At 70.8% G+C, this 55,327-nt stretch carries 58 protein-coding genes and 2 pseudogenes (1 of these 60 cut by a window edge); 26 read left to right on the top strand and 34 right to left on the bottom strand.

Features of this window, described 5'->3' with window-relative positions; all coding sequences use genetic code 11:
* On the bottom strand, positions 1-27 hold the 5' portion of the coding sequence (locus ABZX61_RS39350) for a hypothetical protein (protein ID WP_350724585.1). The gene continues 261 nt to the left of window position 1, outside the view; 27 of the gene's 288 nt are visible here — the first part of the coding sequence; the start codon lies at positions 25-27; its stop codon lies beyond the left edge, outside the window.
* A 199-nt stretch (positions 28-226) separates the two neighbouring features.
* On the opposite strand from ABZX61_RS39350, the gene ABZX61_RS39345 reads away from it, so the two are divergent.
* Positions 227-880, top strand: a complete 654-nt coding sequence (locus tag ABZX61_RS39345) for an NIPSNAP family protein (protein ID WP_350724583.1) — start codon at positions 227-229, stop codon at positions 878-880.
* A gap of 10 nt (positions 881-890) precedes the next feature.
* On the opposite strand, the gene ABZX61_RS39340 is transcribed toward ABZX61_RS39345, so the two are convergent.
* Positions 891-1,793 (bottom strand): SDR family oxidoreductase, encoded by a 903-nt coding sequence (locus tag ABZX61_RS39340; RefSeq protein ID WP_355201540.1) that lies wholly within the window; start codon positions 1,791-1,793, stop codon positions 891-893.
* A gap of 31 nt (positions 1,794-1,824) precedes the next feature.
* Positions 1,825-2,586 (bottom strand): SDR family oxidoreductase, encoded by a 762-nt coding sequence (locus ABZX61_RS39335; RefSeq protein WP_355201538.1) that lies wholly within the window; start codon positions 2,584-2,586, stop codon positions 1,825-1,827.
* 46 nt (positions 2,587-2,632) lie between these two features.
* On the opposite strand from ABZX61_RS39335, the gene ABZX61_RS39330 reads away from it, so the two are divergent.
* Genes ABZX61_RS39330 through ABZX61_RS39315 form a run of 4 tightly spaced genes read left to right on the top strand, consistent with a single transcriptional unit; the run spans position 2,633 to position 5,880 of the window.
* Positions 2,633-3,361 carry an enoyl-CoA hydratase family protein gene (locus ABZX61_RS39330; RefSeq protein WP_355201536.1) on the top strand — a complete coding sequence of 243 codons (729 nt, stop codon included), beginning with the start codon at positions 2,633-2,635 and terminating at the stop codon, positions 3,359-3,361.
* Between the two features lie 8 nt (positions 3,362-3,369).
* A complete protein-coding gene (locus tag ABZX61_RS39325) occupies positions 3,370-4,140 on the top strand; it encodes a CoA-transferase (protein ID WP_355201990.1) in 771 nt (256 codons plus the stop codon).
* Positions 4,124-4,843, top strand: coding sequence for a CoA-transferase (locus ABZX61_RS39320; protein WP_355201534.1), 720 nt, complete (start codon positions 4,124-4,126; stop codon positions 4,841-4,843). Before ABZX61_RS39325 ends, ABZX61_RS39320 begins: the two co-directional genes overlap by 17 nt.
* Positions 4,840-5,880 (top strand): nitronate monooxygenase, encoded by a 1,041-nt coding sequence (locus tag ABZX61_RS39315; protein ID WP_355201532.1) that lies wholly within the window; start codon positions 4,840-4,842, stop codon positions 5,878-5,880. The genes ABZX61_RS39320 and ABZX61_RS39315 overlap by 4 nt, the downstream gene beginning before the upstream one ends.
* A 47-nt stretch (positions 5,881-5,927) precedes the next feature.
* Here the strand turns inward: ABZX61_RS39315 and ABZX61_RS39310 are convergent, their stop codons facing one another.
* The 5 genes from ABZX61_RS39310 to ABZX61_RS39290 form a co-directional block, all read right to left on the bottom strand.
* Positions 5,928-6,944 carry a hypothetical protein gene (locus ABZX61_RS39310; RefSeq protein WP_355201530.1) on the bottom strand — a complete coding sequence of 339 codons (1,017 nt, stop codon included), beginning with the start codon at positions 6,942-6,944 and terminating at the stop codon, positions 5,928-5,930.
* The gene (locus ABZX61_RS39305; protein ID WP_355201528.1) at positions 6,941-7,273 is read right to left on the bottom strand and encodes a helix-turn-helix transcriptional regulator; all 333 of its coding nucleotides are present in this window, start codon (positions 7,271-7,273) and stop codon (positions 6,941-6,943) included. Before ABZX61_RS39305 ends, ABZX61_RS39310 begins: the two co-directional genes overlap by 4 nt.
* A gap of 66 nt (positions 7,274-7,339) precedes the next feature.
* Entirely contained in the window at positions 7,340-8,011 is a 672-nt protein-coding gene (locus ABZX61_RS39300; RefSeq protein ID WP_350724569.1) for a pentapeptide repeat-containing protein, read from the bottom strand.
* Positions 8,012-8,015: 4 nt separating this feature from the next.
* A complete protein-coding gene (locus ABZX61_RS39295) occupies positions 8,016-9,491 on the bottom strand; it encodes a glycoside hydrolase family 3 N-terminal domain-containing protein (RefSeq protein ID WP_355201526.1) in 1,476 nt (491 codons plus the stop codon).
* A 65-nt stretch (positions 9,492-9,556) separates the two neighbouring features.
* Positions 9,557-10,714, bottom strand: a complete 1,158-nt coding sequence (locus ABZX61_RS39290) for an acetyl-CoA C-acetyltransferase (RefSeq protein ID WP_355201988.1) — start codon at positions 10,712-10,714, stop codon at positions 9,557-9,559.
* Positions 10,715-10,814: 100 nt separating this feature from the next.
* Here ABZX61_RS39290 and ABZX61_RS39285 point away from each other — a divergent pair, with 100 nt between their 5' ends.
* Together ABZX61_RS39285 and ABZX61_RS39280 are read left to right on the top strand one after the other, a co-directional pair.
* Complete coding sequence (locus ABZX61_RS39285; protein WP_350724565.1) at positions 10,815-11,480, top strand: TetR/AcrR family transcriptional regulator; 666 nt, start codon at positions 10,815-10,817, stop codon at positions 11,478-11,480.
* On the top strand, positions 11,477-12,157 hold the full coding sequence (locus ABZX61_RS39280) for a DNA alkylation repair protein (RefSeq protein ID WP_350724563.1): 681 nt from the start codon (positions 11,477-11,479) through the stop codon (positions 12,155-12,157). Before ABZX61_RS39285 ends, ABZX61_RS39280 begins: the two co-directional genes overlap by 4 nt.
* Here ABZX61_RS39280 and ABZX61_RS39275 read toward each other — a convergent pair.
* Positions 12,150-12,989 (bottom strand): LysR family transcriptional regulator, encoded by an 840-nt coding sequence (locus ABZX61_RS39275; RefSeq protein ID WP_355201985.1) that lies wholly within the window; start codon positions 12,987-12,989, stop codon positions 12,150-12,152. The two genes, ABZX61_RS39280 and ABZX61_RS39275, sit on opposite strands and share 8 nt — an antisense overlap.
* An 87-nt stretch (positions 12,990-13,076) precedes the next feature.
* On the opposite strand from ABZX61_RS39275, the gene metE reads away from it, so the two are divergent.
* Entirely contained in the window at positions 13,077-15,227 is a 2,151-nt protein-coding gene (metE, locus tag ABZX61_RS39270; protein ID WP_355201524.1) for a 5-methyltetrahydropteroyltriglutamate--homocysteine S-methyltransferase, read from the top strand.
* 260 nt (positions 15,228-15,487) lie between these two features.
* Complete coding sequence (locus ABZX61_RS39265; protein ID WP_355201522.1) at positions 15,488-16,198, top strand: helix-turn-helix domain-containing protein; 711 nt, start codon at positions 15,488-15,490, stop codon at positions 16,196-16,198.
* On the opposite strand, the gene ABZX61_RS39260 is transcribed toward ABZX61_RS39265, so the two are convergent.
* Entirely contained in the window at positions 16,180-16,758 is a 579-nt protein-coding gene (locus ABZX61_RS39260) for a dihydrofolate reductase family protein (protein WP_355201520.1), read from the bottom strand. The genes ABZX61_RS39265 and ABZX61_RS39260 overlap by 19 nt on opposite strands.
* 112 nt (positions 16,759-16,870) lie before the next feature.
* Positions 16,871-17,425, bottom strand: coding sequence for a GNAT family protein (locus ABZX61_RS39255; protein WP_350724556.1), 555 nt, complete (start codon positions 17,423-17,425; stop codon positions 16,871-16,873).
* Between the two features lie 258 nt (positions 17,426-17,683).
* Between ABZX61_RS39255 and ABZX61_RS39250 the strand changes: the two genes are divergently transcribed.
* The 3 genes from ABZX61_RS39250 (at position 17,684) to ABZX61_RS39240 (ending at position 19,370) form a co-directional block, all read left to right on the top strand.
* Positions 17,684-18,394, top strand: coding sequence for an FHA domain-containing protein (locus ABZX61_RS39250; protein ID WP_355201518.1), 711 nt, complete (start codon positions 17,684-17,686; stop codon positions 18,392-18,394).
* A 15-nt stretch (positions 18,395-18,409) separates the two neighbouring features.
* On the top strand, positions 18,410-18,832 hold the full coding sequence (locus ABZX61_RS39245) for a hypothetical protein (RefSeq protein WP_355201516.1): 423 nt from the start codon (positions 18,410-18,412) through the stop codon (positions 18,830-18,832).
* Between the two features lie 148 nt (positions 18,833-18,980).
* Positions 18,981-19,370 carry a VOC family protein gene (locus ABZX61_RS39240; protein ID WP_355201514.1) on the top strand — a complete coding sequence of 130 codons (390 nt, stop codon included), beginning with the start codon at positions 18,981-18,983 and terminating at the stop codon, positions 19,368-19,370.
* 197 nt (positions 19,371-19,567) lie between these two features.
* On the opposite strand, the gene ABZX61_RS39235 is transcribed toward ABZX61_RS39240, so the two are convergent.
* The 8 genes from ABZX61_RS39235 to ABZX61_RS39200 form a co-directional block, all read right to left on the bottom strand.
* Positions 19,568-19,942: a type II toxin-antitoxin system PemK/MazF family toxin gene (locus ABZX61_RS39235; protein WP_355201512.1), complete on the bottom strand. Its 375-nt coding sequence runs from the start codon at positions 19,940-19,942 to the stop codon at positions 19,568-19,570.
* Positions 19,943-20,617, bottom strand: a complete 675-nt coding sequence (locus ABZX61_RS39230; protein ID WP_355201510.1) for a hypothetical protein — start codon at positions 20,615-20,617, stop codon at positions 19,943-19,945.
* Between the two features lie 372 nt (positions 20,618-20,989).
* Positions 20,990-21,835, bottom strand: a complete 846-nt coding sequence (locus tag ABZX61_RS39225; RefSeq protein ID WP_355201508.1) for an aminoglycoside phosphotransferase family protein — start codon at positions 21,833-21,835, stop codon at positions 20,990-20,992.
* A gap of 21 nt (positions 21,836-21,856) precedes the next feature.
* On the bottom strand, positions 21,857-22,774 hold the full coding sequence (locus ABZX61_RS39220) for a carbohydrate ABC transporter permease (protein WP_350724548.1): 918 nt from the start codon (positions 22,772-22,774) through the stop codon (positions 21,857-21,859).
* A complete protein-coding gene (locus tag ABZX61_RS39215; RefSeq protein ID WP_350724547.1) occupies positions 22,774-23,685 on the bottom strand; it encodes a sugar ABC transporter permease in 912 nt (303 codons plus the stop codon). Before ABZX61_RS39215 ends, ABZX61_RS39220 begins: the two co-directional genes overlap by 1 nt.
* Positions 23,685-25,097 (bottom strand): N-acetylglucosamine/diacetylchitobiose ABC transporter substrate-binding protein, encoded by a 1,413-nt coding sequence (gene ngcE / locus ABZX61_RS39210; RefSeq protein WP_355201507.1) that lies wholly within the window; start codon positions 25,095-25,097, stop codon positions 23,685-23,687. The genes ABZX61_RS39215 and ngcE overlap by 1 nt, the downstream gene beginning before the upstream one ends.
* Before the next feature lie 19 nt (positions 25,098-25,116).
* Positions 25,117-25,851: an SIS domain-containing protein gene (locus tag ABZX61_RS39205; RefSeq protein WP_350724543.1), complete on the bottom strand. Its 735-nt coding sequence runs from the start codon at positions 25,849-25,851 to the stop codon at positions 25,117-25,119.
* A complete protein-coding gene (locus tag ABZX61_RS39200) occupies positions 25,852-26,721 on the bottom strand; it encodes a MurR/RpiR family transcriptional regulator (RefSeq protein ID WP_350724541.1) in 870 nt (289 codons plus the stop codon). It lies immediately after the preceding gene.
* A 79-nt stretch (positions 26,722-26,800) separates the two neighbouring features.
* On the opposite strand from ABZX61_RS39200, the gene ABZX61_RS39195 reads away from it, so the two are divergent.
* Complete coding sequence (locus ABZX61_RS39195) at positions 26,801-27,775, top strand: BadF/BadG/BcrA/BcrD ATPase family protein (protein ID WP_355201504.1); 975 nt, start codon at positions 26,801-26,803, stop codon at positions 27,773-27,775.
* Here the strand turns inward: ABZX61_RS39195 and ABZX61_RS39190 are convergent.
* The 6 genes from ABZX61_RS39190 to ABZX61_RS39165 all read right to left on the bottom strand — a co-directional run bounded on the left by ABZX61_RS39190 (position 27,765) and on the right by ABZX61_RS39165 (position 33,767).
* A complete protein-coding gene (locus ABZX61_RS39190; protein WP_350724538.1) occupies positions 27,765-28,583 on the bottom strand; it encodes a carbohydrate ABC transporter permease in 819 nt (272 codons plus the stop codon). The genes ABZX61_RS39195 and ABZX61_RS39190 overlap by 11 nt on opposite strands.
* A complete protein-coding gene (locus ABZX61_RS39185) occupies positions 28,580-29,461 on the bottom strand; it encodes a sugar ABC transporter permease (RefSeq protein ID WP_355201501.1) in 882 nt (293 codons plus the stop codon). The genes ABZX61_RS39190 and ABZX61_RS39185 overlap by 4 nt, the downstream gene beginning before the upstream one ends.
* Complete coding sequence (locus ABZX61_RS39180) at positions 29,462-30,709, bottom strand: extracellular solute-binding protein (protein WP_355201499.1); 1,248 nt, start codon at positions 30,707-30,709, stop codon at positions 29,462-29,464.
* 11 nt (positions 30,710-30,720) lie between these two features.
* Positions 30,721-32,076 carry a cellulose binding domain-containing protein gene (locus tag ABZX61_RS39175; RefSeq protein WP_355201497.1) on the bottom strand — a complete coding sequence of 452 codons (1,356 nt, stop codon included), beginning with the start codon at positions 32,074-32,076 and terminating at the stop codon, positions 30,721-30,723.
* Between the two features lie 75 nt (positions 32,077-32,151).
* Entirely contained in the window at positions 32,152-32,901 is a 750-nt protein-coding gene (locus ABZX61_RS39170) for an SIS domain-containing protein (RefSeq protein ID WP_355201495.1), read from the bottom strand.
* Positions 32,898-33,767 carry a MurR/RpiR family transcriptional regulator gene (locus ABZX61_RS39165; protein ID WP_355201494.1) on the bottom strand — a complete coding sequence of 290 codons (870 nt, stop codon included), beginning with the start codon at positions 33,765-33,767 and terminating at the stop codon, positions 32,898-32,900. The genes ABZX61_RS39170 and ABZX61_RS39165 overlap by 4 nt, the downstream gene beginning before the upstream one ends.
* A gap of 60 nt (positions 33,768-33,827) precedes the next feature.
* Here ABZX61_RS39165 and ABZX61_RS39160 point away from each other — a divergent pair, with 60 nt between their 5' ends.
* Positions 33,828-34,787 (top strand): BadF/BadG/BcrA/BcrD ATPase family protein, encoded by a 960-nt coding sequence (locus tag ABZX61_RS39160; protein WP_355201492.1) that lies wholly within the window; start codon positions 33,828-33,830, stop codon positions 34,785-34,787.
* Positions 34,788-34,793: 6 nt separating this feature from the next.
* Here ABZX61_RS39160 and ABZX61_RS39155 read toward each other — a convergent pair whose 3' ends face one another.
* From ABZX61_RS39155 to ABZX61_RS39145, 3 genes are all read right to left on the bottom strand, one after another.
* Positions 34,794-35,702, bottom strand: a complete 909-nt coding sequence (locus ABZX61_RS39155; RefSeq protein ID WP_355201490.1) for a hypothetical protein — start codon at positions 35,700-35,702, stop codon at positions 34,794-34,796.
* A complete protein-coding gene (locus ABZX61_RS39150) occupies positions 35,699-36,232 on the bottom strand; it encodes an RNA polymerase sigma factor (protein ID WP_355201488.1) in 534 nt (177 codons plus the stop codon). Before ABZX61_RS39150 ends, ABZX61_RS39155 begins: the two co-directional genes overlap by 4 nt.
* 88 nt (positions 36,233-36,320) lie before the next feature.
* Complete coding sequence (locus ABZX61_RS39145; protein WP_355201486.1) at positions 36,321-37,391, bottom strand: acetyl-CoA acetyltransferase; 1,071 nt, start codon at positions 37,389-37,391, stop codon at positions 36,321-36,323.
* 204 nt (positions 37,392-37,595) lie between these two features.
* Between ABZX61_RS39145 and ABZX61_RS39140 the strand changes: the two genes are divergently transcribed.
* Positions 37,596-38,444, top strand: a complete 849-nt coding sequence (locus tag ABZX61_RS39140; RefSeq protein WP_355201484.1) for a LysR family transcriptional regulator — start codon at positions 37,596-37,598, stop codon at positions 38,442-38,444.
* Positions 38,445-38,459: 15 nt separating this feature from the next.
* Positions 38,460-39,080: a MerR family transcriptional regulator gene (locus tag ABZX61_RS39135; RefSeq protein ID WP_355201482.1), complete on the top strand. Its 621-nt coding sequence runs from the start codon at positions 38,460-38,462 to the stop codon at positions 39,078-39,080.
* Here ABZX61_RS39135 and ABZX61_RS39130 read toward each other — a convergent pair.
* Complete coding sequence (locus ABZX61_RS39130) at positions 39,077-39,964, bottom strand: hypothetical protein (RefSeq protein ID WP_355201480.1); 888 nt, start codon at positions 39,962-39,964, stop codon at positions 39,077-39,079. The two genes, ABZX61_RS39135 and ABZX61_RS39130, sit on opposite strands and share 4 nt — an antisense overlap.
* Before the next feature lie 77 nt (positions 39,965-40,041).
* Between ABZX61_RS39130 and ABZX61_RS39125 the strand changes: the two genes are divergently transcribed.
* The gene (locus ABZX61_RS39125; RefSeq protein ID WP_355201478.1) at positions 40,042-40,455 is read left to right on the top strand and encodes a TIGR03668 family PPOX class F420-dependent oxidoreductase; all 414 of its coding nucleotides are present in this window, start codon (positions 40,042-40,044) and stop codon (positions 40,453-40,455) included.
* Here the strand turns inward: ABZX61_RS39125 and ABZX61_RS39120 are convergent.
* Positions 40,445-41,119, bottom strand: coding sequence for a ThuA domain-containing protein (locus tag ABZX61_RS39120; protein ID WP_355201476.1), 675 nt, complete (start codon positions 41,117-41,119; stop codon positions 40,445-40,447). The genes ABZX61_RS39125 and ABZX61_RS39120 overlap by 11 nt on opposite strands.
* A gap of 89 nt (positions 41,120-41,208) precedes the next feature.
* On the opposite strand from ABZX61_RS39120, the gene ABZX61_RS39115 reads away from it, so the two are divergent.
* Both ABZX61_RS39115 and ABZX61_RS39110 read left to right on the top strand, forming a co-directional pair.
* Positions 41,209-42,093, top strand: a complete 885-nt coding sequence (locus tag ABZX61_RS39115) for an RNA polymerase sigma-70 factor (protein WP_355201983.1) — start codon at positions 41,209-41,211, stop codon at positions 42,091-42,093.
* An 8-nt stretch (positions 42,094-42,101) separates the two neighbouring features.
* Complete coding sequence (locus ABZX61_RS39110; protein ID WP_355201474.1) at positions 42,102-42,863, top strand: SDR family oxidoreductase; 762 nt, start codon at positions 42,102-42,104, stop codon at positions 42,861-42,863.
* Positions 42,864-42,869: 6 nt separating this feature from the next.
* Here ABZX61_RS39110 and ABZX61_RS39105 read toward each other — a convergent pair whose 3' ends face one another.
* Positions 42,870-43,442 carry a TetR/AcrR family transcriptional regulator gene (locus tag ABZX61_RS39105; protein WP_350724507.1) on the bottom strand — a complete coding sequence of 191 codons (573 nt, stop codon included), beginning with the start codon at positions 43,440-43,442 and terminating at the stop codon, positions 42,870-42,872.
* A 78-nt stretch (positions 43,443-43,520) separates the two neighbouring features.
* Between ABZX61_RS39105 and ABZX61_RS39100 the strand changes: the two genes are divergently transcribed.
* The 4 genes from ABZX61_RS39100 to ABZX61_RS39085 all read left to right on the top strand — a co-directional run bounded on the left by ABZX61_RS39100 (position 43,521) and on the right by ABZX61_RS39085 (position 49,425).
* Entirely contained in the window at positions 43,521-45,170 is a 1,650-nt protein-coding gene (locus ABZX61_RS39100; RefSeq protein WP_355201472.1) for an FAD-dependent oxidoreductase, read from the top strand.
* Positions 45,167-46,597, top strand: coding sequence for an ATP-binding protein (locus ABZX61_RS39095; RefSeq protein WP_355201470.1), 1,431 nt, complete (start codon positions 45,167-45,169; stop codon positions 46,595-46,597). The genes ABZX61_RS39100 and ABZX61_RS39095 overlap by 4 nt, the downstream gene beginning before the upstream one ends.
* A gap of 70 nt (positions 46,598-46,667) precedes the next feature.
* On the top strand, positions 46,668-48,281 hold the full coding sequence (locus tag ABZX61_RS39090; protein ID WP_355201469.1) for an AbgT family transporter: 1,614 nt from the start codon (positions 46,668-46,670) through the stop codon (positions 48,279-48,281).
* A 10-nt stretch (positions 48,282-48,291) separates the two neighbouring features.
* Positions 48,292-49,425, top strand: coding sequence for a M20 family metallopeptidase (locus ABZX61_RS39085; protein WP_355201467.1), 1,134 nt, complete (start codon positions 48,292-48,294; stop codon positions 49,423-49,425).
* Between the two features lie 302 nt (positions 49,426-49,727).
* Here ABZX61_RS39085 and ABZX61_RS39080 read toward each other — a convergent pair whose 3' ends face one another.
* Positions 49,728-50,750, bottom strand: a complete 1,023-nt coding sequence (locus ABZX61_RS39080; protein WP_355201465.1) for an ROK family transcriptional regulator — start codon at positions 50,748-50,750, stop codon at positions 49,728-49,730.
* A gap of 73 nt (positions 50,751-50,823) precedes the next feature.
* Between ABZX61_RS39080 and ABZX61_RS39075 the strand changes: the two genes are divergently transcribed.
* Both ABZX61_RS39075 and ABZX61_RS39070 read left to right on the top strand, forming a co-directional pair.
* Positions 50,824-52,002: an MFS transporter gene (locus tag ABZX61_RS39075; protein WP_350724495.1), complete on the top strand. Its 1,179-nt coding sequence runs from the start codon at positions 50,824-50,826 to the stop codon at positions 52,000-52,002.
* Positions 52,003-52,165: 163 nt separating this feature from the next.
* Positions 52,166-52,965: pseudogene (locus ABZX61_RS39070) on the top strand (aminoglycoside phosphotransferase family protein).
* A 417-nt stretch (positions 52,966-53,382) separates the two neighbouring features.
* Here the strand turns inward: ABZX61_RS39070 and ABZX61_RS39065 are convergent.
* Positions 53,383-54,276, bottom strand: coding sequence for a DUF1963 domain-containing protein (locus tag ABZX61_RS39065; RefSeq protein WP_355201462.1), 894 nt, complete (start codon positions 54,274-54,276; stop codon positions 53,383-53,385).
* Positions 54,277-54,570: 294 nt separating this feature from the next.
* Between ABZX61_RS39065 and ABZX61_RS39060 the strand changes: the two genes are divergently transcribed.
* Positions 54,571-54,948: a nuclear transport factor 2 family protein gene (locus tag ABZX61_RS39060; protein ID WP_355201460.1), complete on the top strand. Its 378-nt coding sequence runs from the start codon at positions 54,571-54,573 to the stop codon at positions 54,946-54,948.
* 73 nt (positions 54,949-55,021) lie between these two features.
* Here the strand turns inward: ABZX61_RS39060 and ABZX61_RS39055 are convergent.
* A pseudogene (locus tag ABZX61_RS39055) lies at positions 55,022-55,327 on the bottom strand (hypothetical protein); the annotation flags it as partial.

Raw genomic sequence — 55,327 nt, 5'->3', positions numbered from 1 at the left:
TGCGGCGGCGCACACTCTTTTGATCAACTTCTGCTCCTTCGCCGGTAGGGTTCAGGGCCGGCGAGCACGGGCGCGCCGCCCCTTTGACCTTCCTTGACCGCAGGAGATCAAGGTCACAGCGAGCATATAACCGTGAGTTGTCGATCGGTAGCTATGAGTTACCAGAATATTATTCGTCCAATACGCTGACAGAAGACGTCAGTGACCCCGTCCTAACGTCCGCCGCATGATCTTCGAACTACGCCAGTACACGCTGCTGCCCGGGCAGCGGGACACCTTGATCGAGCTGTTCGAGCGCGAATTCGTGGAGACCCAGGAGGCGACGGGCATGCGGGTCACCGGCACCTTCCGCGACGAGGGCGCGCCCGACCGGTTCGCCTGGCTCCGCGCGTTCCCGTCCATGGCGGCGCGCAAGGACGCGCTGGAGGCCTTCTACGGCGGTCCCGTGTGGCAGGCCCACCGGGACGCCGCCAACGCCACCATGATCGACAGCGACGACGTGCTCCTCCTGCACTCCGTGGGGGCCGAGCCGCCCGCCTGGGAGCGGCCGCCCGCGGGCGCGACCGAGCTGCCGAAGTCCCTGTACGCCGCCACGATCTACCACGTCGAGGACGGCTTCTCCGCCTTCTTCGCCCGTGAGGTCGCGCCCGTGCTGGCCGAGGCCGGGGTGCCGCCCGTCGCGTGCCTGGAGACGGAGCACTCGGAGAACAACTTCCCCCGTCTTCCGATCCGGACCGGGGAGAACGTGTTCGTGTGGCTCGCCCGCTTCGACCCGGCCGAGGAGGAGCGGGAGGTGGACCTCCCGATGCTGAAGCCCCGCCTGACGGCCGCCCCCGAGCGCATCCTGCTCCGCCCGACCGCCCGCTCGGCCATGCGCTGACCCGTCCGGCTCACGTCCCGTACACGGGCTCCGGCGACGGGGCGGCGGCCAGGAGCCCGGCGACCGCGTCGCCGACGGCCGCGGGGTCCCAGCGGGCGCCGCGCTCGGCCCGCTCGCCGTGGCGCCAGCCCGTGGCCAGGGCGATCGAGCCGCCCTCCACCTCGAACACCCGCCCCGTCACATGGCCCGACCCCTCGGAGCCGAGCCAGACGACGAGCGGGGCGATGTTGGCCGGGTCCATGGGGTCGAAGCCGGACTCCGGCCTGGCCATGGTCGCGGCGAACACCTCCTCGGTCATGCGGGTGCGGGCGGCGGGGGCGACGGCGTTCACCGTCACGCCGTACCTGCCCAGCTCGGCCGCGGCCACCTGGGTCAGCGCGGCGATGCCCGCCTTGGCGGCCGAGTAGTTGGCCTGGCCGACGCTGCCCAGCAGGCCCGCTCCGGACGAGGTGTTGATCACCCGCCCCGTGACGCGCTCGCCCGCCTTGGCGCTCTCCCGCCAGTACGCCGCCGCGTGGCGCAGCGGCAGGAAGTGACCCTTGAGATGGACGCGGACGACGTCGTCCCAGTCCTGCTCGGTCATGGAGACGAGCATCCGGTCCCTGACGAAGCCCGCGTTGTTCACCAGGACGTCGAGGCGGCCATACACGCTGACGGCGGTCTTGACCAGCCGGGCCGCGCCGCCCCAGTCGGACACGTCGTCGCAGTTGGCCACCGCCTGTCCGCCGAGCGCCTCGATCTCCGCGACCACCTCCAGCGCGGGGCCTCCCGAGGCGCCCTCGCCGCCGGGGCCCGTGCCGAGGTCGTTCACCACGACGCGGGCGCCCTGCCGGGCGAACTCCAGCGCGTGCTCCCTCCCGATCCCCCGTCCGGCGCCCGTCACGATCACCACGCGGCCAGCACAGATTCCCACACAGACCTCCCAGAAGGATCATGCAGAGATATCAGGAAATGTCGCTGGAGGCCAGGTGCCGCCAGGCGGGGATCTCGCCGCCGCCGTCCACCCGTACCTCCGCGCCCGTGACGTAGCCGGGCGCGGCCAGCCACAGGCAGGCCGCGGCCACGTCGGCGGGCGTCGCCATCCGGCCCGACGGGATGGCCGCCCCCATCCCGTCCTCCTGCCCGCCGTAGTGGGAGGCGGCGTTCCCGGTGGTGTTCCCAGTGGTGTTCTCGGTGGCGGCGAGGCCGACGACGACCGTGTTGACGCGCACCTCCGGGGCCCACTCTGCGGCCAGGCAACGGGCCAGGTGGTGCAGCCCGGCCTTGGCGGCGCCGTACGCGGAGGTGCCGGGCGAGGGGCGGGCGCCGCTGGCGCTGCCGATCATCACGATCGCCCCGCCGGCGGCGGCGAGCAGCGGGTGCGCGAACTGCGAGACCAGCAGCGGAGCCGTCAGGTTGAGCTCGATGACCCGGGCGTGCAGGCGCGGCGAGGTGCCGTCGAGCGGCGCGTGCGGCGAGCCGCCGGCGTTGTTGACCACCACGTCCAGCCGGTCGAACCCGGATATCAGCCGCTCCACGTCCTCGGCCACCCGCACGTCGGCCCGCGCGAACCGGATCCCCGGCGCCGGGGCGGCCGGCTCGCGCCGGGCGCAGACCGTCACGTCGGCGCCCGCCTCCCGGAAGGCGCGGGCGATCCCCGCGCCGATGCCCTGGGTGCCGCCGGTCACCAGGACGGTCCTGCCCGTGTAGTCGTAAGTCACGGTCACGGGTGCTACCGTACCAAGCAAGCGTTAGGTGCAACCAGGGAGTCTCATGGGGATCACTCTGCGGGCCGGGCCGATCGCCGAGGTGGTCATGGACGTGCCGCCGGTCAACGCGTTGACCGTACGCGGCTGGGAGGAGCTGGCCTGGACCCTCCGGCGGGCCGGGGAGGACCCGGAGACCAGGGTGGTGGTGCTGCGGGCCGAGGGGCGCGGGTTCAACGCCGGGGTCGACATCAAGGAGCTGCGGGACGCCGAGGGGTACGAGGCGCTGGTCGGGGTCAACCGGGCGTGTTACGCGGCGTTCGCGGCGGTCTACGAGTGCGCGGTGCCGGTGATCGCGGCGGTGCACGGCCACTGCCTGGGCGGCGGCGTCGGCCTGGTGGGGAACGCCGACATCGTGGTGGCTGGCGAGGACGCGTACTTCGGGCTGCCCGAGGTGGACAGGGGAGCGCTGGGCGCGGCCACGCACCTGGCCAGGCTGGTGCCGCAGCACCTGATGCGGGCCATGGTCTACACGTGCAGGAACGTGACGGCGGCCGAGCTGCACGCGTTCGGGTCGGTGCTGGAGGTGGCGCCGCGCGACAAGCTGCGTGACGCGGCGCTGGAGGTGGCGGGGCAGATCGCCGCGAAGGACCCGTACGTGATCCGCCGCGCCAAGGAGTCCCTCAACGGCATCGACCCCGTGGACGTCAAGCGCAGCTACCGCTTCGAGCAGGGCTTCACCTTCGAGCTGAACCTGATGGGCGCCGGAGACCGGCACAGGGAGCGATTCACGTGACCAAGCTGATGTCGGCCGAGGAGGTCGCGGGCACGGTCGAGAGCGGGATGACGATCGGGATCGGCGGCTGGGGCTCGCGGCGCAAGCCGATGGCCCTCGTCCGCGCCCTCCTGCGCTCCCCCGCCACCGACCTCACGATCGTCTCGTACGGCGGCCCGGACGTGGGCATGCTGTGCGCGGCGAAGAAGGTGCGCAAGGTCGTGGCCCCGTTCGTGACGCTCGACTCCATCCCCCTGGAGCCCCATTTCCGGCGGGCCAGGCAGGCCGGGGAGATCGAGTTCGTGGAGTACGACGAGGGCATGTTCATGTTCGGGCTGCTCGCGGCGGCGCACCGGCTGCCGTTCCTGCCGACGCGGGCGGGGATGGGGTCGGACGTGCTGCGCGTCAACCCCGGGCTGCGGACGGTGCGGTCGCCGTACGCGGACGGGGAGGAGCTGGTCGCGGTGCCCGCGCTGACCATGGACGTGGCCCTCGTCCACCTGAACCGGGCCGACGCGCGGGGCAACGCCCAGTACCTGGGGACCGATCCGTACTTCGACGACCTCTACGCCAAGGCGGCGCGGCGATGCTACGTCTCGTGCGAGCGGGTCGTGGAGAACCTGCTGAAGGAAGGGCCCGTGCAGTCGCTGCTGATCAGCCGGTCGATGGTGGCGGGGGTGGTGGAGGCGCCCGGCGGTGCGGGGTTCACCTCGTGCGAGCCCGACTACGGGCGCGACGAGGCGCTGCAGCGGCGCTACGTGGAGACGCCTTGGGAGGAGTTCGATGAGCAGCAGGGCTGACGTGTGCGTGGTGGCGTGCGCGGAGGCGTTCCGGGGCGACGGCGAGATCCTGGCGGCGGGCATCGGCGGGCCGGTCACGGTGCTGGCGGCGCGGCTGGCGCGGCTGACATTCGAGCCGGAGCTGCTCACGCACGACGGCACCTGCCTGCTCACCGGCGACGTGCCCGCGCTGGGCGAGGCGCCCGGGGTGGTGGAGGGGTGGCTGCCGTTCCGCGAGCACCTGTGGCTGGTGCTGAACGGGCGCCGGCACGTCATGCTCGGAGCGAGCCAGATCGACCGGTACGGCAACACGAACATCTCCTGCATCGGCGACTGGGCCCGCCCCAAGGCGCAGCTGCTGGGCGTGCGGGGCGCCCCGGGGAACACCCGCTGCGACCCCACCAGCTACTGGATCCCCCGGCACTCCCCCCGGGTGTTCGTGCCCTCGGTGGACATGGTCAGCGGGCTCGGGACCGACAGGGGCGCCTTCGACCTGCGCCGCGTCGTGACGAACCTGGCCGTCCTGGACTTCCGCACCCCCGGCGGGACCATGCGCCTGGTGTCGGTGCACCCGGGGGTCGAGGTGGACGACGTCGTGGCGGCGACCGGCTTCGAGCTGGACATTCCCGACAACGTGCCCCGGACGCGCGGGCCGACCGTCGAGGAGCTGGAGGTCCTGGACCGGCTCGACCCCGAGCGCCTGCGGGACCGGGAGCCGGCGTGAGGACCGCGCTGACGTCCCTGGTCGGGTGCCGCCACCCGATCGTGCAGACCGGCATGGGGTACGTCGCGGGCGCCCGGCTGGCGGCGGCCACCTCCCAGGCCGGCGGGCTCGGCGTGATCGGCGCCGCGACGATGTCCGTGGCCGAGATGACCGCCGCGATCAGGCGGGTGAAGGAGCGCACGGACGCGCCGTTCGGGGTGAACCTCCGATCCGACGCCGACGACGCCGCCGCGCGGATCGGGGTGCTGATCAGGGAGGGCGTGCGCGTGGCCTCGTTCGCGATGGCGCCCAAGCGGGACCTGATCGCCCGGCTCAAGGACGCGGGCGTGGTCACGATCCCGTCGGTCGGGGCGCGCCGGCACGCGGAGAAGGTGGCGGGCTGGGGCGTGGACGCGGTGATCGTCCAGGGCGGCGAGGGCGGCGGCCACACCGGCTCCGTCGCCACGACGTTGCTGCTGCCCCAGGTCGTGGACGCGGTGGACATCCCGGTGATCGCGGCCGGGGGCTTCTTCGACGGGCGGGGGCTGGTGGCGGCGCTGGCGTACGGGGCCTGCGGGATCGCCATGGGGACCAGGTTCCTGCTGACGAGCGACTCCCCCGTGCCCGACGAGGTGAAGAAGCTCTATCTGGCGACGCGGGACACGGTCGTCACGACCAGGGTGGACGGGGTGCCCCATCGGGTCCTGCTGACCCCGTTCGTGGCGTCGCTGGAGCGCTCGCGCCTGGTCAGGGCGGTGGTGAACGGGGCCAGGTTCAAGCGGCTGTCGGGGCTGTCGTGGGGCGAGATGCTGCGCGAGGGCCGCCGGATGAGGCAGGCGCGCGACCTGACCTGGGCCCAGGTCCTGCAGGCGGCCAACACGCCGGTGCTGCTGCGGGCCGCGATGGTGGAGGGCCGGGCGGACCTCGGGGTGATGGCGTCGGGCCAGGTGGTGGGCGTGATCGACGACCTGCCGTCCTGCCGCGAGCTGATCGAGCGCATCATGGCCGACGCCGAGACCGCCCTGACCCACCTGGGCCGCACGATGGAGGTGTCCTGACCGGCCGCGCTCCGGAGAGCGAGGAGCGTTGACGCGCCCGGCCGGGCTCAGACCACGGTGATGCCGCCGGTGGCCGGAGCGCTGCGGCGGCGGCTCAGGGCGGCGCCGGCGGCGAAGGCCAGGGCCGCGCAGCCGAGCTGGGCGAGGACCGTGGAGGTGGGTATCCGCAGCATGTCGCCGAGGTCGCCGAGGGCCGCCGCGGGCAGGAACAGCACCAGCGCCACCCGCCTCCCCAGCGCCGACCGGCACGCGTACCCGGCGGCCAGCGAGACCACGACGAGCCAGGGCACGGGTTTCCAGACCACGACCTCGTGATGGTCGATCACGTTCACCCAGCGCACGATGGCCTTGCCGGCCGTCAGCCCCGCCAGCGCGAGCGGCCCCCACAGCAGGAAGGACCTCCGGGGAATGAGCGCGAGCGCACGGCGCGCCCCGGGCAGGAAGGCGGCGACGACCGCCGCCACCTGCGCCAGCAGGACCAGGCCCGTGTTCGGCTGCGCCAGATGCACCAGGAAGGTCCGCACACCGTCCGGTGACGACAGGACGAACAGGTCCAGCCCGTTCCAGGGGTCCGCCAGGTAACGCGCGAGCGCGACCGCGCCGAGCACGGCGATCCACCGGCGGCCGAGCAGCACCGCCAGCGCGGGCAGGCTCGCGACGACGATCGGCTCGACGAGGTACAGGACCCAGATCGGTTCCCGGAACAGGTCGGCACCGATGCTCGGCGCGGACTGCACGATCTCGACGATCCTCAGCAGCACAACCGCGAGCGCGGTGTTCAGCATCAGCAGCGGCCACAGCGCCACGGCCACGCCCAGGCCCTCGCGCCAGACGGGCCCCGAGACGGGCCCGAACGCCCGCCGGACGTGCACCCGCAGCGCCCCCCACAGCAGGTCGGCCGCGTCGGCGGGATGCGGGCGGAGCTGGCCGGGCCGCGCGCCGGCCAGCAGCACGCCGATCATCTCCTCCTCGTGCCGCGCCCGATGATCGCGCGGGTAGCAGGCCAGGAGGCGGCGGTAACGGGCTTCGAGCGGGCTCATGCCATCGGCTTCGAGTGGGCTCATGCCAGGCCTCCCGCCCCCGTGGCGCGCAGGCGCGCCGCGGCCGCCTGGGCGTGCCTGCGCATCCGCTCGGCCTCTGCCGCCAGCCTGGCCGCGCCGTCGCCGGTCAGCCTGTAGTAGCGGCGCACCCGGCCGTCCACGATCTCCTCCCGGTCCGCCTCGATGAGGCCCTCCGACTGGAGGCGGTCGAAGGCGGCGTACAGGGTGCCGGCGCGCAGGCGGACCTGGCCGTCGGAGATGCGCTCCACGTCGGTGATGACGCCGTACCCGTGCTGCGGCCCGGCCGCCAGCGCGGTCAGGATCAGGAACGTGGGCTCCTGCATGGATTTCATATGATCAATATATATCGACGATCTGACTATCGGCAGCCGAACGGGCGATAACAGGGGCGCCCGAGACTAGAGCACGGTGATGCCGCGGGCGGCCAGGATGGCGTTGGCCTGGGTCTGGTTGATGATCGCGCCCGCGAACGCCCGCAGCTTCGCGTCGTCCGGCTCGCCCAGGTCCGCGCCGCGCAGATCGGCCTTGTTGAACTTGGTCTGGAGCAGGCGCGACCCGATGAACCGGCAGTCGCTGAACGTGGCCTCCGTGAAGTCGCACCCCGACAGGTCGGCGTCGTCGAAGCGGACTCCCTCGATGACCTCCGCGCGCAGGGAGCACCCGCCGAGGTTGGCCAGGGTCAGATTGGAGCGGGCGATCTTGAAGCCGGTGCCGCGCGAGCCCGTCAGCGCGGCGCCGATCATGCGGCACCCCGTGAACGAGACGTCCGTGAGGAGCGCGCCGCCGAACTGCGCCGAGGACAGGTCCACGTCGGTGAACGTCACGTCGATGAGGTCGGCGTCGTTGAAGCGGGTCCGCATCCCGCCCCCGCCCGTGAACGAGGCCCCGTCGAGGTCGGCCTTGCGGAAGTCGGTCTGGTCCAGCACGCACGACTCGAACCTGGCCCCCGCCAGCGGGGCGCCCCACAGGTCGGTCTCCGTCAGGTCGCACTCACGGAAGACATGTGTCTCGTCCGCCGGGAGCCGATCGGCCAGTGCCTTGCGGGAAAGATCCTCGCCGTCGAAGTTCACGGGATCAGAGCCTACCGGTGAGCACCTCCGCCGCGGCCTGCCCGCAGACCCGGGCCGAGCCGTACGTGGCGATGTGCACGGCGCCCAGGTCCGAACGCTCGGGCAGCCCCATCTCCACCACCACGGCGTCGGGCCGGGCGCTGAGCAGGTGCCGCAGCGCCTGCTCCTGCCAGGCGTGCCGGTGCACGTCCCGGACCACGATCACCAGCGGCCGCCCGGTGGCCTCCCCGAGCAGCCGCTCCAGCGCCGAACCCGTCGAGTCCCCCACCACCAGCCGGGTCACCATGGTGCCCGGCAGCAGGCGGGCCAGCGGCTGCCCGACACCCCACGGCGTGTTCCTGTCGATGGCCAGGTTCATCGCGGGGGCCAGCTCCACCACGGACGCGGGCGAGGTCAGCGGCAGCACGGGGGCGGTGGACCGGCGGGTGATCCGGATCGCCCGGCGCGCGGCGGCCAGACCCACGGAGCCGTCGCGGGACGCCTGGCTGCCCGAGGAGGCGGCCCACGAGGCCAGCTCGCGGACCCTTCGAGCGGCGTCGGCCAGCCGTTCCTCGGGCAGCAGTCCCTGGGTCACCGCCGTGGCGATCGCGTCGCGGATGCCGGCGGCGGTGGCCTCGTCGGCCCGCTCGCCGCCGACGCAGATCGCGTCGGCCCCGGCGGCGATGGCACGGGCGGAGGCGCCCCCGATCCCGTATGCCCCCGCCACCGCGGCCATCTCGATGCCGTCAGTGATGATCATTCCTTCGAATCCGAGCTCCTCCCGCAGCAGCCCGGTGAGCACCTTCGGGCTGAGCGTGGCGGGCAGCTCGGCGTCGTACGAGGGCACGAGGAGGTGGCCGGTCATGACGGCCTTGACGCCCTCCTTGATCGCCTCCCGGAAAGGGAGCAGCGCGTCCTCGATCCCGTCGGCCACCACGGGCACGCCGTGATGCGAGTCGACCGAGGTGTCCCCGTGCCCGGGGAAGTGCTTGGCGCACGCGGCCACGCCCGCCGACTGCAGGCCGCGGACGAACGCCCTGGTGTGCCGGGAGACCAGGATCGGGTCCGCGCCGAAGGCCCGCAGGCCGATGACCGGGTTGTCCGGGTTGGAGTTCACGTCGGCCGAGGGGGCGAAGTCGAGCGTGATGCCCGCCGCCGCCAGGTCGCCGCCGAGGTCTCTGGCCAGGGCCTCGGTCAGGGCCACGTCGTCCACGACGCCCAGCGCGTACCCTCCGGGGCGGCTGCTCCCCGTGGCCACCTCCAGTCGCGTGACCTCCCCCGACTCCTCGTCGGTGCCGACGAGCACCGAGGGGTTCTCCGCGCGCAGCGCGGCGGTCAGCCGGGCCACCTGAGCCGGGTCGGCGATGTTGCGCGAGAACAGCGCCACGCCGGCCAGCCCCTGGCCGAGCCGGCGGCGCAGCCAGTCGGGAGGCGTGTGCCCGGTGAAACCGGGAAAGAGGACGGCGTCGGCAAGGCGAAGCAGGTCACCGCTCAAGGGCATGACCCGAAATCTAATAGGAAAGTTTCCTATTTGCTAGAGTCATTTTCTGACGTCAGCACCTTCTTTCAGGAAGGCAGCCGCTCGATGACGGTGACGTTCGCCTGTCCTCCTCCTTCGCACATGGTCTGCAGGCCGTACCGTCCGCCCGTGCGCTCCAGCTCGTGCAGCAGCTTCACCGCCAGCACGGCGCCGGTCGCGCCGAGCGGGTGGCCGAGCGCGATGGCGCCGCCGTTCGGGTTCACCTTGGCGGGGTCCGCGCCGGTCTCCTTGATCCAGGCCAGCACGACCGGCGCGAACGCCTCGTTGATCTCGATCGCGTCGAAGTCGCCGATGGACAGGCCCGTCATGCCGAGGGCATGGGCGGTGGCCGGGATGGGGGCGGAGAGCATCACGATCGGGTCGGCGCCGCGGGCCGACAGGTGGTGCACGCGGGCGCGCGGGGTCAGGCCGTGCTCCCGTACGGCCCTGGGTGAGGCGACGAGCAGGGCCGCCGCGCCGTCGGAGATCTGGGACGCCAGGGCCGCGGTGAGCCGGCCGCCCTCGACCAGGGGCTTGAGCCCGGCCATCCGCTCGATCGTGGTGTCCCGGCGCGGGCACTCGTCCGTGGTCACGCCCTCGTAAGGGGCGATCTCGCGCACGAAGCGCCCGGCGTCGATGGCGTGCAGGGCCCGGCGGTGCGACTCGTACGCGTACCGCTCCATCTCCTCGCGCGACAGGTCCCAGGTGGCGGCCATCTGCTCGGCCCCCGCGAACTGGGAGACCTCCTGCGTGCCGTACCGCCCGACCCAGCCCTTGGACCCCCCGAACGGCGTCTCGTGGCCGAACGCGCGGCCCGCGAGCATCGCGGCCGAGATGGGGATCATGCTCATGTTCTGCACGCCGCCGGCCACCACCAGGTCGCTCGTGCCGGACAGCACGGCCTGGGCAGCGAAGTGCAGCGCCTGCTGGGACGAGCCGCACTGGCGGTCCACCGTGACGCCGGGCACCTCCTCGGGGAGCCCGGCCGCGAGCCAGCACGTGCGGGCGACGTCCCCGGCCTGCGGGCCGATCGTGTCCACGCAGCCGAAGATCACGTCGTCGACGGCCGCCGGGTCGGCGTCCGCCCGCTGCATCAACTCCCTGAGCACGTGCGCGCCGAGGTCGGCGGGGTGGGCCGCGGCCAGGCCGCCGTTCCTGCGCGCGACGGGGGTGCGGACGGCTCCGACGATGTACGCCTCGTTCACCATCATCGCATCGTAGCAAGCGCTTGGTAGAGCACGGAATGCCGCATGAGCTGCACCGGTTAGGTGAACAAGCGATTGTGCGAGGGCTCATAATGGTGTCGTGACCACGCGTAAGAACTCCGGCACCACGACCACCCCGGCCAAACGCCAGCGCGCGAGCTCGGGGTCCGCCTCCGAGCGCCGCGACCACCTCGTCAAGCTCGCCGCTGAGCTCTTCGCACGCAAGGGCTTCCAGGCCACGACAGTACGTGAGATAGCCGACGAGGCAGGCATCCTCTCCGGAAGTCTCTACCACCACTTCGACTCCAAGGAGACGATCGTCGACGAGGTGCTCTCCACCTTCCTCGACGACCTCATCGCCCGCTACCGCGCGGCGATCGACACGAGCGCCGACGCCCGCACGGTGCTGTCGGAGATGGTCCGCATCGGGTTCGGCACGCTGGAGCCGCACCGCGCCGCGATCACCGTCATGCAGAACGACTGGAACTACCTGCGGCAGTTCGAGCGGTTCAACTACCTGGTCAAGGCCGAGGACGAGGTCGAGCAGATCTGGGTGACGCAGATCAAGGCGGGCCAGGCGGCCGGGCTGTTCCGGTCCGACGTCGATCCGAAGCTGACGTACCGCATGATCCGCGACACGATCTGGGTCGCGGTGCGCTGGTTCCGTCCCGGCGGCAGGCTCAACACGGCCGGGCTGGCCGAGCACTACATCACCGTGCTCTTCGACGGCCTCGCCACCGGCGAGCGCACCACGCAAAAGGGATGAGCCTCGGCAAGGCGGTGCGGCTGGCACTGCAGGGGGCGGCGGAGCCCGGCAAGGCCGAGGCGATGCGCACGTACATGAAGTCGACGATGCCGTTCCTCGGCGTCCAGGCGGTGCGCAGGCGGGCGGCGCTGCGGCGGGTGTTCGCCGAGCACCGGCTGGACACCGCGCCGGAGTGGCGGCGGGCCGTGCTGGCGCTGTGGCGCGAGGCCGAATACCGCGAGGAGCGCTACGCCGCCGTCGAGCTGTCCGGCTACCACCTCTACCGCGACTACCAGACCCTCTACACGGTGCCGATGTACGAGGAGATGATCGTCACCGGAGCCTGGTGGGACCTCGTCGACGAGCTGGCCACCCACCGCGTCGGCGGGCTGCTGACCACCTACCCCGACTCCATGCGGCCGCTCATGCTGGAGTGGGCGCACGACCGCGATCTGTGGAAGCGGCGCACCGCGATCCTCAGCCAGAACCGGTTCAAGGAGCGCACCGACACGGCCCTGCTGTACGCGTGCATCGATCCGAGCCTGTCGGACAACGACTTCTTCGCACGCAAGGCGATCGGCTGGGCGTTACGCGAATACGCCAAGACCAACCCCGACGAAGTGCTCCGCTATGTCAACGCCAAGGGCATCACGGGCCTGAGCCGCCGCGAGGCGCTCAAGAACCTCCCCCTCACCTAGTCCACAGGGCGTCCTGGACGGCCTGCACCAGAGCCATCAGCTCCGGCGTCACCCGCTCCTTCGACCAGGCCAGCGCGTACGTGATGCGCAGGTCGCCGACGTCGAGCGGCACGAAGCTCACGTCGTCCCTCCTGATGGTCCTGACCAGGAGCTGCGGGATCGGCAGCAGCCCGGCGCCCGCGGCCACGAGGTCGAGCGCGGCCGCGAAGTCGTCGTCGGCCGCCATGCGCGAACGCCCCGGCAGCCCCGGCCACGGGCGGCTGCCCGGCGTGAGCAGCACCTGCCCGCCCAGCTCGCCGGGGGTCACCTTGGTCCTGGAGGCCAGCCGGTGACCCGCGGGCACGGCCAGGTGGTCGACCGTCACGTGAAACCTGGCCGCCGTCACGAACTGCGCCGGCGCCGGGGTGGCCAGGATCGCGGCCGAGACCTCGCCGTCCGCCAGCGCCCGCACCGCCGCGCCCCGGCCCGCCGCCCGCAGCTCCACGCCGATCGCCGGAGTGCGACCGGCCAGCCGCCTGACGATCCGCGCCGCCAGCGTCCCGACGAGCGGTGGATAAGCGAGGTGAATGGTCGGCCTGGCCAGCCGGGCCGACTCGGCCTCGAAGACGCCGACCGACTCGATCACCCGCTCCGCGTACGGCAGCAGCGCCTTGCCCTCCGCCGTGAGCCGCACGTCGCGGGCCGTCCGCTCGAAGAGCCTGACCCCGGCGGCGCGCTCGAGCCGGGTGATGGCCTGGCTCATGGCGGGCTGGGACATCCCCAGGTCGGCGGCGGCCCTGGAGAAGCTGAGCCGCTCCGCGACCCTGGCGAAGCAGTGCATCTCCTTGAGCATAAGCAGCACCAATCCATGATGCACGAGCTCCCGAGTGCTCGGCAGGATGCCTGCGATCAGCCGAACGAGATCAAGGGAGCCAGAGACATGTCCACATTCCCCAGGACCACGGTGCTCGGATATCCGAGGATCGGGCCGCGGCGGGAGCTGAAGCGGGCGCTGGAGTCGTACTGGGACGGGCGGTCGAGCCGGGCGGAGCTCGAGCGGGTGGGGGCCGAGATCAGGGAGCGGACCTGGCGCAGGCTCGCCGAGCTGGGGCTGGAAGGGCTGCCGTCCAACACGTTCTCGCTGTACGACCAGGTGCTGGACACGGCGGTGCTGCTGGGTGCGGTGCCCGCGCGCTACCGCGAGGCCGACGACCCCTACTTCGCGATGGCCAGGGGCACCGAGGGGCTGGCGCCGCTGCGGATGACGAAGTGGTTCGACACGAACTACCACTACATCGTGCCGGAGATCGGCCCCGACACCGTGTTCAAGCTGGACGCGGCCAAGCCGCTCTCCGAGGTGCGCGAGGCGCGGGCGCTCGGGTACGAGACGCGGCCCGTGGTGGTGGGGCCGGTGACGTTCCTGCTGCTGGGCTCGGCGCTGGACCGGCTGGACGACGTGCTGGCCTGCTACGAGGAGCTGCTGTCCGCCCTGGCCGCCGAGGGGGTCTCGTGGGTCCAGCTCGACGAGCCCGCGCTGGTCGGCGACCGGACCGCCGAAGAGCTGGCCGCCGTGCGTGCCGCCTACTCGCGGCTCGGCTCCCTCACCACCCGGCCCGGGCTCTTCGTGGCCTCCTACTTCGGCGACCTCGGGGAGGCCCTCCCGGTCCTGGCCGAGACGCCGGTGGAGGCCATCGGGATCGACCTCGTCCGCGGCGCCGTGCCCGCGCTCGACCTGACCGGCAAGACCGTGGTGGCGGGCGTGGTGTCCGGGCGCGACGTGTGGCGCACCTCGCCCGGCCGCGCCCTGGCCGCCCTGGGCGCCGTACGCGCCTCGGAGGTGGTGGTCAGCACGTCGTGCTCGCTGCTGCACGTCCCCTACGACGTGGAGGCCGAGCCGGAGCTGGACCCCGCGCTGAAGGGGCGGCTGGCGTTCGCCGAGCAGAAGGTGGCGGAGGTGGTGGCGCTCGCGCGGTCCCCGCTGCGGGACGCGCCGCACACCGCGCCCTCCGTGGCGCTGCCCGCGCCCGTGGTGCAGGAGGAGCGCAGCCCGTACGCGGTGCGGGCGGCGGCGCAGGCCGAGCACCTGCGGCTGCCCGCGCTGCCGATCACCACGATCGGCTCGTTCCCGCAGACCGGCTCGCTGCGCGCCGCCCGGGCCGCGCTCGCTTCGGGCACGCTCTCGCAGGCCGACTACGAGCGGCAGGTCGAGGCCGAGATCGAGCGCGTCATCCGGGTCCAGGAACGCCTCGGGCTCGACGTCCTCGTACACGGGGAGCCGGAGCGCAACGACATGGTGCAGTACTTCGCCGAGCACCTCGACGGGTTCGCCGTCACCACGAACGGCTGGGTCCAGTCGTACGGCTCCCGCTGCACCCGGCCGCCGATCCTGCACGGGGACGTCGGCCGCCCGTCGCCGATCACAGTGCGGTGGGCCAGGTACGCGCAGTCGCTCACGGACAAGCCGGTCAAGGGCATGCTCACCGGCCCCGTCACCATCGTGGCCTGGTCCTTCGTCCGCGACGACCTGCCGCTGCGCGACGTCGTGTTCCAGGTGGCGGACGCCGTCCGGGAGGAGGTCCGCGACCTGGAGGCGGCCGGGGTGTCGGTCATCCAGGTGGACGAACCCGCCCTTCGCGAGCTGCTCCCGCTGCGGCGGGCCGCGCAGGCCGACTACCTGGAGTGGGCGGTGGCCGCGTACCGCCGGGCCACGTCGGGGGCCGGCGACCGCACGCAGATCCACACCCACCTGTGCTACTCGGACGCCGACCAGATCCTGGCCGCCATCGACGGCCTGGACGCCGACGTGACCACCATCGAGTCGGCCCGCTCGGGCGCGCGCATCCTGGCCACGGTCGGGACCTTCGGGAGAGGGCTCGGGCCCGGCGTCTACGACATCCACTCGCCGCGGGTGCCCGCGGCCTCGGAGGTCGAGGACCTGCTGCGCCGGACGCTGGCGGCGCTGCCGGTGGAGCGGGTCTGGGTCAACCCGGACTGCGGGCTGAAGACCCGGACGTACGAGCAGGTGGAGGCGTCCTTGGCGAACGTGGTCACGGCCACCCGCCGGGTCCGTGCGGACCTTCACGCTCTCTAAGGGAGAAGTTTTCCATGTGATGGGGCGGCGGCGTGACGGCATCATCGAGGCAAGGTGTGCGGGTGCCGTCTCGCCGTGGGTATCCGTCCAAACGACAAGGCGGACCTCTACGGCTGGATCGGCCTGCGATCGCGTTCGCTTGGTTAGATCGCGCGGTCGAGGTCGAAGCTCGGTTCAGCGCAGCCCGCACAGCTTGCCGTAGCGCAAAGCCGCGTAGCCGGGCAAGCCACCGAGAACGCGAAGCGACGTATCCTTCGCCCGTGGGACTGCGGTTCAAGACGCGCGAGTCGGACTCGGCGTGGGTCGACATCGTGTGGACATGCACGAGCGAGCAGGTCACTGCAATGACGTCCGTCGCAGGGGTGCGTTGGGGCCTGGTGTTCTGGGAACACGCTGGCCGGGCGTACGCGGGCATCACCGGTCCCGAGACCCGGACCGGCACGGCGCCGGTACCGGAGGGCGCGACCTTTACCGGCATCGAGTTCGCCGTGGGCACCTCATTGCGGGCCGTGCCCACGCCGGCGCTGGTCGACGGGGGCATCGGGCTGCCCGACACCACGCGCCGGACGTTCCGGCTGGACGGCACGCGCTGGGAGACGCCCGGCCCCGACGACGCCGAGGCTCTGGTCGAACGTCTCGTCCGGGCCGGGATCGTGGTCCGTGACCTGCTCGTCACCGACGTGGTGCGGGGTCACCGCCCGGTCGTCTCGGGGCGCACGGTCGAACGTCGGTTCCGCGCCGCGACCGGACTGACGCGGGGCGCGGTCCGGCAGATCGAGCGGGCCCGCACGGCGGCGCAGCTGCTGGCTGCCGGCGACCCGGCCGCCGACGTCGTCGCCAAGCTTGACTACTTCGACGAGCCGCATCTGGCCCGGGCATTGCGCTCCTACGTCGGACGCACCGTTAGGCAGCTGCGCGAGGGCGCCGGCGGCGCGATCGCCCTCGACCTGGATCAGCGCTTGACGTCGTAGACCAGCTTCAGGATCCCGTTCGAGTAGCTTTCCGATTCCCGCAGGGTCAGCATGTGCTTGTCCCGGTCGGCCCGGCCGAACAGGCTCTTCCCGGCACCGAGCAGCACGGGAAAGACAAGCAGGTTGTACTGGTCGATCAGCCCCGCGTCCGACAACCGCCGGGCCAGCTCCGCGCTCCCGTGGATGAAGATCGCACCGCCCTCACCCTCCTTGAGCGCCGCGACGTCCTCGGTCGAGCGCAGGATCGTGGTCGGTCCCCATCCGTCGACGATGGCGTCGTCGGATAGCGTGGTCGACACCACATACTTGGGCAGTTCCTTGTAGTCGGCGTGGTCCCCCGAGCCGGGCCAGACCGCCGCGAACGCCTCGTAACTGCGACGGCCGAACATCAGCGCCGTCGTGTCGGTGAGCTCCTCACCCTTTAGCGACCAGGCTTCGGGGACGAACTCGAGGTCCTTGACCACCCACCCGCCGCTGCGGTGTTCTTCCCCCGGCCCGCCGCCAGGCGAGTCCACGACGCCGTCGAGCGACATGAAACCGGTGTAGACCAAGTTACGCACTGTGCCGTCTCCTCATGCTCGGGCGAGCTGCCGGGTCCACGCTAGATCACGGCCGCGGTGGCCGTCTTGGACGGAAACGACAGCGGGTCCGAAACGCGTATCTGAACACCGCCTAAGAGGCGTGGCGTTCGGTGAACTCCTCGATCGTCATGCCGAACAGGACCTCGTCGTCGTAACGGCCGTTGGCGTAGTGGCACCTGCGCCGGCGGCCCTCCTCGACGAACCCCAGCCGCCGGTGCAGCGCCAGCGACGCCTCGTTGGAGCCGTAGACCCCGGCCTCGGCCTTCTGGAAGCGGCGCTCGAAGAACATGTACCTCAGGAGCAGGACGACGGCCTCACCGGCGTACCCCTTGCGGTGGTGGGGCGTCCCGATGCCGATCCCGTACGCGAAGGTGCCGTGCACCCGGTCGACGCTGTGCGTGTTCATCATGCCGACCGGGGTGTTCCCGTCCCGGGTGGCGATCACCAGCCGCACCTCGTCCAGGCCCTGGGTCCGCTCGGCCAGCTCGGCGGCCCACTTCCTGGCCCGCGCCGCCGACTGCGGCGGGTGGAGGTGCTCTCCGCTCCTGACCGCGTCGGAGTATTCGTCGAAGGAGTGGAACGCCTCCCAGTCCTCGGGCTCGATAGCGCGCAACCGTACGAGCTGACCTACCCATGCCGACGTCATGCCCGGCAGCAAACCACGCCCCCGCACACCGCCGCGAACGGTTTTCCCGCCGGAGAGTGGCTCACCCGGGTCGAGGGACCCTCACCGATGCGCCGCATTTCGGAGCCGTCCTATTGCGGGGATTCGGCGGCTCTTATAAAAACCCGCCGAATCGAGCTTTATTATTTGCTTTGATTGTGCTGTTCGTCATTCGGGGGCCGGCGCCATGGGGAGGTGCGCATGGGTTCTCACCCCCAGCTGCTCGTCGTCAGCAGGGGAATGGCCGGGATCAGGTTCGACATTCCCGGCGGGCACACCGAGATCGGAAGTATGCGGGGTTCGGGGATCCTGCTGGAGGTCGACGGGGTCAGCCGGCGGCACGCGTCGCTCGACCGGAACGGCGACCACGTGGTCATCAACGATCTCGGGTCGCGAAACGGCACCTGGCTCAACGGTCACAAGATCGCCGGTGGTCAAGTGCTCCGTGACGGGGACCAGTTGCGGATGGGGTACGCGGAGCTGCGGTTCGTCCAGCCTGCCGGGGCGGGTCCGTCAGCAGGTTACGAGTTCGGGGACGTACGCGGGCCGGTGAACGCGGGAAGCGGCATCCAGTACGTGGGCGGGCACCACCAGAACGCCGGCCGGGACATTTATGGCGACAATTATGACGTTCAAGTCAACGCCGATTATGAGCCGTTCGACGAAGTCTTCCAGGGAAAAGGGTTCGGGCGCGTGCTCTTGGTCCTCGGCACGATGATCGCGCTCGCCGGGTTCGCTATTTGGTCGTCCCTCATCTTCGGCGCCATGACCTCCAACGATTTCTCGAACCCGATGACACAGGAGTTGCTTCCCGGCATTCCCCAGGCACCGGCGGGTTTCGGTCTTTTCGTGGCCGGTGGGGTGCTCGCGGGGATCGGCTCGTCCATGTCCAAGGCCGCGCGCAAGCGCGCGGAGCAGCGCAGACGGCGACGGCACGGGCCGCGGCCCTAGAGAGAGGTGACGGCAATGGGGGAGACCTTCCGTTTCGGGAACGTCAGCGGGCCGGTGAACGCCGGGAGCGGCACACAGTACGTGGGCGGACATCACCAGACCGCCGGGCGGGACATCCACGGCGTCGCGGGACACCAGCTCGCCGGCCAGGGCCTCCACGCCGACCTGAACGCCATCAGGAGCGCCCTGGACGAGCTGAGGCTGTCCGCGGCCGAACGCCGGAGCGCGGAGCGCGAACTGTCGGCGGTCGAGGACGCGGTGGGCGGAGAGACCCCTGACAGGGAGCAGGCCGGCCGGCACCTCCAGGAGCTCACCTCGGGGCTGGAGCGCGCCGGAGCGCTCGCCGACGCCGGCGCCACGCTGATCGACGCCCTGAGCCGCATCGCCCAGTGGCTCGGCCCGCTGGGCGCCGGAGTGCTCGCCCTCCTCGTCCACTGACGCCCAGGAGCCCGGCCGTACCACCCGACTGGGAGCACGTCCGAACTCCCTGCACAAATCGCCCCTTCACCGAGCCCGCAGCCATATGCGCCGGCCTCTCGGTAGGAACCCGGCCCTGAGAATGACCCCCGTCCAGGAGGATGGGGACATGACGCACTACAGCAGGCTCTACAAGGTTGTGATCGACGTCCCGGAGGACGATCACGACAAGGAGATGACGTTCTGGCAGGAGGCGACCGGTCAGACGCTGACCCGGTTCGAGCGATACCCGGAGTACCACGGCGCTTTCTTACCTGGTGACGTGTTCGCCCTGCTCGTGCAACGACTCGGGACGGGCCCCGCGCGCGTGCATCTCGACATCCACACCGACGACCTGGAGGCGGAGACCGCACGCCTGGAGGCCCTCGGGGCCCGACGGCTGCGGCTGGTCAACGATCACTGGTGCGTCATGGAGGACCCCGCCGGACTGCCCTTCTGCGTCATCCCCCAACCCCCGGGCTCTCTGAACGACCAGAACGCCCAACGCTGGGACGACTGACACCGCCTGACCGGCGACGGACCACGCGCGCCTCGTCTCCGCCGCCTTGGCGATCAGCCGGTGAAATGAGGGCTCATCGCGAACCGTTTTCGCACCCAAGCGACGCAGACCGACCCACGCCTGAGCTCTCTGAGCGCGAAGCGCCCCGGGCGAAAAGCGCGCGCGCCGCCAGGCGCCGTCGTCGACGTGCCGATGTGTCAGTTGAGCAGGCCAAGATACTGAGCGAGCCGGCCTTGAACCTGGGTCAACAGGTCTTCGTCCAGCACGCCGGTGCGGTCTTCGAGGGCGTACTTCGGTAAGGGCTGCACGGCCGGGATCCTGATCCAGCATTTCTTGACGGCTCCACCCTGGCCTTTGGCGAGTTGCACGTCGAACCGCGTCCGGCGCGAAGTAGAGCCAGAGATGGGACAAGCGAGAATGAACGGCCATTCAGGATCGCTGTTGGACTGAGCTCCGGTGACGACCACCACGGGACGTCGCTCGTCGTGGACCACTCGTTCTTCTTCAGGGATGAGACGAAGCGTCTTGTCGGTGACGAGATAAACGCCTCCGACGATGTAGGGCCCCGGCACCTACTCCTCCAAGAGGCGGCGGATCGCCTCCGCCCGATGCTCTGCGAGGTGACGGATCTCTTCCGCGAGATCCTCGATACCACCAGGCTCGTCTTCGGGCAGCGGATTGCGCTCGGCCCACCGGCGGAGCGAAGCCAGTCCGGAGCCCAGGTCGGGCAGAGGTTGCCCTCCAGCAAGGTCAAGTCGCGCGTCGGCCCGACGCTGTCTACTCGCCTCCCTCATGGGAAGCGTCTGGCACGTGAGGTCACACAACTGGCCTGGTGAAAGTCGCCCGTAGTCGGCCAGAACGGCCTGCATGATCATGGCGAACTCGACGCTCACCACCGTCCGAGGAACATCGACCAGGTGAATGGTCCACTCGCGACGACCGGCGAAAGGATCCGCACCCTCATCAAGGGTGATCACGCCCGCCTCACGAAGGTCACGCTCGACCTCGACCAGACGGAAGCTGTGAGGACCGCTGGGGTTCCAACGCCATTCGAGGCCGGAGCCGGCGGGCAATCCCCGCTCGACTGCGCGGAGGTCGGCCAGATAGAGGAGATGGGAGAGCTTGGTGCGGCTCACACGCGTGCCGGTCGCCCGGGCGGTCGCCAGCAGATAGGCGACTGCCGCCGCAGAGCCGCGAAGGGGCACAGGGGCCGACACGATGTTCAGTGTAGGCATCTGGCGCACCATGACCGGCAGCTCCTCACACCGCAATCGTAGCTCTTGGTGTCTGAAATTTTACCCTCCGCTGTCACCTTGGCAAGCCGGTGCTCTTGAATCTCCGCAGGGAGCTCCTGCTCACCCGGCGCCCAGGCGAAGACCGTGCGCGCCGCCAGGCGCGTCCCGGGACGAGCGGAGCGAGGACCGCTCGGGGCTGGCTCCAGCAGGCCAAGCCGGTAATCGGGCAACGGGTGGGCGATGGCGCCGCCAGGCGCGGGGGTTGCGCCGCCAGGCGCCCGAATGAGAACGCCTGAGCCCCGAGCGCGAAGCGCTCCTGGCGAAGACCTTTGGCCCGGGGGGCTCCGGTAGGCCCACCCCGGAATCGGGCAACGCTTGCGTGACCTAGCCGAAGGTCCAGGCCAGGTGGGTCAGGGCGGCTTCGGCGTAGTGGTGGGGGCCCGTGCTCAGGCCGTACGCCAGGTCCTCGATGAGTGCGCATCTCGCGTAGAAGAGGACCCGGGCGCGGTCCGCCTCGTCGAGGGAGAAGGCGTAGTGCGACACCGTCAGCTCGAAGATCTCCGGCCCCAGGTCGCGGTAGATCAGGGCGAAGTCGTGGGCCGGGTCGGTGAGGGCGGCGTCGGTCCAGTCGATGACGCCGGTGATCGTGCTGGTGGCCGCGTCCGCCAGCAGGTGCTCGGTGCCCAGGTCGTTGTGGCAGAAGCGGAGCTCGCCGGTCTCGTCCGGCGGCGGTTCCCGGAGGAAGCGCTCCACCAGGTGGCGCTGTTCTTCCGGGACGTGGGCCTCGACGTCGCGGTAGTCGAGCTCGGCGTCCTGGAGGAGGGTCAGCGCCGGGTAGGTGTCCAGCGGTGCGAGGTCGCGCATCCTGTCAGGAGAGGCACCGTGCAGGGCGCTGAGGAACTCGGCCAGGGGCTGGGCCAGGAGCCGGGGGTCGGCGGCGGGGTGCCGGTTGAGGGGCTCGCCCGGGAGCTTGCTGTACGCGATCGCCCCCGACTCGTCGTCGGCGAAGACCACCTCGGGGACCGGTAGCGGGGACAGCTCCCTGACGGCCGCCAGGCGGGCGACCTCCTGGCGGTTCTCCTCGGGGGTCGTCGCCTTGTTACGCCGTACCAGTAATTCGTTGTTGACCTCGTACACCGTGTTGTCGAGGCCCTGGCCCAGCCGATCGATGGAGCGCACCCGATAGTCGGGGAGATGGCGGGCCAGCAGCGCGCGGATTTCGCCAGTCACACCCCGCAGCCTAAGCCCCCGCTACTTGAGGGCTCCAGAGGTCAGGCCGCTCTGGATCTGACGTTGGAAGACCGTGTAGACCGCCAGCATCGGCAGGATCGCCAGGGTCAGGGCGGCGAAGAGGGCCGACCAGTCCTGGTCGTATCCGGCGGCGGTGGAGATGTCGGCGATGCCCATGGGGAGGACCCACTTGTCGCGCTCCTGCAGCAGCACCAGGGGCAGCTGGTACTGGTTCCACTGGCCCAGGATGTTGAAGATCGTGATGCTGATGATGCCCGGCTTGGCCATCGGCAGCATGATCTGGAAGAAGACGCGGGTGTGCGACGCGCCGTCCACCATCGCCGCCTCCCCCACCGCCGTGGGCAGCGTGCGGAAGAACGCCGACAGGAAGAAGACCGTGAACGGCATCGAGTACGCGATGTAGACCAGGACCAGGCCCGCGTGCGTGTTCAGGCCGATGAAGGGGCCGATGAGCGGCACATTGCCCATGTTCTGGACGACGAAGAAGAGCGGGGTCAGGGCCAGGTAGACGGGAAAGGCCAGGCCCGAGACGAAGAGCAGGTAGATCGCCCGGTTGCCGCGAAAGGGATAACGCGCCAGCACGTACGCCGCCATCGACCCGATGAGCATCGTCCCGAACGTGCTGAACGCCACGACGATGACGCTGTTGAGCATGTACTGCCCGATGTGCGCCTGCTCCCAGGCCCTGGCGAAGTTGTCCCAGTGCAGCGTGGCCGGCAGCGACCAGGCGTCACCGAAGATCTCGTCCTCGCTCTTGACCGAGGCCAGGAACGTCCACAGGATCGGCACGATCACCAGCAGCGCCCAGACCAGCAGCGCGACATGCGTCAGCACGCCCAGCGGGCCGAGCCGGCGCCTGCGCTCCTGGCGGGCGAGCCTGCGGGAGTTCGCCGCCGTCCACGAGATCGTCGTTGTCATCAGTACTCGATTCGTTCGCGCCGCGAGAGGCGCAGCGAGAGGATCGCGAAGCCGACGGTGAAGAGGAACATGATCACGCCCAGCGCCGAGGCGTAGCCGAAGCGGAAGTACTGGAACGCGTTGCGATAGATCTCGGCGGCCATGACCGTGGTCGACCAGTCGGGGCCGCCGTGCTGGTCGGTCATCACCCAGACGATCGCGAACACGTCCAGCGCCAGGATCCCCAGATAGACCCAGGCCACCTGTACGGTGTCCCAGAGCAGCGGCAGCGTGATGCGGAAGAACAGGCTCACCCGGCCGGCCCCGTCGATCTGCGCGGCCTCGAACATGTCCCTGGGGATGGAGGCCAGGCCGGCGGAGAAGAGCACCACGTAGAAGCCGACCGCCTGCCACACCATGACGCCCAGCACCGACCAGAACGCCACGTCGGGATCGGACAGGAAGCCGATCGGCTTGACCCCGAGCGCCATCAGCGGGCCGTTCAGCATGCCGCTGCCGTCCGGCCTGAACACCTGCTGGAACAGCACCGCCACCACCGTGACGGCCAGGACCTGCGGGAAGAAGAACACCACGCGGTAGAACTTCGACCCGCGGATCCCCGACGTGCCCTGCGCGCCGCCCACGTTGAGGAGGAAGGCGAAGAACAGGGCGATGACGATCGTGATCAGCGGCAGCAGCACGAGCAGCGCGCCGTTGTGCGTGACGGCCTTCCAGAACGTGCCGTCGCCGAAGAGCCGCTTGAAGTTGTCCAGGCCGATGAACCTGGGCGTGGCCGTCACGCCGCGCCAGTCGGTCATCGCGATGTAGAACGCCTGGATGTACGGCGAGATCACGTAGACCAGGTAGAGGATCACCGGGGCTGCCAGGAACGAGGTGATGAACAGCCCGCGGCGATACCTGTTGAACATCATCAGCGCTTGTACTTCTTGATCGAGGAGTCGTTCTTGATCTCGTCGGCCTTCTTCTGCAGGCGCTCAAGGTAGGCGTCCGGCTTGAGCCCGCCGGTCATCAGCTCGCCGGTGGCGGCGATGGCCTCGTCCTTGAGCTGGGCGTACCAGGTCTGCCAGCGGTAGTAGACGACGTTCGTGCCCGCGGCGGCGAACGCCTTGGTCGCGCTCTCGGCGCCCGGCGACAGCTGCCGGCCCTCGCCCGCGCCCTTGACCACGGAGACCGTCTTGACCATCTCACTGAAGTCGCCCGCCGCCTTCTTCGACAGCATGGCCCGCAGGTACTCCATGCCGCCCTGCGGGTTGGGGGACTTGGAGGGCACGATGAAGTTCTCGCTCGGCTGGCTGTGCAGGCTGCCGTACGGCAGCTTGTCCGAGCTGCCGAAGTCGGGGATCGGGAACATCCCGTACTCGAAGTCGGCCGGGGTGGTCGTCTTCTGCTCGTTCTCCAGCCAGGAGCCGGAGGGCAGCATGGCGACCTTGTACTTGTTCTGGGCCGTCTGGGTCTGCACGTGGTCGAGGCCGGCGGTGCCCTCCATGAGGTACTTGGCGCCGATCTCCGCCCAGGCGGTGGCCGAGGTCTTCATGGCGTCGCTCTTCCAGGCGCCGTCCTCGAGGTTGTCGATGTTGACGAGCACCTCGGCGCCGCCGATCTTGGCGGCCATGGTGAGCAGCGGCTCGTACAGGTACTGCGGGAACTTCCCGGCGTAGGTGAAGGGCGCCATCTTGCCGGACTTCTTGATGGTCTCGCAGAGCTTGAGGAACTCGTCCCAGGTCTTCGGGGCCTCCCAGCCGTTGTCGCGGAAGGCTTTCTGCGAGTACCAGATGCCGAAGATGTAGTTCACGTAGCCGAGCACGCTGAAGGTGCCGTCGTACGTGCCGAGGTCGATGACGGCCTGGTCGATGGTGTCGCGGACCTTGGTGTTCGGGTCGTCCCAGCTGGGCGCGTCGAGCAGCGGGGTGAGGTCCTGGAGCTGGCCGTCCTGGGCGAGCGCGCCGAAGTCCATGGCGTTTGCGCCGGAGTTGTCGATCACGTCCGGCGGGTTGCCGCCGGCGAAGCGCGGCTGGAGGACCTTGGTGATCTCCTTGGTCGCGTTGTGCTTGATCTCGACGTTCGGGTGCTTGCTCTTGAAGAGCGGCTGGTGGATGTTCTTGGCGTAGTCCTGGCCGAAGCCGCCGTCGAAGATCCACACCTCCAGCGGCTTGTTGTCCGCCATGCCGAACGGGTTGGCCGCGCTGGTCGCGACCGGCGCCGCCGAGGACGACGCGGTGGGCTTGGCGGCCGGCGTGGCGCAGGCGGCCAGCGCCCCCGCCACGGGTACGAGTGCGGCGCCGCGAAGGAGCTCACGTCGGCTGATATGGGGGGTGTTGGGCATATGACTGCTCCTGACTTGTCTATGATCCGCGTCGGATACGGCCTGCGTAGCGGCTCTCCAGCGCCTTGTTGTGCTCGTCGCCGCCGGTCACGTTGACCGACATGTAGATCGGGGGCGTCTCGCCCATGGCCACGAGCTCGTCCACCGCCCGGGTGACCACCATCTGCGCGAGCAGCGCGGAGGTGACCGTGGACACGGCTCCGTACGTGCCGCCGCCGGGCAGCTCGAGGATGGCGTCGCCGTACGGCGCCCCGTTGTCCAGCACGACGTCGGCCAGGTCGAGCAGCTTGCGGCCCGACGGGTGGCGCGAGGTCATCTGAGTGCTGTGCTTGACCGAGGTGAGCGCGATCAGCGGGTGCCCGCGCTCCTTGACGAGCGTGGCCAGCTCGACGACCGTGCCGTTCACGCCGGAGCTGGAGATCAGCACGAACACGTCCTGCGGCGCCACCGGCGCCAGGTCGTAGATCTCGTGCGCGATGGCCGGGTCGCGCTCCAGCTCGGAGGTCAGCACGCCGGGCGCGTGGCCCCCGTACAGGACGAGGTCCCTGGGCGAGAGGCGGTTGCTGGGGACGAGGCCGCCGGCCCGTCCGGCGATCTCCATGGCGATGGCCTCGGAGTGCCCCGAGCCGAACGCGTTGACCACGCCGCCCGCCCGGATCGAGGCCACGATCAGCGCGGCCGCCTCCCGTACCGGTTCGGCCTGGCTCTCCGTGACCTGGCGTGCCAGATCGAGGACCTCGGTTGCGTACGTCATTCAGCCTCTCTCCACCCGATGGCTCTCCACGGCGCTGATCGTGCGCTCGAACGCCTCGTTGGTGCGTTCGTAGGTGCGCTGGGCCACCGCCACGTACACGGCGTCCAGCACGAACAGCTGCGAATGGACGGCGGCCAGCCCGCCGAGCCGGAACGTGGTCTCCCTGCTGGCCGTGGTCAGCACCAGGTCTGCCAGCTCGGCCAGCGGCGAGCGGGCGAAGGAGGTGACCGCGACCGTCAGCGCGCCGTGGCTGCCGGCCTCGGCCAGCGCCTCCATGACCTCGCGGGTGCGGCCCCGGTGGCTGATGCCGATGGCCACGTCGCCCTCCTTGAGCAGGGCCGCCTCCGACAGGGCCACGTGCGCGTCGCCGGCGCTCCAGCCGGGCACGCCGATGCGGCGCAGCCGGCCCTCGAACATGGCGGCGACGTTACCGCTGGTGGAGACGCCGACCAGGAGCACGCGCGGCGCGGCCACGATCGCGTCGGCCACCTTGGCGACGACGTCGAGGTCGAGCTGCGCGGCGGTGTCCTGGATGAGCCTGGCGTCGGCGGCGGCCATCACCTCGATGGCCGAGTCGAGCGGGTCGTCGGGGCCGATCTCGTGGCCGACGCCCGCTCCCCACCCCGCCTGCGCGGCCCGGCCGGTCTCGGTGGCGAGCGCGACGCGCAGCTCGGCGTACCCCGAGAAGCCGAACGCCCGGCAGAACCTCGTCACGGTCGCCGGCGAGCTGCCGGCCCGCTCGGCGAGCGCGATGATGGTCGAACGCGCTGCCTCGGCAGGATCGCCGAGAATCACCTCGCCGACCCTGCGCAAAGCTTCCGGCAAACCGGGTAGTTCTGTTTCGACGCGCCCAAGCGCTCCTGAAGTCACGAATATTCCTTCCGAATACCCGGTCTTCTGGCGAAAATTATTCTTGCTTCCGGTCCGCGTCAACCCCCAGACTCGGACCGTGACTGAATCGCTAGTGGTCGGTGTCGACGCCGGGGCCACGTCCACGCGGGTCGCCGTCCACGCGCTCGACGGCACCAGGGTCGGCTACGCCCGGGCCGGTGCGGGCAATCCCACTGCTCACGGGCTGGGCAAGGCGGTGGCCAACGTGGCCGCCGCGCTCGGTGAGGCGCTGGGGACGCATGACGGCCGGCGGGTCGTGGCGTCGCTGACCGGGGTGGCGGGGCACGTGGCGGAGATGGTGCCCGAGCTGGCGAAGGTCTGGGCCGGGCACGGCATCGCGGAGGGGCCGCGCTACATGGGCGACACGCCGATCGCCTACACCGCGGGCTCGCCGGAGCCCGACGGCTCGCTGCTGCTGTCGGGCACGGGGGCGGTGGCGGCCAGGATCGTGGACTTCCGGCTCGACGCCATCGCCGACGGGCTGGGCTGGCTGCTGGGCGATGAGGGGTCGGGCTTCTGGATCGGCCGCCAGGCCGTCAAGGGGGTGGTCGAGGTCTTGGACCGCGGCATGCCGGTCCCGCCCGACGACCGCATCAAGGGCGGCGGCATGTTGGCCGAGCTCGTGGTCGAGCACTTCCTCGGCGACGACCGGCCCGCCGCGCCGCGTGCCGTCGCCGATCGCATCGTACGGCTGGCGCAGGCCGACCACATGCGGCTGGCCGCGCTGTCCTCGCTGGTCAGCCAGGCCGCCGAGGCAGGCGACGAGGCGGCGCTCAAGGTCACGCGGGAGGCCGCCGAGCGCCTGGTCGCCACGCTCGGACGCGTACACGTGTCCGGTCCGGTGGTGCTCGCCGGAAGCGTGCTCACCAACGAGGGTCCGGTACGCCAGGCGGTGGTGAAGCTGCTGGCGGACAAGAACGTCACGACCGCGGGGGACGCGGCGGGCGCGGCGGCCTGGCTGGCGGCCCGGGACCTGCTCCCGGAGGCGGACGCGAAGGCCCTGCACGCCGCGTTCACCGCCGTCAGCCCTTGACGGCCCCCGCCGTCATCCCGGTGCCCACCCGGCGCTGCAGGAACAGGAAGAGCAACAGCGCGGGCAGCGCGAACAGGCTGGCGGCGGCCATCGTGGCGCCCCAGTCCGTGCCGAAGACGTCGCGGAACGACGACAGCCACACCGGCAGCGTGCGCTTGTCCTGGTCCTTGATGATCAGCACGTTCACGAACGCGAACTCGTTCCACGCCGTGATGAACCCGAACAGCGACGTCGCCATCAGCCCGGGCGCCAGCAGCGGGAACACCACCCGCCGGAAGGCGGCCAGGCGGCCGCACCCGTCCACCTGCGCCGCCTCCTCCAGCTCCGGCGGGATCGCGGCCAGGAACCCGCGCAGCGTCACGATCGTGAACGGCAACGTGATCATGAAGTAGACGCCGGTCAGCATCGCCAGCGAGTCCAGCAGCTCGGTGTCCCTGGCGATGATGAACACCGGCACCAGCAGCGCCTCCCACGGCGCCATCTGCGCCGCGAACACCGCGATCACGAACGCCCCTCTCCCCCGCCAGCGCATCCTGGCCACCGCGAACGCCGCCAGCAGCGCCGTCACCAGCGCGACCAGCACCGCGACCACGGTGACGACGAGACTGTTGCGCCAGTAGGTCCAGAACCCCGGCGCGTTCACCGCCGTCACGAAGTGCTCCAGGGTCGGGTGCGCCGGCCAGAACGTCGGCGTGGCCGCCTGGATCTCCCCGGTCGGCTTGAACGCGGTCAGGAACATCCAGTAGACCGGGAAGATCGTCATCACGAGCACGACGACCGCGGCCGCGTTGAGCGTCAGCCTCTTCACTGGCGGACCATCCTTCGCAGGTTGCTGACCAGGGCGACGGCGAGGATGACGACGGTGAGCATGGCGACCGCCGAGCCCAGGTCGTACCGGTGCAGCACCCGGGCGATCTTGAACGCGTACACCGGAAGGGTGGTCGTGGCGCCGTCCGGGCCGCCCTGGCTGAGCACCCAGATCTGCGGGAAGCACTTGGCCACCCAGATCACCTCCAGCGAGGCGACCAGGGCGAACAGCTGCCGCAGCATCGGCAGGGTGATCTTCCAGAAGACCTGCCGGCCGGTGCCGCCGTCGATCCGGGCGGACTCGTACAGCTCCACCGGGATGGTGGTCAGCCCGGCGTAGAGGGTGAGCGCGGCGAACGGCACCGACTGCCACACGACGAGGACCACGAGCACGGCGAACGTGGCCGTGCCGTCGGCGAACCACGGGTAGCCGCGGAAGGAGTCGAACCCGAGCGCGACCAGCAGCCAGTTCACCACGCCGAGCTCCGACTGGAACAGCCACTGGAACACCGTCGTGGCGGCGATGATCGGGGTGGCCCAGGCCAGGGCGAGGGCGCTCATCAGGGCCAGGCGCAGCCCGCGGCGCAGGCGGGCGAGCATCAGCGCCACGCCGGTGGACAGGACCACGATCAGCACCACGTTGATCGCGGTCCACCCCAGCGTGCGCCACAGCACCCGCCAGAACTCCTCGCCGGCCAGCAGCTCGGCGTAGTTGTCCAGACCGGCGAAGGCCGCGCCGCCCCTGATCAGCTCCCCCATGCGGAAGTGCTGGAAGGAGATCACCGCGGCCTTGAGCATCGGGTAGAGCAGGAGGAAGGCCCCGCCCGCCACCGTGGGCGCGATGAGCAGGTAGGGCCACGGGCTCCTGGTGCCGCGCATTCAGGACCCGCTGTTCAGGGTCGTGGTGATGGACTCCGAGACCTTCTTCGCCTCCGTCGCGGGGTCGGCGCCGGTGAGCACGGCGGTCATGTACTGCTTGATCACGGAGGTGGCCTCGACGGCGGCCCAGTTGGGGGTGTTCGGGGTGGCGCGGCCGCCCGCGGCGCCCTTCGCCATGGCCGCGGTGCCCTCGTCGCCGTCCAGCACGCCGGCCAGCGAGGTGCGGTTGGGCACGAAGCTCATCGTCTTGGCCAGCTCGGTCTGGAACTGCTCCCCGGACAGGGCTCTGACCAGCTCGTACGCCGCCTCCTGGCGCTTGGACGCGGCCGGGACGATCAGGTCGGAGCCGCCCGTGAAGACGGTGCCGGGCCTGTCGGCCGTCTTGCCCGGGATGGGGAAGAAGCCCATCTTGTCCTTCAGCTTGGGGTCCACCTCCAGGACGCGGGCGGCGATGCCGGGGACGGCGATGATCTGGGCCACCTTGCCCTGGGCGAAGACCTCGTGCTGGGGCGGGTTGGCCTCGTCGGCGTCCTTGGGGCCCTTGCCGAGGGCCTGGAGGCGCTGGTAGAAGTCCATGCCGGCCAGGGCCTGCGGGGTGTCGAGGGCGCCCTTCCACTTGCCGCCCTCCTGGACGGCCAGGTCGCCGCCCTCGTCCCAGATGAAGCCGGCCAGGGCGTACCAGGTCTGCCCGGTCAGATAAATGCCCTGATTTCCGTTTTTATTTAGTTTTGCGGTGATATTTAGCCATTCATCCCGCGTTTTCGGGGGCTCCTTGATGCCGGCCCCGGCGAACAGGTCCTTGTTGTAGACGACCACGCGGTTGGCGGCGTACCAGGGGATCCCGTACTGCTTGCCGTCGACCTTGCCCGGCTGGGCCAGGCCCGGCAGCCAGTCCTCGCCCTTGAGCTCGGCGACCTTGCCGGCCAGGTCGGTGACGCCGCCGCTGGCCGAGTACTGGGCGACCTGGGTGTTGCCCACCTCGATCACGTCGGGGGCGTCGGTGCTGGCCAGGGCCGCGGTGACGCGCTCGCCGATGCCGTCCCACGCCTGGATCTGGATGTCGAGGTCCACGCCCTTGTGCGCCGCCTCGTACTCGGTCTCGAACTTCTTCAGCAGGTCCTGCGTGACGCTGCCGTCCATGATCCAGACGGTCAGCCTGGCGGGGCCCGCGGACGTCTTGGGCTCCTCGGCGGCGCCGCACGCGGCCACCGCGAACACGGCCGCCAGGGCCAGGATGCGGTTCTTCATGGCGATCCTTGTCACGGGTTGGGGACGGTGTCCGTGAAGGAGGTGCCGGCGGCGCGCAGGGAGGCGACGCGGCCGGTGACGTCGGCGGGCGGGACGACCTCGTTCTTGCTGTAGTAGAGCCAGTCCACCTGCTGCCGGTACGTACGCGTCCCCGTGGCGGCCTGAAGATCGATGAACCACTGGTTGAACATGATCCACATGGGCGTCTCGGGATAGTAGATGTCACCGTGGTCGGCGAACAGGCGGCCGTCCACGTAGTACCTGATCCGGCCGCCGGAGACCTGGATCACGAGGTCGTGCCAGCCGGCGAAGCTCGCACGCTCCTCGGTGTGGGTGTTGACGGCCTGCCACGGGTCGGCCTGGTAGGTCTCCCAGCTGGTGGTGTAGAGGATGTTGGACGGCTCGCCCCAGCCGCCGTTCGGCAGGTACTCGAAGTCGAGCTCGCCGTAGTCGGGGTCCAGGTTGTAGCGCAGCGGGGTGATGGTGAAGAACGTCTGCACCACGTGCTCGCCGTCGGGGCCACTGGCCGGGGCGTCGCTGAAGCGGACGCGGGCGGCGTAGGTGCCCTCGAAGAACTTGCGGTTCGCGGTGGACAGCTCGGTCTGGATGGTGCCGGCGGCGGTGCCGTTCGTGGTGGAGTCGAGCGTCAGCAGGCCGCCGGGGAACGAGACCGCCGAGGGCGACCAGGTGGCGCCGGGCACGCCGGGGCCGCCGGAGCTGGAGCGCACCGTCCAGCCGCGCTGGGCGAGGCGCGGGTCGCTCGACCCCGTGTACGTGAAGTCGTCGAACAGCACCCCCGCCGAGCCCGTCGGGGGGACCGTGGGAGTGGGAGTGGGGGTGGGCTCGGTGCCGTTCGGCCGCCCCCACGCGAGCTGGCCGTTGACGTGGACGGTGACCTTGTCCCAGTTCGTGTAGGCGGTGTTGGACCCGTAGGAGTAGTCGTCGCTCTGCGTGAACGTCTGCCAGTCCGCGCGGTAGAAGCGCAGCTGCAGGTCGCCGGTGTTCGCGCCGGGGGCCAGGCTGCCGGAGGTGAAGCCGACCTCCAGGTACTGGTCGGCGCCCGACTGGCGGACGAACTGCCCGGTCACCGTCGAGCAGCCCACCACGGCCCAGGAGCAGGCGAAGCGGTAGGTCTCCGCGCCGGTCAGGTAGTAGCGGATCTTGACCTGGTTGAGCGGGATCGTGGTGGTGCCGTCGTTGAAGAGCTGGAGCCAGGGCTCGGCCTGGGCGGTGGTGGCTCCAGGGGCGCTGGTGCGGTACTGGAGGCGTACGGACTGCTGGGCGCTGGCCGGGGTGACCAGGGCCACGACGACGAGGACGAGAGGGAGAGCTAAGGAGAGGGCAACTTTTCCGATATTTCGGTACATGGGGGGTTCTCCTTGCGAGGTCCGGCCCCGGATTCCGGGCATGCCGAACAGAGCTCGTGACAGCTTGCGGAGGACTCAGGCGCCGCGCCGGATGCGACCGGCGTACAGCGCCTCCAGCTTGAGGTTGTGGGCGTCACCCTCGGGGACGTTGGCCGACAGGTAGACCGGCGGCACCTCGCCCGCTTCGAGCAGGTTGCGTACGGTCTGGGCCACGACGAGCTGGGCCAGCAGCGCCGAGGTGATGGTCGAGACGGCTCCGACGGAGGCGCCCGCGTCGGGCAGGGGGAGCACGGCGTCGCCGTAGGGCGCCCGGTTGTCCAGGACGACGTCGGCCAGGTCGAGGAGCTTGCGGCCCGAGGGGTGGCGGGACGCGACGGCTTCGCCGTGGGCGCGCGAGGTGATCGCGATCAGGTCGTGACCGCGCTGCTTGACGAGCGTGGCCAGCTCGACGACCACGCCGTTGACGCCCGAGTTGGAGATGATGACGAACAGGTCGCCGGGATGGACGGGCGCCAGGTCGAGGATGGCGCGGGCGACGGACGGGTCGCGTTCGAGGTCGTAACGGTCCAGCTCGGAGCGGGGGGCGTCGCCGTACAGGACGAGGTCCCTGAGCGCGAGCTTGCTGGTGGGCACGAGGCCGCCGGCGCGGCCGGCGATCTCCATTGCGACGGCCTCCGAGTGGCCGGAGCCGAACGCCTGGATGACGCCGCCCGCGCTCACCGCCTCGGTGAAGAGGCCGGCGGCTCGGGCGATCTCCGGATCTTCTGGGATCGTCCGGACGAGGTCGGCGATGTGCTGAGCGAACTTTGCTGGATCTACTGTCATAAATCCCCTTCCGGGAGCCGATGTCCGGCCACCGCCCGGACAGTCACGTCGAATGCCTGCCTGGTGCGCTCGTAGGTGCGTTGGGCCACCGACACGTACACGACGTCGAGCACCAGGAGTTGCGAGTGGATCGCGGCGAACCCCTCCGACCGGAAGCTCGTCGCGCGGCTGGCCGTGGTCAGCACCAGCTCGGCCACCTCGGCCAGCGGGGAGCGCGGCTGCGAGGTGACGGCCACGGTGATCGCGCCGTGGCTGCTCGCCTCCGCGAGCACCTCGATGACCTCGCGCGTCCGGCCGCTGTGCGAGATCCCGATCGCCACGTCGCCCTGTCCGAGCAGCGCGGCGTCCGTCAGCGCGCTGTGGGCGTCGGACCTGCTCCAGGTCGGTACGCGCATGCGCTGCAGCCGGTACTCCATCTCGCTGGCCACCGCCGCGCTGCTCGACACGCCGAACAGCAGCACCCGCCCGGCCCTGGCCACCGCCTGGGCGGCCTTGTCCACCACGGCCAGGTCGAGCTGGTCGGCGGTCTCCTGGATGAGGCGGATGTCGTTGCCGGACACGACGCCGAGCACCTTGTCGAGGCTGTCGTCGGGGAGGATCTCCTGGCCGATGTCGGTGTGCCAGGTCTGCTGGGCCTTGCGGCCGGTCTCGGTGGCGACGGCCACGCGCAGCTCGGCGTACCCGGTGAAGCCGAGGGCGCGGCAGAAGCGCGTGATGGTCGCCGTGGACGTCCCGCTCCGCTCGGCCAGGTCGACGATGGTCAGCCGGGCGGCCTCGGCGGGCGCGGCCAGGATCACCTCGGCCACCTTGCGCAGCGCCTCGGGCATGTCGCGCTGCTCGGCCTCGATGCGGTTGAGTAGTTCCACGCGATGAAAATTATGACCAGGATCTGGCGTCGTCAAGGCATTTGGGCAATAATTTTTGACATGCTGGTACTCGGGGTCGACGCGGGCGGCACCTCGTCGCGGGCCGCGCTGTTCACGGTGGACGGGGCGCCGGTGGGACGAGGGCACGCGCCCGGCGCCAACCCGGTGACGCTCGGCATGGACCAGGCCTGCGCGCACCTGACCGCCGCCGTCCAGGAGGCGGCATCATCCTCGTTACCGCACGTCAGCTCGGTGGTGATGGGGCTGGCGGGAAATCCCGGGGCCTGCCGGGAGCTGGCCGGGCGCGTCCTGCGCCCGCTCCTCCCCCAGGGCCTGCCGGTACGGGTCGTCGGTGACACCGTGACCGCGTTCGCGGCCGGCACCTCCTCGCCGTCGGGCACCGTCCTGATCTCGGGGACAGGGGCGATCGCGGCAAAAATTACCGATCACGAGCAGACGGCGACCGCCGACGGGTACGGGTGGCTGCTCGGGGACGAGGGCTCGGGCTTCTGGCTCGGCCACGCCGCCGCCCGCGCCACCGTCCGCGCCCTCACCGCCCTCACCGCCCTCACCGCCCTCACCGCCCTCTCCGCTCGAAGCGCCGGGGGCGGGTTGCTGATGGAGCTCGTCGTCCGGCAGTTGCTGCCCGACGGCGTGGGCGAGGATCCGGTCGCGCAGCTCGCGGCGGCGGTGCACGCCCGGCCGCCGCTGGCGCTCGCCGAGCTGGCGCCCCTCGTCAGCCGGGCCGCCGAGGCGGGCGACCCGGAAGCGCGGGCCCTCGTCGCCGAGGCCGCGGCCCGGCTGGCGAGCACCGCGGCCCAGGTGCACGAGCCGGGCCTGCCCATCGTGCTCGCAGGCGGCGTGCTCACGTCGGAGGGCCCGGTCCAGCGAGCGGTCCACGACCTCCTGGCGGACGCCGTCACGGCGGGGGACCCGGCGGGGGCGGCGGCCTGGCTGGCGGCCCGGGACCTGCTCCCCGAGGCCGAGGCACAGGCCCGGCACGCCGCCTTCACCACCTGATCCCGGCTACTCGTCCAGGATCTTCGTGTCGCCGTAGACGGGGTTCTTCGGCAGTCGTTCCTTGGTCACCATCAGGCGCACGACGCCGGCCTGCTCCGACTGGACCTCCCAGACCATCCAGTCGTCGCCGACCTTGGCCGACTGCTGCTTCGGGTCCACCCCGTAGCCGTCGTTGTCCGGCGCGGGGGTGATGATCTGGAAGACCGCCTCGAGGCCGCGCCGGCGAACCTCGGCCATGACCTCGCCCACGGTCTTCCCGTCGGCGCGGTAGCCCGCCAGCATCTCGCCCTTCTTCATGGCCGAGCGCCAGTTCTGGTACCTCTCCCCCGGCCGCGCCGCCCGCCCCAGCCGGACCGAGGCCCAGCCGGTCCAGCCGCGGGCCACCTCGACGGTCATCGCGCAGCCCGCACTGCCGAACGCGCAGCCCTCGGGCGACGTGCCGTTGGTGATGGACTCGCCGTTGGGCGCCAGCCGACCGCTCAGCCGCATGCCCGTGATCTGGCCCACCTGGGTGGGAGACACCGGTACGACCTCCAGGTTCACGTTCAGGCCCACGGCCTTGAAGCCCTCGGTGTACTTGGCGTAGTCGGCGAACGGGTCCTTGATGGTGGCCACGTACATGTCGCCGCGCAGCTCGATGTCGATGGCGGAGCTGGCGTAGGAGGTGGCGGGGCCGCGCGCGCCGAGGACGGCGGGGGCGATCACGGCGGCCGCGGCGAGCCCGGTGACGGCCACGGCGCCCACGGCCATCCGGGTACGCCACCGAGGGGTCCGACGGCGGGCGGGCTCGGCGGCGGGCTCGGCGGCGGGCTCCTCGGAGGTGATCGAGGCGAGGAGCGCCCGCGCCCCCGCGCCGGACGCCTGGCCCGCCAGATCCTCGTCGCGGACCCTGGCGAGGTGCTGCAACTCGTTCACGCGGACTCCATGATCAGGTAGTTGACGGTCACGCCCGCCGCGGCCAGCGCCCTGGAGAAGCGCTTGCGCGCCCGGTGGAGGCGGATGCGGACGGCGTTGCGCGAGCAGCCGAGCACGGTGGCGATCTGGGCCCGGTCCAGGCCCTCCCAGGCCACCAGCGAGATCAGCTCCCGGTCTTCCTCGGACAACTGCTCGAACGCCCGCGCGATCGCGCCCAGCTCGACGCTGGTCTCGGGCGAGTGCGCGTACAGGTCGGCGAGGTCGGCGTCGAGCTCCATGCTGTGGTTCCGGTGCCTGGCCTGGCCGCGGCGGTGGTTGGCCAGCACGTTCCTGGCCACCCCGTACAGCCACAATCTGGACGCGCCGCCCGGCGGCAGCGCGTCCATGCGGCGCCAGGCGATCGCGAACGTCTCGGCGACCACGTCCGCCGCGTCCTCCGGCGAGTCGCAGCGGCGCATGGCGTAGCCGAGTATGTGCTCGTACGTCTGCTGGTAAACGGCCTCGAACCGGGTCCTCCGGTCGTCATCCACTGGCGGTCCCCATGGTCGGCCTCCTCGGTCGTCGGGATCGGATCACCCCGTACATGTCGGAGGCCTCATGAGCATTTCAGCCGATTTTTCACCGTACGAGCAGGGCGGCGCTCCCGTAGCTGCCCCCGAACCCCGTCACGAGGGCCACCTCACGCCCCTCACGCAGCTCCCTGACGGCCTGGGCCACGTTGTTCAGGCCGTGCACGTAGCCCTCCGAGAGCAGCCCGCCGTGCGGGTTCACCCAGGCGTGCCGGCGCTCCAGCAGGTACGGCCCCAGGTCCGCGCGCTCGACCAGCCCGAAGTCCTCCAGCTGCCGGGGCACGAGCCACGAGTAGGCGTCGTACGGCAGTGCCACGTCCACGTCCGACGGCCGCAGCCCGGACGCCTCCCAGAGCATGGGCGCCACGTACGCCGAGAAGATCGCGGTGACGTCCGGGGCGCGGTCCATCGACGAGCAGCCGGGGCCTCCCCCGCGGACGACCGCCCGCACGCGCGGCCCGTCGAGCACGCCGCTGACCACGAGGGCGCAGGCCCCGTCGGTCTCCTGGCAGCAGTCGACCGTGCGGAGGGGGGTGCTCACGTACGGCCGGGCGAGGTAGTCGGCGAGCTCCAGGGGTTCGCGGCGCAGGGCCCGGGGGTTGGCCTTGGCGTTCTCCCTGGACTGGGCGACGACCGCGTGCAGGTGCTCCTCCGTGAGGCCCGTGTCGTGCAGGTAGCGGGTCGCGGCCAGAGCGAACAGCGGGATCGGGCCCGCCAGCCCGTACGTGAAACGCTCCTGGGGGCCGGTGGAGACGGTGTTCATGCGCTTGCCGGAGCGGCCGTTGAGCGCCCGATAGACCAGGATATTTCGCGCCAACCCGGCGTGTATGAGCATCGCCGCGTCGCCCAGGATCGACGCCGCCTGCGTGCCTCCCCCGGCGATGTCGTTGTGCCAGCCGAGCCGCTCGATGCCCAGGGCCCGCGCGACCTGGACGACGGGGGCGGAGTCGTTCAGGTGGTAGCTGAGCACCGCGTCCACGTCACGCGGCCCGATGCCCGCGTCCGCGCACGCCGCCCGGCACGCCTCGACCGCCAACTCCAGCTCGCTCCGCCCGGACTCCCTGGTCAGCGCCGTCATCCCGACGCCGGCCACCGCCGCCAACCCCCCGAACGGCTGCATCCGCCGCCTCCCGCGTCCATGACCACACTCCGTACAGGCACGCTAGCCCGCGCCCGGAGACGAGACAAGCGCTTGCTCGGCAGCTACATCCAATCCGGAAATGTCGCCACCAGTGGATAACTGAATATCTTCACGGGAGGCAGGTCCTCTTGTAATACGGAGGAGTGATCAACCGATAAGCCCATCATCACGCTGAGGTGAGGGATGGATCTACGCTACGTCCGGTACGCGATGGCGATCGCCCGCGCGGGCAGTCTCCGCCGCGCCGCCACCGCGCTGCACATCGCACAGCCCACGCTGTCGGAGCAGCTCAGAGCCCTGGAGAAGGAGATCGGCGTCGAACTGTTCAGCCGGTCGCCCAGTGGCGTGCAGCTGACCGAGGCGGGCGAGGCCTTCCTGGCCCAGGCCACCGTGGCGGTCGACGCCTTCGACCGCGCCGTGGCCGCCGCCAGGAACAGGGTCACGACCGCGCGCCTGGGCGTGGCCGACGGGCTGGCGGACGTGGTGGCCCGGCTGCTCTCCCAGCTCCAGACCTCCAACCTGCGCGTGGCCCCCATGGGGACGGCCGAGCAGATCGTCTCCATCGCGGACGGCACCCTGCAGGCCGGGCTCGGCTACGCGCCGGGCTCGCTGCCCAGGGGCGTGGCCCGCATGCTGGTCCACCGTTTCCCGGTGCGCGCCCTGCTCCACCGCGATCACCCCCTGGCGTCGTACGAGGCGCTGTCGCTGGCGGACCTGGCGGGCGAGCCGCTGGTGATGCCGGAGTCCGACGCGGTCGCCGGGGCCCGCCGCTTCCTGGAGGGTTTCGTACGGCACCGCCTCCACCCCCGCCTCGGCCCAGCCGCGGCCACGCACGACCTGGTCATCAACATGGTGGAGGAAGGCGCGGGCTACGCGCTGTGCGTCCACGAGGGCACCACCATCCCCGACACACTTGCATTTGTCCCTATAAAAGAGGACGTGCCGCCGCTGGAGGTGGTCTTCCTCTGGAACCGCCAGACGGACGTCCACGAGCTCCTCAGCGCCGCCCGGCACCTCGCCCGATCTGGATAGCGCTATTATCTAGTGATGCGCATCTCCGAACTCAGTGCCAAGTCCGGTGTGGCCATCCCGACGATCAAGTACTACCTCCGCGAGTGCCTGCTGCACCCGGGCGAGCAGACAGCCGCGACCAGAGCCGAGTACGACGAGTCCCACCTGCGCAGACTCCGCCTGATCCGAGCCCTGCTCGAAGTGGGCCGGCTCCCCGTCGCCTCGATCAAGAAGATCATCGAGGCCGTCGAGGACGAGTCACTCCCCCTGCACCTGCTCCTCGGCACCGCCCACTACGCCCTGAGCTCCACGGTCGAGCCCGAGCCCGGCGAGGAGTGGCAGATCGCCCGCGACGAGGTGGACCGCCTCGTCGCCGGCCAGGGCTGGGACGTCACGCCCACCGCCCCCGCCCGGGACGAGCTGGCCCAGACGATCGTCCGGATGCGCCAGCTCGGCCTGCCCGTCGACCTGAAGCCGTACGTCGAGATCGCGCAGAAGCTCGTCTCCGAGGTCGAGATGAACACCATCCCCTTCGACGGCCCGCGCGACGCCGCCGTGGAGGCCCTGGTGCTCGGCACCGTCCTGTACGGCAAGGCGTTCGAGGCGCTGCGCCGCATGGCCCAGGAGTCGGAGTCGGCCCGCCGCCTGTCCCCCTAGACGAGGCCGTTCTCGCGCAGCAGCGCGAGGTTGTTCACGGTGACGGCCCCGCGCCAGTCGAGCGCCCCGGCCGGGGAGATGCGCGCGTAGTCCACGTCCCATCCGCCGTCGTCCTTCTGCTGCCCCGCCAGCCGTACGAGGTCCGCCGCGATCACGTCCGGCTCGAAGAGGTCGCGGGCCGGCCTGCCCGGGTGGGGCGCGAAGTCCAGCGGCCGCAGCGTCTCGAACTCGGTGCCGCCCTCGACCGGCACCCGCCCGTCCGCGGGGATGTGCGCGGCCAGCCGCTTGAGCAGGTCGGCCGCCCTGGGCTGGGTGTCGTACACGGCGTCGAGGAAGCGCACCGCGAACGCCAGCACGTACGCGTGCGGCGCCTTGTCGAGCTCCTGGATCGCGTCGAGGCAGTAGCGCGTGGCCCGCTCCAGCCACGGATGCGCGGCGACGGCCGGATCGTGGGCCGCGACGCGGTGGGCGGCGGCCGCCGAGATCGAGGTGATCTGCAGGGACGAGGTGTCGGCGTCGCCGCCCGCCCACCAGGGCGCGGTGGCCTCGCCGACGGTGAGCGGCAGCGAGAACGGCACCCCGCCGTCCGGCAGCGTGACCGAGTCCAGCCAGTCGCACAGCGCCGCGGCCCGGGGCGAGGTCACGGGGGCGACGTCCGCGAACACCTCGAAGGCGTGCAGCGCGGCCCCCGGCTGGCTCTCGGGTGAGCGCAGGTCCGGCTCCAGGCCCCAGCCGTAGCCGCCGTCGGGGTTGCGGTAGGCCTCCAGCGCGCCCAGCGCGGAGGCGGCGTCGCCGTCGCCCATGAGCAGGTCGTAGCGGCGGCGGTCCAGTACTCGTGCGTGCCCGGCGAGGAAGCCGGGGATCGCGGAAAGGTTCACGTTCATGGACTCATCGTGCCCACGTCGGCGACATGCGGTCTTGTAGGTTCCGGACCGATCCGCCGGCGGTGAGAATGGGGCGCATGGACGGCGAGCGGGCCCGCGCGAGGTTCCGGGGCGAGCGGGTGGCGCGGCTGGCCACGGCGAGCGGCGACGGGACACCCCACCTGGTGCCCGTCACCTTCGCCGTGGTCGCGGACCGGGTGGTGACCGCGATCGATCACAAGCCGAAGACCACCACCGACCTGAGACGGGTGCGCAACATCCGGGAGAACCCGCGGGTCAGCCTGCTGGCCGACCACTACGAGGACGACTGGGCCCGGCTGTGGTGGGCCCGCGCCGACGGCCTGGCCGCGGTCGTCGAGGAGGGGCCGGAGCGCGAGCCGGCGCTCGACGCGCTGGCGGCCAAGTACGGCCAGTATCGCGAGCACCGGCCCGGCGGCCCCGTGATCCTCGTGGACGTGACCCGCTGGAGCGGCTGGTCGTTCACTCCGTGATGGTGACGGGCCGCTTCAGCAGCCACAGCGCGGCCCGCTGGAGCATCGCGCGGTGCACCTCGTTGTCGTACGACCTGGTGTCGTGGCCCAGCGCGTCGTAGAACACCCGGCCGCGCCGCACCGGCCGCGCCCAGACCAGCGGCTGGCCGTTCGAGGACGCCAGCGGCTCGACGTCCGGCAGGATGTCGAGGTCGCTGTAGACCTCGTCCACCACGTCGAAGTCCCGCAGCCCTTCGACCACCGGGTGATCGCCGTGCACCCGCACGCCGGTCCACCCCAGCGGGGGATGGTGGGACTTGGGCCAGGTCCAGCAGCCGCCCAGGACGCGCGGCCAGCCCTGCCAGTCGTCGAAGCAGATCGACGCCGAGTGCATGCACAGCAGCCCGCCGCCCCGGTCGAGGTGATCGAGGAGCGTGGTGCGGGCCTGCGCCGGTAAGGCGAAGCGCCACTCGTCACGCAGGTCGGCGAAGCGGTCGTGGTCCATCTGCCAGCGCAGCGCGTTGACGGTGATGAGCTGGACCTCCGACGGCTCGCTCAGCGCGCCCGCGATGTCCTCGGTGATCTCCGACTCGACCCCCACCTCGGCCAGCACTTCCGCGAGCGCTGCCGACGTGGCGGCGAAGTCGTGGAACGGGCCTCCTGACAGGATCAGATTTCTCGCCACCCGCCAAGCTCATCATGCTTACCGCGGCTTTTCCACCCATGGAGCGTCGACTGGCCCCACTTCGGCACCCTCGCCGGTGACCGGGCATGATGCCAACCGTGGACTTCGAGGAGCACCGCCCCATGCTGCTCGGGCTGGCCTACCGCCTGCTCGGCAGCATGTGGGACGCCGAGGACGTCGTACAGGAGGCCTGGCTGCGCTGGCAGGGCACCGACCGGAGCGAGATCAAGGAGCCGCGCGCCTTCCTGGTGACCGTGGTCTCGCGGCTGGCGCTCGACCAGCTGCGCTCGGCGCGGGTCAAGCGCGAGGCGTACACGGGGCCGTGGCTGCCCGAGCCGGTGATGACGGCGCAGGCGGGGCCGCTGGACACGGCCGAGCTGCGGGACACCGTCTCGTACGCGACCCTGCACATGATGGAGCGGCTGTCGCCGCCGGAGCGGGCGGTGTTCGTGCTGCGGGAGGCGTTCGAGCTCCCGTACGACGAGATCGCGGAGATCGTCGGCATCTCCGTGGCCAACGCCAGGCAGCTGCACCGCCGGGCCTCCGTCCGGCTCGCCGAGGGGCGCGACCGGTTCCACCCGTCGGCCGAGGACCACACCGAGCTGCTGACGAAGTTCATGGACGCGGCGGCGGGCGGCGACCTCGCGGCGCTCACGGAGCTGCTGCACGAGGACGTCGTGTCCTACAACGACGGCGGCGGCAAGGTCAGGGCCGCGCTGCGGCCGATCCTCGGGCGCCACAAGGTGGTGGCCTTCCTCAACGGCCTGCTCAGCCGTTACGACTTCGCCGACTCCCGGCTGATCGAGCTCAACGGCCAGCCGGCCCTCTGGACCCGGGTCGCGGGCCACCGCCAGGTCGTGCTGATCGACGTCCGCGACGGCGTCATCACCCGCATCTACGGCCTGCTCAACCCCGACAAGCTCACCCGCGTCACCCCCGACGCAGCGGTCGCGGCACTCCCGGACGATCTATAGTCGCCCCTATGGATCTCGGCATCTCGGGCAAGGTCGCCCTCGTCACCGGAGGCAGCGCGGGCATCGGGCTCGCCGCCGCCAAGAGCCTGGCACGGGAGGGCTGCGACGTCTGCGTCGCCGCCCGCAACCCGGAGCGGCTCGCGGAGGCGGTCGTGCAGTTGCAGGAGTACGGCAAGGTCGTGCACGCCGTGCTGGCCGACGTGGAGGACCCGGCCGCGGCCCGGCGGGTGGTCGAGGAGACGCGTGACGTGCTCGGCCCGATCGACATCCTGGTGGCCAGCTCCGGCGGGCCGCCGTCCGGCCGCTTCGACGAGACGAGCCTGGCCGACTGGGACGTCGCCGTCCAGCGCAACCTGCTCGGCACCGTACGCCTGCTGTACGCGGTCCTGCCCGAGATGCGCTCGCGCGGCTGGGGCCGCATCGTCACGATCACCAGCAGGTCGGCCCGCGAGGCGCTGGACGGCCTGGCGCTGTCCAACGCCACCCGCTCGGCCGTGGCCGGCGTCGTGCGCACGCTGGCCCGCGAGGTGGCCCGCGACGGCGTGCTGGTCAACAACGTGATGCCGGGCCCGATCGACACCGATCGGCTGCGGACGCTGGCGGGCGACGAGGAGGGGCTGGCCCGGCGAGGCGAGGCGGTGCCGATCGGGCGCGTCGGCAACCCGGAGGAGGTCGGTGACGTGGTGGCGTTCCTGGCCAGCGAGCGGGCCTCGTTCGTGAACGGGATCTCGATGCTGGTGGACGGCGGCGAGAGCCGCGTCATTGCGTAACGGGCGTCACTTCCGCACCAGCGTGCGCGCGATCGCGGCGGCCCAGGGCTCGTCCGCCTCCGGGAGCTCGACGTAGTACGTCAGGTTCGCCCGGTGGAAGCAGGCGCCCATCAGCATCGACGCGGCGGCGTCGGCGTCGATCCCCTCGTCGAGCCGGCCGCCGCGCTGCTCGGCCCGGAGGATCTCGGCCAGCGCCCGGATCGGCAGGTGCGGGCCCATGTCGCTGGCGGCCAGCATGCCCCTGAACCCCGCCATGAGCGACGGGTCGGCCAGCAGGCCGGAGGCGATGGCCGCGGCCTTGGTGTAGAACTCCAGCGCCATCAGCGCGAACTCGGCCAGGTTGCCGGCCAGGTCGCCCTGCCCGGTGCTCTCCCGCAGCCGCTCCAGCGCGGGGCCGAGCGCGGGCAGCCGCTCCAGCAGGACGGCGAGGAACAGCGCCTCCTTGCCGGCGAAGTGCTTGTAGAGCAACGCCTCGGAGCAGCCTGCCTGCTGGGCGATACGCTTGGTGGTGGCACCCGCGATGCCGAACTCCCTAATCGCCTGCTCGGCGGCGTCGATGATGCGATCGCGTGTACGCATCCGACCATGATATGAGCGAGTGCCTACCGACTCCCCCGCACATGACATGCTTCCAGTAGGGACGAGTGGGGAGAAGACATGGACAAGCCGGTCATCGTTACCGTTGATGACGATCCGGGCGTCTCACGGGCGGTGGCCCGCGACCTGAGACGCCGCTACGGCCAGGAATACCGGATTGTCCGCGCCGAGGCGGCCCGGGACGGCATCGAGGCCGTCCGGGAGATGCGGCTGCGGGGTGACGAGGTGGCGGCCATCCTGGCCGACTACCGCATGCCGCAGATGAACGGCGTGGAGTTCCTCGAGGCCGCCATGGACTTGTATCCGTACGCGCGCAGGGTGTTGCTGACCGCCTACGCCGACACCGACGCCGCGATCCAGGCGATCAACGTGGTGGATCTGGACCATTACCTGCTCAAGCCGTGGGACCCGCCGGAGGAGAAGTTCTACCCGGTGATCGACGGCCAGCTCGACGCCTGGATGCGCACGGACCGGATCGAGCGGTCCGAGCTGCGGGTGGTGGGCGACCGGTGGTCGGCTCAGTCGTACAAGGTGCGTGATTTCCTGGCCCGCAACCACGTGCCGTACCGGTGGATGCTGTCGGAGGACCCGGAGGGCGAGCAGTTGGTGAAGGCGGCCGGCGAGGGCTGCCACCTGCCGCTCGTGGTGACCGCGGAGGGCACCACCCTGGAGTCGCCCGACCAGGCCACGCTGGCGGCGGCGGTGGGCCTGTCGACCACGCCGGCCACCGACTTCTACGACCTGATCGTGGTCGGCGGCGGGCCGGCCGGGCTCGGCTCGGCCGTCTACGGCGCCTCGGAGGGGCTGCGGACCGTGCTGGTCGAGGCCTACTCCTCGGGCGGCCAGGCGGGGCAGAGCTCCAGGATCGAGAACTACCTGGGCTTCCCCGACGGCGTTTCCGGGCAGCAGCTCGCGGACCGGGCGCGCAGGCAGGCGCTGAAGTTCGGGGCGGAGCTGCTGACCGCGCGCAAGGTGGTCTCGCTGGAGCCGCGCGGGCAGGCACGCGTGGTCGGGTTCAAGGACGGCGGGGAGATCGCCGCGCACGCGGTGATCCTGGCGACCGGCGTCACCTACCGCCGGCTGGACGCGCCGGGGCTCGACGAGTTCACGGGCCGGGGCGTCTTCTACGGCGCCGCCCTGACCGAGGCGCCGTCCTGCCAGGACACCGACGTGTACATCGTGGGCGCGGCCAATTCGGCCGGGCAGGCGGCCGTCTACCTGTCGGGATTCGCGAGCAAGGTCAATTTGTTGGTGAGGGGTGACGGTTTGGAGAAGTCCATGTCGCACTACCTCATCGAGCAGATCGCCGCGATCCCCAACATCGAGGTGCACCTCCAGACGGAGGTCGTCGGCGGTGAAGGCGACGACCACCTGGAGCGGCTGACGCTCTCGACCAAGGGCGAGCAGCGCACGGTCGACGCGCAGTGGCTGTTCGTGTTCATCGGGGCGGAGCCGTACACGTCGTGGCTGGGCGAGACGATCGAACGCGACGAGAAGGGGTTCGTGCTGACCGGGCCCGACCTGGTGCAGGGCGGGAAGCGGCCGCGTAACTGGCCGCTGCGGCGCGAGCCGTACTTCCTGGAGACGAACGTGCCCGGGGTGCTGGCCGCGGGTGACGTACGCGCTGACTCGATCAAGAGAGTGGCCTCCGCCGTCGGCGAGGGCGCGATGGCCGTCGCGCTCGTGCATCGCTACCTGGAGAAGCAATGACCAACATCGACATCGATGAACTGCGCAAACTCTTCCTCTTCGAGCGGCTGAACGACGAGCAGCTCACCAAGCTGGCCAACAGCGGCCAGGTGCGCACGTTCGGCCAGGACGAGGTGATCCTCCAGCAGGGCGACCCGGCCGAGTGCTTCGCGGTGCTGCTCGAGGGCGAGATCCAGATGATCAGCGAGACGGTCAGCGCCGGGACCGTGGCGATGCCCCGTGCGTCGCAGCCCGGCGTCTACGGCGGCGCCACCAGCGCCTACCTCGGCGACCGGGCGCCGCAGACGTACCAGCACACGCTGCGGACCACCGCGCCGACGCGGATGTTCTTGCTGCCGGCCAAGAAGTTCGCCTACATCGTGGCCGAGTGGTTCCCGATGGCGATGCACCTGCTCGACGGCATGCTGTCGGGCGGGCGGATGCAGAGGGAGGTCATCGACCGGCGGCAGCGGCTGACCGCGCTCGGCACGATCACGGCCGGGCTCACGCACGAGCTGAACAACCCGGCCGCCGCGGCGGTGCGCGCCGCGAGCGAGCTGCGCTCGCTGATCAAGACCTCGCGGCTGCAGCTCGCCCAGCTCGCCGAGGAGGGCATCCCGCCGGAGAAACTGCGCATGATGATCGAGTGGCAGGAGTCCTGCACGGACAACCTGGGCAAGCTGCCCCAGCGCAGCCCGCTGGAGATGTCCGACGCCGAGGACGAGCTGGGCGACGCGCTGGACGAGCTGGGCGTCGAGGACGCGTGGGACCTGGCTCCCGCGCTGGTCATCGCCGGGTTCACGCCCGACGCGCTGGAGAAGATCCGCACCAAGGTGGGTGAGGAGCGCGCTCCCTCGGCGGTCCAGTGGCTGGCCAAGGCGATCGAGATCTCCCAGATGCTCAACGAGGTGACCGAGGCCACCGAGCGCATCACGTCGCTGATCGGCTCGGCCAAGCAGTACTCGCAGATGGACCGGGCGCCGTTCCAGCAGGCCGACGTGCACGACCTGCTCGACAGCACGGTCGCGATCTTCCGCGGCAAGATCCCCCCGGGCATCACGGTGGCCACCGACTACGACCGCACGCTGCCACCCATCCCCTGCTACGCGGGCGAGCTCAACCAGGTCTGGACGAACCTCATCCACAACGCGCTCGACGCGATGGGCGACGGGGGCACGCTCACGATCCGCACGGCGCACGACGAGGACGAGGCCATCATCGAGATCGGCGACACCGGCCCCGGCGTGCCCGAGGCGATCAAGGACCGGATCTTCGAGCCGTTCTTCACCACGAAGAGCGTGGGTCAGGGCACCGGTCTCGGCCTGGACATCTCGTACCGGATCGTGGCCGGGCGGCACGGCGGGGAGATCAAGGTGCGCTCGGTTCCGGGCGAGACCTGGTTCGAGGTACGGCTGCCGCTCCGGGAGCCGGTTGTCGCCGTCTCTTGACGTTACTCTTGTCAGGACGCTTCCTTACCGCGTGTAATGGTTGACCGAAATGCGGGAAGGAGGCGTGCCCGTGAGCGCGTCCGAGACGGTGACAGGTTCGCGGTCCCTGAACGGCCTCCTCCGGGTGCTGGGCGGGATCGAGCGGCTGGGCAACAGGCTGCCCCATCCGTTCTGGCTGTTCGTCATCCTGGCCGCGTTACTGGCGCTGGTCAGCTGGGGTCTGTCGGCGGCAGGGGTGTCAGCGGTCAACCCGGCGACGGGCAAGACCGTCGTGGCCAAGAACCTGCTGTCCGCCGACGGCGTCCGGATGATGGTCGGCGACGCGGTCACGAACTACACCTCGTTCCCGCCGCTCGGCACGATCCTGGTCGTCATGCTCGGCGTCGCGGTCGCCGAGCGCTCGGGGCTGCTGGCCGCCGTGCTGCGCTCCGGGGTGTCGAGGGTGTCGCCGAAGTGGGTGACGTTCGCGCTGGCGTTCACCGGCATGGTGGCGCACGTGGCCTCCGACGCCGCGTACGTCGTGCTCATCCCGCTCGGCGCGCTGGCCTTCCGCGCGGTGGGGCGCAGCCCGATCCTGGGCATCGTGGTGGCGTTCGTGTCGATCTCGGCGGGCTACGACGCCAGCCCGCTGATCACGCCGACCGACGCCATCCTGTCGGGGCTCACCACGGCCGCCGCGCACACCGTCGATCCCGCCTACACGGTCACGCCGCTGGCCAACTACTTCTTCTCGCTGGCCTCCTCCCTGGTGCTGGCCGCCACGATCACCCTGGTCACCGAGCGCGTGCTGGCGCGCCGGGTCGAGTCGATGCCCATCGACCCGGAGCCCTCCCCCGCCTCCTCCACCTCCACCTCCACCGGCTCCTCCACCTCCACCTCCACCGGCTCCTCCACCTCCTTCGACGAGGATCTGGGCGCGCTGGCGCTCAGCGCCTCGGAGCGGAAGGGGCTGCGGGCCGCGTTGATCGCGCTCGTGGTGTACGTGGCCGCCGTGGTGGCGGCCGTGCTGCCCGCCGGGTCGCCGCTGCGCGGCAAGGACGGCGGCATCGTGCAGTCGCCGCTGCTCACCTCCATCGCGATCTTCCTCGCGCTGGCGTTCCTGGCCGTCGGGTGGGCATATGGGAAGGCCGCCGGGACGATCACCGGCAGCCGGGACATCCCCGGTTTCATGGCCCACGGGTTCCGCGAGATGGCGCCGATCCTGGTGCTGTTCTTCGCGATCTCGCAGTTCCTGGCGTACTTCAAGTGGACCGGCATCGGCGAGATCATCGCGATCGACGGGGCCGGCCTGCTGAAGTCGGCCGGGGTGAGCGGGCCCGTGGTGTTCCTGGGCATCCTGGTCGTGGTCACCCTGATCAACCTGGTGGTGACCAGCGGGTCCGCGCAGTGGGCGCTCGTCGGCCCCGTCTTCGTGCCGATGCTGATGCTGCTGAACATTCCGCCCGAATACACCCAGGCCCTCTACCGCATCGCCGACTCGTGCACCAACGCGATCACGCCGATGAGCCCGTACTTCGTGATGGCGCTCGGCTTCCTCCAGCGCTACCGGCGCTCGGCCGGGATCGGCACACTGGCCTCGATGACCATCCCGCTCTCGTTCACCCTGCTCGTCGTCTGGACGCTGCTGTTCTTCGCATTCTGGTGGCTCGGCATCCCGCTCGGCCCCGGAGCGCCGATTCCTTAGAAAGGACCTCGTGTTGATCACCGACTGGGCCCGGCAGGCCCTCCCGGCCATGCTCGACGACCTCAAGGCCACGGTGGAGCTGGAAACCCACAGCTACGACAAGGCCATGCTGGTCAAGGGGCTGCGCGAGATCCGCGGCCGGGCCGTCGAACGCCTCGGGACGCCGGACGAGGAGGTCCTGCACGACGGCGGGTCCTACGGCGACATCCTGGAGCTGACCTACCGGGGCACCGCGCCCGGCACCGTGCTCATGCTCAGCCACTACGACACCGTCTGGCCGACCGGGACGCTGGCCGCCTGGCCGTTCGCGGTGGTGGACGGCAAGGCGACGGGGCCCGGCGTGTTCGACATGAAGACGGGCCTCGTCCAGTCGATCTGGGCCCTGCGCGGGCTGCGCGAACTCGGGCTGCCGCATCCGAGCGTGCGCTACCTCTTCAACGGGGACGAGGAGATCGGCAGCCCCGCCTCCCGCGCGCACATCGAGGCGGCCAGCGAGGACACGCTGGCGACCCTGGTCTTCGAGGCCTCCCAGGAGGGAGCGCTCAAGACCGCCAGGAAGGGCGTGGGGCTGTTCAACGTGAGCGTGACCGGGGTGGAGGCGCACGCGGGGCTCGACCCGTACGCGGGGGCGAGCGCCATCCACGCCCTGGCCGAGATCGTCACCACCCTGGCCCGGGCCGGCTCCCGCGAGCGCGGCACCACCGTGAACGTCGGCCTGATCAGCGGCGGCACCGGGCGGAACGTGACGGCCGGGGACGCGAGCTGCGGAATCGACGTACGCGTCACGGATCCGGCGGAGATGGGACGCATCGACGACGTCTTCGCCGGCCTGAAGGCGTCGGACCCCCGGGTGACCATCTCGGCCACCGGGGAGTGGAACCGCCCGCCCATGACGCCGAACGCGGCCTCCCAGCGGCTGTTCAAGGAGGCGCGGGAGGTGGCGGCCGGGTTCGGATGGCTGCTGGACGAGGTGTCGGTGGGAGGCGCCAGCGACGGGAACTTCGTCTCGGCACTGGGCCGGCCGGTGCTGGACGGGATGGGCGCGGTGGGGGACGGGGCGCATGCGCGGCACGAGCACGTGCTGGTGGAGCACATCGCGGAGCGCACGGCGCTGACCATGGGCCTGATCACCGCCCTCGCCTGACAGCCGCCTGTTCCATGGGTCGCTGATCCACTGCCACGCACCCTCGACCGGGGCCTCCGCCCGGACCGCCGGCGCCCGCCTTGCCCTGCACCTCGGGGTGGGGCAGCCTTCCGGGCGAGGCGCGGTGCGTCAACGGCCCGCGCGGCAAACGCGGCCCGATCCTGCGCCCGCGCTCTGACCATCAGGCAGGACACGAGGCGTCAGCCGAAGACGCGGTCGCAGTCTGGCCACCAGGCGGGATGTGGCCTCGTCAGCCGAAGATGCGCTCGCGGGCTGACCATCAGGGGGACATGGCAGAGGCGTCAGCCGAAGACGCGGTCGCGGGCCAGGTCGAGGGCGGTCAGCACGGCGCCCTGGAGCACCGCGTTGCCCGTGACCGTGCTGGCGCGGACCTCGGTCGGCGCCGGGGCCAGGGCGCGCAGGTGGTAGGCCACCAGCTCGGCCAGCCCGTCCCCGCCCTCATGCCCCGTCGTCCCGCCGAGGACGACGAGCCCCGGGTCGAGGAGGGTGGCGTAGGCGAAGGCACCCTGAGCGATTCGCCGGGCGAGCTCGTCCCGGTCGAACCTCCGTATGATCTCGGCGTTCAACAGCTCGCAGAACGCCACGCCCCCGACCTCCAGGAACCCGATCTCCCCCGCGCCGCCCGACGCACCCCGGCGCAGCCGGCCCTCGAGAACGACCGCCGCTCCCACCCCGTCGTCCAGCCAGAGGAGCACGAAGTCCTCGCTCCCGGCGGCGGCTCCGGTGCGGAGCTCGGCGATGGCGGCCAGGTTGACCTCGTTCTCAAGGATCACGGGCACGCCCAGGCGCTCGCGTACGGACCCCATCATGCCGGGCCGCCACCCCGGCACGTCGTTGGGTGACACCAGCTCCCCGTGACGCGGATCGACCAGCCCCGGCGCCCCGACCACGACCGTGTCCAGCGCGCGCCGCCCCACCGCGCCCCCGACCACCTTCGCGATGAGGGCCGCCAGGTCGGCTCTCGCGCCGATCGTCGTGCTGGCCTCGCTGACCACTCGCCCGGTGATGTCGGCGACCGTGACGTTGACGGCGTCGCGCCGTACGTCCACCCCGGCCACATGAGCCCGGTCCGCCACCAGTCCGTACAGGCGAGCGTTCGGGCCCCGCCGGTCCTCGCCGCTCTCGCCGGTGACCTCGACGAGGCCGCCTGCCATGAGCCGTTCGATCAGGTCGGACACGGTGGGCCTGGACAACCCGGTCAGCGTGCGGAGCTGCGGCGCGGTCAGCGGACCGTGCTCCAGCAGCAGGTCGAGGGCCAGCCGGTCGTTGATCGCTCGGGCCAGGGCGGGGGTGGCGGTCTTCACGGTCCTCATAATAATCAGGGACCCTGCCTGAAACCTCTTTTCATCAGGAACCCTTCCTGATAATTTTCAGGTCATGAGCCATCACCGTGCCATCGCGGCCGTCTTCGTCGCGCACGGCGCCGTAGCCGGCAGCCTGTCCACGCGCATCCCCTGGATCCAGGAGCACCTGCACCTCAGCCCGGGCGCCCTCGGCCTCGCGCTGCTGTGCCCGTCGATCGGCGCCTTCGTGGGCATGCCGATGGCCGGCCGCCTCGCCTACCGCTTCGGCAACCGCGCCGCCACACGCGTCCTCCTCGCGCTGTGGTGCGCAGGCCTGGCCCTCCCTGCGCTCTCGCCGTCGCCCGTGTGGCTGTTCGGGGCGTTCCTGCTGTTCGGGGCGTCGGCGGGCATGTGCGACGTCGCCATGAACGCGCACGCCGTCCTCCTCGAACGGCATCTCGGCCGCTCGATCATGTCGGGGCTGCACGGCATGTGGTCCGTCGGCAGCCTGACCGCCGGGGGGCTCGGCGCCCTGGCCGCGCACGCGGGCATCGACGCCCGGATCCACCTCGGGGTCATGTCGCTCGCGTTACTCGGCTTCGGGGCAGTGGCCGGGCGCGGTCTCCTCCCCGACAGCGGGATGACGGGTTTCATACGCGACGCGCCTGCGCCTCGGCGCTTCGCGCTCCCCACGCGAGGGATCCTGGTGATCGGGCTGGTCGGGTTCTGCGCGACGTTCGCGGAGGGGGCCAGCTCGAACTGGTCCGCCGTCTACCTCACCGCCGTCACCGACGCCGGCCCCGGGTTGGCCGCCGCCGGATACACCGTCTTCATGCTCTGCATGGCGAGCGCGCGACTGCTGGGCGACCACGTCATCCGTCGGCTCGGTCCGGCGGCGACGGTCAGGGCGGGCGGTGCCGTGGCGGCGGTCGGCGGCGTCCTGGTGGTCGCGGCCCGCACGCCCGCGCTCGGCATCGCCGGGTTCGCCCTGGTCGGACTGGGGATCGCGGTGATCGTGCCGCTCGTGATCGCGGCGGCGGGCAACGCGGGCACGACTCCGGGCGAGGGCGTGGCGGGCGTGGCGACGATCACGTACCTGTCGGGCCTGATCGCCCCGGCCGTGACGGGCTGGGTCGCGGGCGCGCTCAGCTACCCCGCCGCGTTCGCGCTGATCACGTGCGTGGTCGTGCTGCTGACGTTGCTCGCCCCTGTCTTGCGCCCTTCCCGCACCTCTCCCCCGGAAAGAGCCGTCCCTGTCGACGCCCAACCCTGACAACCTGCCGACCTTGCTCGCACCCCTCCTTCAGAAGGAGCCGTCCCTGTCGACGCCCAACTCTGACGACCTGCTGATCGACGAGGCTCTCGTACGCCGTCTACTGGCGGCGCAGTTCCCCCAGTGGGCCGATCTGCCCCTCTCCCCCGTGCCGCGGTCCGGGATGGACAACGCGACGTTCCGGCTCGGCCCGGACATGTCCGTACGATTGCCGCGCTATCCCCGGTGGGTCGGCCAGGTGGACCGCGAGCACGAACGGCTGCCGCGGCTCGCCCCGCACCTGCCGCTGCCGATCTCCGAGCCGCTCGCGAAGGGCGGGCCCGGCGAGGGTTACCCGTTCCCCTGGTCGGTCTATCGGTGGCTGCCTGGTGAGACCACGGAAGACCTCGCCGATCCCGTCGAGACGGCCAAGGAGTTGGCGGGGTTCGTGAGCGCGCTGCAGCGGATCGACGCGACCGGCGGCCCCGGGCCTTCGTGGAGCAACGCGTTCCGGGGCGTGCCAATGGGCGACGAGCGCGACTCGGTGGCCGTCGAAGCCCGCGTACGCCCCAAGATCGAAGCACTGCGCGGGCTCGTCGACACCGGCGCGGTGACGGCCGTGTGGGAGGCGGCCCTGACGGCCCCGCCTGGGACGGCCCGCCGGTGTGGATCCACGGCGACCTCGCACCCGGGAACCTCCTGACCGTCGAGGGCAGGCTGAGCGCCATCATCGACTTCGGCACGCTCGCCGTCGGCGACCCCGCCGTGGACCTGCTGCCCGCGTGGACGTTCCTGCCCTCGGCGGCTCGGGACGTCTACCGGGAGACGCTCGGCGTGGACGACGCGACATGGGCACGGGGCCGCGGCTGGGGCCTCGCTTCGTCGCTCCCGGTGCCCGACGACCCCTACTACGCCGATCCCGTACGCGTCGAGCGAGCCCTGCGCCAGCTCGACGAGATCATCGCGGACTTCCGCGCCACCTGAAAAGGGCGGGATCTTTGGCCCCGAGGACGCCACCCGCCCGAACCGGGCTGCTCTGGCGGGCATTGAGGCCAACTCGGGCGGAGGGCCCTGAGCATGAGGTCAGTCTGTGCGGAGGGCCTTGAGGCGGAGGGCCTTGAGGCGGAGGGCCTTGAGAGCGAGGTTGACGAGGGCGTCGGCGTACTCCGGGGAGAGCGGGCCCGAGCGGTGCAGGGAGCGCTGAAACCGCAGGGCGTAGAGGAATCCTCAGAGCCGAGTCGGCACAGCAGGTCGACGAACGTGGCCTGCTGTTTGACGAACAGCGGCCGGATGTCGATGCGGCCCCAGACAGGAGCTATCGGCCATCACCTCGTCTCATCAGACTCCAGTAGGCATGCGCTTCCACCGCATCATGCGCAGGCCCAATCCTGTTCGTCTTGCTCAGTTGAGATAGAAAAGGTGCTCAACTGGGCGATCGGGGCAGGAACGACACTCGAAGAGGTAGACACTGCCCCCGCCCGACACCATCAGGCCGGGCGGATTGTGCGCGGCCTCGGCTCGTTCGGACCTCGAAAGGTAGATCTCCGGCCCGCTGTCGTCGTCGGGCCGGTCCTCCACCGGGAGCCAGGTCCGCCAGGACTCCCCGTCGAACTCATCACAGGCCACGGTCAGAAGATGGTGGATGGGCTGCCCGCACCTCTCGCAACGGAGCCAGGTCGTCGGGCCGTTCCATCCGTGCGGATGACCACCGACTTTGGTTCCGGGGGCCGCACTGAGGTGGTAGAAGTACGACCACCCGGCCGTCTCCTCGAACCGGCGCAGCCGGTCGTCGATCTCGTTGTGCACTTCCTGCGGTATGTCGTCCCGGTCGGGGTACTCCGTCACCTGCTCCGGGTGCACCACGCAGGGGATGGGAACGTGGCCCTCGAGAGCGTCAGCGGGTGCCGGGGGTGTGACGAGCACACAGCGGACGTCAGCCGCGTTCCTCCAGTGCACCTGCGGAAGGGGGCAGCGCTCGGCGGGCTCCTCCCCGTGGTTGAACGGGCACCACAGCACCTGGAGCAGATCGCTTCCCTGCGGGAACGGCACATCGGGCGCGTCCGCCGCGTAGAGCTGCACGACCGGCACCATGGGCACCACGGCCTCGTGGCGGGTGGCGTCCTCCAGACCGTCGTCGTAGTAGTGGTCCTCGGCGCACCACGGCCAGGGCTCGTCGGCCGGCCACCTCAGCGGCCCTCCGACAGAACTGTCCTCGTACGACGGGTTTCCCGCACGCGGATGCAGCCGGAGCGCGTTCCTGCCGAGCGGCTTCAGCTCGGGAAAGAGTTCCTCCACAGCTACCGGCCGAGGCGGAGTATGGCGGGCCATCATTCACTTCCCCGATGACGTTCCGTTCCGGACGCGAGGACCTTATCGGCTGGGTCCGACAAATGGGCCGGCGCGCTGAATGGCGCCGCAGGGCGAAGATGGCTGGTGGAGCAGCCTCAGACCTGGATGAACGGCTATGGCAAGCTCTGCGGCGCCGCGCCGAAAGGACGGCTCTAGTGCTGTGACCGGGATGGTTCACCGTGATCGGGAGACGGCTCACGGGCTGACCGCGTTTCGCGAAGCGACTGGTATTACTGGCATATGCAGGAAGAGACCGCGCGGTCCGCGATCGACACGTTCATCTCCGCGTTCAACGCCTCGGACGACAGCTATGTGACTGCGCTGCTCTCCCAGGCCCTGACCTCGGACGTGGTCTTCTGGGGGCCGTTGGGCCGCAGCGAAGGGATCGAGGCGGTCGAGCGGTTCGTGCTGGACATCCGGCGCCACCCGGCGGGGACCGGCACGATGGTGCGCTGCTCGGCGGTAGACATGCCTGACGAGTGGGCCCGGTACCAGTGGGTCTTCACCACGCCGGATGGAGGTCCCCGCCTGACGGGAACGGACGTCGTCCATCTGCGGCGGAGCCTCATCGACCAGGTCATCGTCTTCGCGGGGGAGATCGAGCCGTCCGCCTCCTAAATCATCCTTCTCTGGCGCCGTCCTTCTCCTGAACCGGCCCGTTCGGCGCTCCGCGGCTGCGGTTCGCGGTTGGTCAGGCTGTGGTGTTGAGGGGGCGTCCGCCCCAGCGGATGCCTTTCTCACTGCGGATGCGGGCACGTTCTTTGCGTTCGGCGGCCAGGACGTCGCGGTGGCGGGCGTTGGCGTTGCGCCAGCGCAGGCAGGCGTGCAGGGCCCGGGTCTGCACGGTGTGGTTGGGGTGGTTGGAGTTGGCGATGGTGAACTGCCTCAGGGGTCCGAAGTGCGCCTCGTCGGGTAGCTCCGGCGCTTTGCAGCGCCGGAGCCCCCTCAGAACCGGCCGTGCCCGCTTTCCAGGCAACCGGCTCAGGCAAGCCCTGAA

This window comes from Nonomuraea sp. NPDC003709, from assembly GCF_040610775.1.
Taxonomy (GTDB): Bacteria; Actinomycetota; Actinomycetes; order Streptosporangiales; family Streptosporangiaceae; genus Nonomuraea; species Nonomuraea angiospora_A.
The sequence above is the reverse complement of the archived record's forward strand: the minus strand, read 5'-3'. Positions and strand labels throughout refer to the sequence as shown.

Coding starts and splice junctions, on each gene's coding strand:
- ABZX61_RS39345 (WP_350724583.1), top strand. CDS start 227: ATGATCTTCGAACTACGCCAGTACACGCTGCTGCCCGGGCAGCGGGAC.
- ABZX61_RS39330 (WP_355201536.1), top strand. CDS start 2,633: ATGGGGATCACTCTGCGGGCCGGGCCGATCGCCGAGGTGGTCATGGAC.
- ABZX61_RS39325 (WP_355201990.1), top strand. CDS start 3,370: ATGTCGGCCGAGGAGGTCGCGGGCACGGTCGAGAGCGGGATGACGATC.
- ABZX61_RS39320 (WP_355201534.1), top strand. CDS start 4,124: ATGAGCAGCAGGGCTGACGTGTGCGTGGTGGCGTGCGCGGAGGCGTTC.
- ABZX61_RS39310 (WP_355201530.1), bottom strand. CDS start 6,944: ATGAGCCCACTCGAAGCCGATGGCATGAGCCCGCTCGAAGCCCGTTAC.
- ABZX61_RS39305 (WP_355201528.1), bottom strand. CDS start 7,273: ATGAAATCCATGCAGGAGCCCACGTTCCTGATCCTGACCGCGCTGGCG.
- ABZX61_RS39295 (WP_355201526.1), bottom strand. CDS start 9,491: ATGCCCTTGAGCGGTGACCTGCTTCGCCTTGCCGACGCCGTCCTCTTT.
- ABZX61_RS39280 (WP_350724563.1), top strand. CDS start 11,477: ATGAGCCTCGGCAAGGCGGTGCGGCTGGCACTGCAGGGGGCGGCGGAG.
- ABZX61_RS39275 (WP_355201985.1), bottom strand. CDS start 12,989: ATGCTCAAGGAGATGCACTGCTTCGCCAGGGTCGCGGAGCGGCTCAGC.
- metE (WP_355201524.1), top strand. CDS start 13,077: ATGTCCACATTCCCCAGGACCACGGTGCTCGGATATCCGAGGATCGGG.
- ABZX61_RS39255 (WP_350724556.1), bottom strand. CDS start 17,425: ATGACGTCGGCATGGGTAGGTCAGCTCGTACGGTTGCGCGCTATCGAG.
- ABZX61_RS39250 (WP_355201518.1), top strand. CDS start 17,684: ATGGCCGGGATCAGGTTCGACATTCCCGGCGGGCACACCGAGATCGGA.
- ABZX61_RS39245 (WP_355201516.1), top strand. CDS start 18,410: ATGGGGGAGACCTTCCGTTTCGGGAACGTCAGCGGGCCGGTGAACGCC.
- ABZX61_RS39240 (WP_355201514.1), top strand. CDS start 18,981: ATGACGCACTACAGCAGGCTCTACAAGGTTGTGATCGACGTCCCGGAG.
- ABZX61_RS39230 (WP_355201510.1), bottom strand. CDS start 20,617: ATGGTGCGCCAGATGCCTACACTGAACATCGTGTCGGCCCCTGTGCCC.
- ABZX61_RS39220 (WP_350724548.1), bottom strand. CDS start 22,774: ATGACAACGACGATCTCGTGGACGGCGGCGAACTCCCGCAGGCTCGCC.
- ABZX61_RS39215 (WP_350724547.1), bottom strand. CDS start 23,685: ATGATGTTCAACAGGTATCGCCGCGGGCTGTTCATCACCTCGTTCCTG.
- ngcE (WP_355201507.1), bottom strand. CDS start 25,097: ATGCCCAACACCCCCCATATCAGCCGACGTGAGCTCCTTCGCGGCGCC.
- ABZX61_RS39205 (WP_350724543.1), bottom strand. CDS start 25,851: ATGACGTACGCAACCGAGGTCCTCGATCTGGCACGCCAGGTCACGGAG.
- ABZX61_RS39185 (WP_355201501.1), bottom strand. CDS start 29,461: ATGCGCGGCACCAGGAGCCCGTGGCCCTACCTGCTCATCGCGCCCACG.
- ABZX61_RS39180 (WP_355201499.1), bottom strand. CDS start 30,709: ATGAAGAACCGCATCCTGGCCCTGGCGGCCGTGTTCGCGGTGGCCGCG.
- ABZX61_RS39175 (WP_355201497.1), bottom strand. CDS start 32,076: ATGTACCGAAATATCGGAAAAGTTGCCCTCTCCTTAGCTCTCCCTCTC.
- ABZX61_RS39170 (WP_355201495.1), bottom strand. CDS start 32,901: ATGACAGTAGATCCAGCAAAGTTCGCTCAGCACATCGCCGACCTCGTC.
- ABZX61_RS39160 (WP_355201492.1), top strand. CDS start 33,828: ATGCTGGTACTCGGGGTCGACGCGGGCGGCACCTCGTCGCGGGCCGCG.
- ABZX61_RS39145 (WP_355201486.1), bottom strand. CDS start 37,391: ATGCAGCCGTTCGGGGGGTTGGCGGCGGTGGCCGGCGTCGGGATGACG.
- ABZX61_RS39140 (WP_355201484.1), top strand. CDS start 37,596: ATGGATCTACGCTACGTCCGGTACGCGATGGCGATCGCCCGCGCGGGC.
- ABZX61_RS39135 (WP_355201482.1), top strand. CDS start 38,460: ATGCGCATCTCCGAACTCAGTGCCAAGTCCGGTGTGGCCATCCCGACG.
- ABZX61_RS39130 (WP_355201480.1), bottom strand. CDS start 39,964: ATGAACGTGAACCTTTCCGCGATCCCCGGCTTCCTCGCCGGGCACGCA.
- ABZX61_RS39125 (WP_355201478.1), top strand. CDS start 40,042: ATGGACGGCGAGCGGGCCCGCGCGAGGTTCCGGGGCGAGCGGGTGGCG.
- ABZX61_RS39115 (WP_355201983.1), top strand. CDS start 41,209: ATGCCAACCGTGGACTTCGAGGAGCACCGCCCCATGCTGCTCGGGCTG.
- ABZX61_RS39110 (WP_355201474.1), top strand. CDS start 42,102: ATGGATCTCGGCATCTCGGGCAAGGTCGCCCTCGTCACCGGAGGCAGC.
- ABZX61_RS39105 (WP_350724507.1), bottom strand. CDS start 43,442: ATGCGTACACGCGATCGCATCATCGACGCCGCCGAGCAGGCGATTAGG.
- ABZX61_RS39100 (WP_355201472.1), top strand. CDS start 43,521: ATGGACAAGCCGGTCATCGTTACCGTTGATGACGATCCGGGCGTCTCA.
- ABZX61_RS39095 (WP_355201470.1), top strand. CDS start 45,167: ATGACCAACATCGACATCGATGAACTGCGCAAACTCTTCCTCTTCGAG.
- ABZX61_RS39075 (WP_350724495.1), top strand. CDS start 50,824: ATGAGCCATCACCGTGCCATCGCGGCCGTCTTCGTCGCGCACGGCGCC.
- ABZX61_RS39060 (WP_355201460.1), top strand. CDS start 54,571: ATGCAGGAAGAGACCGCGCGGTCCGCGATCGACACGTTCATCTCCGCG.